Raw genomic sequence first — 57,671 nt, forward strand, 5'->3', positions numbered from 1 at the left:
TGCGCGCAAAGGACGAACCATTTGGGTGTGGCACACATGGCAGCCTTCACGGATATAGATATCACGCCCTTCCAACTGCACAGCATTTAATGGCTTCAACCCTTCGATAGGGGTGGTGGTTTGTTTGAGGAAGAATTGTGGAACAATTTCTACCAAACCACCAAAGCTAATAGCGATAACCATAAACACAGTCATCAAGCCGATATTCTTTTCTACTATTTCATGACCTTTCATGGCATTCCCCTTAAACAGCTGGCGCCTGAGCAGGCTGGCTAGCACTTTCTGCAGCTTTGTTGGCTGCACTCACAGTGCGATAAGTGTTGTAGGCCATTACCAGCATACCTGTCAGGAAGAAGGCACCACCAATAAAGCGCATGATGTAACCACCTTTACTAAATACAACCGTTTCGATAAAGCTGTAAGTCAAGGATCCATCAGGGTTGAATGCACGCCACATCAAACCTTGTCCAATGCCGTTGATCCACATGGCCACAACATATAGAACGGTACCTACTGTCGCCAACCAAAAGTGTAAGTTGATCAGTTTTACGCTGAACATTTCTTCACGGTCAAACAGCTTTGGCAACATGTGGTACAGGGCGCCAATAGAAATCATCGCTACCCAACCAAGAGCACCTGAGTGGACGTGACCAACTGTCCAGTCGGTGTTGTGTGAGAGTGCGTTGACGTTCTTAATTGCCATCATCGGTCCTTCAAAGGTAGACATACCATAGAAAGACAGGGCAACAACAAGGAAACGTAAAGTAGGATCAGTGCGCAATTTATGCCATGCACCTGACAAAGTCATAATACCGTTGATCATCCCACCCCAACTTGGAGCCAACAAAATCAGGGACATAACCATACCAAGAGATTGGGTCCAATCTGGCAAGGCTGAATAGTGCAAGTGATGCGAGCCAGCCCAAATATAGAGGGAGATCAGCGCCCAGAAATGGACAATAGATAATTGATAAGAATAAACAGGACGACCAGCCTGCTTGGGAACAAAGTAATACATCATCCCCAAGAAACCCGCTGTCAAAAAGAATCCTACCGCATTGTGGCCATACCACCATTGAACCATCGCATCTGCAGCACCCGCATAAGCAGAATAAGATTTGGTCAGTGTGACAGGAATGGCTGCGCTATTCACAATATGCAGCACGGCTACGGTGACAATAAAACCACCATAAAACCAGTTGGCAACATAGATATGTGAAGTGCGGCGCTTAACAATAGTGCCGAAGAAGACAATCGCGTAGGAAATCCATACCAACGCCAGAAGTATGTCGATTGGCCACTCCAACTCTGCATATTCTTTCGTGGAAGTAAAACCCAAGGGCAAAGTAATCGCAGCCAAAACAATAACTGCCTGCCAGCCCCAGAAGGTGAACGGAACCAACCAGCCACCAAATAATGGAGCCTGACACGTGCGTTGGACAACATAGTAAGAAGTTGCCATCAGTGCACAACCACCAAATGCGAAAATTACCGCATTGGTATGCAATGGACGTAAACGGCCGAAACTGGTGTAAGGTTGCAGCAGATCATTCAGACCTGGCCACACCAGCTGCGCAGCAATGAATACGCCCATTCCCATACCAAATATGCCCCATACAATGGTCATAATGGAGAATTTACGTACTATATCGAAGTCGTATACCGGTGGATCACCAGCAACAGTCGCATGACTACCCATAGGACTTTCCTGTTACTTAAAGAGAAATGAAAACTTGTTGTCTCTGGCAGAACCCTGATCATTCAGAGTTACACGGCAATCATCAAGCCTATAACCCTACTGAAGGTGCGGCATTTTGCCTCATGAACGGCAGTTTGTCTCACACTTGTCGGTATAGGCTTGATATTTATCAAATTATTTATGCGAATTTAACCTGTTGTGCATTGAATAAAACACACACACTGCTTCGCATCAGCAAAGCAGTGTGTTAGGGCCTTACTTGATAATACGACCTTTGTTGGCTGCAATACGCATACGCAATGCATTCAGTTTAATGAAACCTTCAGCATCTTTTTGGTTGTAGGCGCCTGCATCATCTTCAAAGGTTGCAACCTTTTCATCGAACAAGCTATCTACTGAACGACGGCCAACAACGTGCACAGCACCTTTATACAATTTCACACGCACATCACCATTCACGTGCACTTGTGATTGGTCAATCATTGCCTGCATCATCATACGTTCCGGGCTCCACCAATAACCGTTATAGATCATTTCGGCGTATTTAGGCATCAAACTGTCTTTTAAATGTGCGACTTCACGATCCAGAGTTATAGATTCGATTGCACGGTGCGCACGCAGCATGATGGTGCCACCGGGAGTTTCATAACATCCACGAGACTTCATACCTACATAGCGGTTTTCTACGATATCGAGACGACCAACGCCATTTTCTCCGCCCACTTTGTTCAGATAGGTCAGAATCTCTGCAGGAGTCATGCGCTTACCATCAATTGCAACAACATCGCCTTTTTCATAAGTGAGTTCGAGATAGGTCGCTTTATCTGGAGCTGCCTCGGGAGCTACGGTCCAACGCCACATATCTTCTTCAGCTTCCGTCCATGGGTTTTCGAGGATTTTTCCTTCATAAGAGATGTGTAGCAAGTTGGCATCCATTGAGTATGGAGACTTTTTCTTCTTGGTAAAATCCACTGGAATATTATGCTGTTCGCAGTATTGCATCAGTGTTTCACGAGAGGTCAAATCCCATTCACGCCAAGGAGCAATTACCTTGATACCAGGCTTAAGAGCATAAGCCCCCAACTCAAAGCGCACCTGATCATTACCCTTACCAGTAGCGCCATGCGATATAGCATCTGCACCTACTTCATTAGCAATTTCAATCAAGCGTTTGGCAATTAATGGACGGGCAATAGAAGTACCAAGCAAATACTCACCTTCATAGATGGTATTAGCGCGGAACATAGGGAATACGAAATCGCGGACAAATTCTTCGCGCAAGTCATCGATATAAATTTGCTTTACACCCAGCGCTTGGGCTTTAGCACGTGCCGGCTCCACTTCCTCACCCTGACCAATGTCAGCGGTAAAAGTGATTACTTCACAATTGTAGTTTTCTTGCAGCCACTTGACGATTACGGATGTGTCGAGGCCACCGGAATAGGCCAACACCACTTTTTTGATAGATGACATGGGAAACTCCCGCTATAACTCGTTGACGATCACCGGGCAGGATCCACAAGCCACAGACCCCATCCTACTTGGGCGCGGAATTGTACTCGCAAGCGGGCCAAATTCCCACAGTTGCCGTAGCGAAATACGGGGTTTTCACACCAGCCTGACAACGGCTCATCGACAGGCGAAACTGCCAAAAACAAAAAAGCAGCCCGACGGCTGCTTTTTTGAATTTAGTGGCTACAAATAAACCTTAAAGGCGGAAAGTTGAGACCTTATCACTTAGGCCGCGCGCCAAATCCTGCAAACTTTTTGCTCTTTCATCGCCCTGCAGGGCAGAAGCAGCAGAGTTATCAGCAACCTGTTTAATCGCGGTGATGTTATTAAGCACCTCTTGCACAACCTGACTTTGCTCCTCAGCGGCCGTAGCAATTTGTACAGCCATGCCGCTAATGGCACCAACGGATGAGTTAATTTTATCCAGCGAATGTGATGCGCTGTCAGCATTATCTACGCTGCCTGTGGCCAAACGGCGGCTATCCTCCATAATCGCTACCGCGTTCTGCGCAGTGGATTGAAGACTGCCTATCATCGCTTGGATTTCTTCTGTACTGGCATGGGTGCGCTGCGACAGCACCCTGACTTCGTCTGCCACTACAGCAAAGCCACGCCCCTGCTCACCCGCACGCGCAGCTTCAATTGCCGCGTTGAGCGCCAACAGGTTGGTCTGCTCGGCAATACCCTGGATAGTTGCCAGAATACCGCTGATATTTTGTGCATTATTGTTGAGCGTAGATATAACTGTGCCTGCCTGCTCGACTTTTTGAGCCAGAACCACGATAGAGTCGCGTGTTTTATCGACTTGCAATTTACCTTCACTCGCGCTGCTGACTGACTCTCGCACTGAGTCCGCAGTATGCTCTGCGTGATGGGCAATTTCGTGGGTAGCACTGGTCATTTCATTCATGGCCTGAGCAACCATGCCTATTTGTTGTTGTTGCACCCCGAGATCACGCACCGAAGATACCGCCGAATCCGCCATTGCGCGGGCATTGTCCTGCAAGTCATTGGCTTGGGCGCGGATATGTTTTACCAGATCATTCATGTGATCGACGAATGAGTTGAAGTTTGCAGCCAGCAAACCGACCTCATCGTTTGATGTCAATGGCAAACGGCGCGACAAATCCCCACCACCTGAAGCAATATCCGACAGCGATTGGGATACGGTATGCAATGGCTTCAACAGCACCCCAATAAACCAATTCAACACAATTAAAATCGCTACCAACAACACCAAAATAGCAGCCAATTGCCCCATCAAAGCGGAGTGAACCGGCGCTACCAATAACTTGCGATCAAGCACCATCACCAAAACCAGATTTGAGCCAGGGATGGCATCAGCAAACACTTGAGTACTTTTTCCATCCAGTTGAATCAAATGCAATTCATCTTTATCCCTGAGAACTTTTTCAAGCTGCGATTGAGTCAGATCAGTTGAAATATCCAGTAAAGGTTTATTCAGCAGCTTTTGATCTGCATGCGAAAACACTTTGTCACCGCGCGCAATAAACATGTAGCCATTGCCGGGCAGATCGATATCACGCAATTGCTGAACGATATCGTCAATAACAACGTCGATACCCAATATAGCTTTTATACTGCCATCGGAATTGATTACTGCACGCCCTAAGGACACCACATTTTTACCCGTTGCCGATGCAATGGTAGGGCTCTCGATAGTTGTTTCGCGCGGGCGTTCCAATGCATGGATATACCAATGCCACACACGAGGGTCATCATTGCCTGCTGCCATTACCAGATTGTTAGCGTTGTACAACTTACCATCTGCGAATGCCAAAAAGCTGTTGTCAACATCTGCAGATACTTTTACTTGCGTAAGATGAGCGTTGTAACTTTCTTCACTGGCGCTAGCCGGAAAGCCTTCCAACGCCTTGCCTTTCAATTCAAACCAGTCGCTTACGTATTTGCTGAACGTAGCGGAAATACCCGCAACCTGGCGATGGATATTATTTTCCATCGCCTTCATGGCGGATACGTAAGAGAGAAATGAAACAGCACACCCGACAAGCAACAGGGATACTGCAACAGAGGTACTGATCTTTTTGCGTAATGACCAACTAGCTGCCATTGTCTGGCCTCCGGAATAGTGGTCCATCCTGAGGGATGGGTAGTTGTTATTTGTAGTAATAAAATCTTGTTATTTTTCTAGCTTATCGGCATAAACACTTAATTGCTTTAGCAAATCTTTCTGTTCAGTAGTGATATCCGGCGCTACTAACAGCGACGCCACACGTTCCCGAAAATCAGCCAGAGTTAAACCGCCCTGTGCTTCTTTGGCGGTCAATCGCCAGCGACAAAACGCTTCCCATCGCTTTTGCTCGATACTATTGAGACTAGACGGAAAATGGCGCGCGCGGTAGCGAAACAACATTTCTTTAAGCCGCTCATCGCGAAAAGGAAAGGTTTCCACCGCCAATTGTTCTGGCGTCGCTTTGCGAACACGTGCCATCAGCTGCTTATCCGCATCATCAAAAAAACCGCTGTATAACATTTGCTCAGGGTCGGTTTTTTCGGCAAATCCGTTTTCACTGTAAAGCTGATGTAAGGTCTGCTGCAATTGCTGTTGCTCTGACAAAGTTAAATTGCGCAGGCGTTGCCAATGGTTTTCACATAATGACTTATCAATATGCAGCCGCTGCGCAGTTGCATCATCCAACATATTGGCAGGCAGGATCATAGGGGTTTTGTTGAGATGGATTTCTTTGAGTGCCAATCGCTCAACACCGTCAGGCAAATCCACGGAGCGGGTATACAAACGCACACGCAACTCTTCTACCGATAAACCCAATAACGCGGAAGGATCCGACGCTAAATTAAACGCGATTACCGAATTCTTGTTGGTGGGGTGCATGGCCAATGGCAACACCAGCGCGGTATTGCCATTTTCAGCTGGAAAACGCGATGAGATATGCAGCACCGGTTTGTGACTATCAATATCAATCAGGCTGGCGACAAATCGCTTATCACGCAATTTATAAGCATAGTCATACAACTTGGGCTGACGGGTTTTGATGAGCTTCGCCACGGCGATAGTTGCATAGACATCCGATAATGCATCATGCGCTGCTTCGTGCAGCAGATTATTGGCCTTGGTCAACATTTCCAGCTTGAAGCAGGGGCGACCATCCTCATAATCCGGCCATTCAATTCCCTCCGGGCGCAAAGCGCGGGTCATACGCACCATATCGATGATGTCCCAGCGTGAATTGCCATAGCGCCACTCACGCTCATAAGGGTCATAAAAGTTACGATAAAGCGTGTAACGGGTCACTTCGTCATCAAAACGAATCGAATTAAACCCGACCCCGCAGGTGCCAGGGCGCGACAATTCGGCATGGATACGGGCGATAAACTGGTATTCCGGCAGGCCTTTTTCTTCCGCAACCTGAGGCAATAAACCGGTGATTAGACAGGCTTCCGGTTTAGGCAATACATCTGGCGCGGGCTTGCAGTAAATCATCAGTGGCTCGCCGATAATATTGAGGTCTTCATCCGTGCGCACACCGGCAAATTGTGAAGGCCGATCTATGGATGGCACCTCTCCCCATGTCTCGTAATCGTGCCAGTACAGCGTATGTTGTTGCTCACCCTTGGTCATAGTTATATCCATCGATAGAAAAATAATCGTTATCCTGCCGAAACCCGAATTGCAATGTAACACCCGCAAGCGGCTTTCCCCTATACTGCCGCCACATTCGGGTCACACCTCGCCCTCACCAAAGCCAATATAAAAACCTTAACTAAAAACACTGGTGAACAACCAGAATCAAGCGACCCCAAGCCAGAGACAACAACAATTGGAGCCTGCCATGAGTGATTTAGATAGCCTGTTTGCCGCCAACATAAAATGGGCATCAGATATCAAACGGGAAGACCCCGAGTTCTTTTCCAACCTGGCCAAACAACAAGCCCCGGAATATTTATGGATAGGCTGTTCTGACAGCCGTGTACCTGCCAACCAGATTCTTAATCTGGCTCCGGGCGAGATTTTTGTACACCGTAATGTGGCAAACGTAGTGATTCACACTGATCTGAACTGCATGACAGTATTGAATTACGCCGTAGAATTTTTGAAAGTGAAGCATGTGATGGTCACCGGCCACTATGGTTGCGGTGGCGTCAGGGCCGCGCTGGAAAATCAAAAACTCGGGCTGATTGATTACTGGTTGCGCAATATTCGCGATGTGTATTACAACAACAAAAATGTCCTTGATCGACTGGATGATCAGAATGAGCGCGTAAACCGCCTATGTGAGCTTAACGTCATCCAACAAGTCGACAATATCTCCCGCAGCAACATCGTGCAAAACGCATGGGCTCGCGGCCAGGAGTTAACCATTCACGGTTGGATTTACGATATTCATGACGGCATTTTGCATAAGCTGACACCGCCTATTGATTGCATCGAAAAAATCCCGGAACAATACCGCCTATATTAATGCAATAAGGCAACACCACTGTCGGGGCCTGCAGCCCCGACAGACAATTGCCTGACATCCTGCCCCCTCGCTCATCCCGCTAGTCATTTCCGGCCCACGTAATCTCCAGTAATAGTTCTCACCCTTTTTAATCTTTAGCATTGCCAATACCAGCCTGAACTATACTCAGGCATACACGTTGATCCCCAACAACAAACAAAATGCTGTGGAATATTCAATGCAGGAACACCAACCCGTGCACCTGGATAACAGCGCGCAGAACCTTAATAGCAATGCGCTGAATCTGAATAACAACGCACTGAGCCTCGATTCATTGGAGCACGAGCAGATGCGGTCGCTGTATAACAGCCTGCCCGTCTCATTGTTATCGTCCATTGCTATTGCCATGATCCTGAGCTTCTCTCACTGGAAGGTCATCGGCCAGGCTGAAATTATTCTTTGGAATCTACTTCTGGGTAGCGCACTGCTTGCGCGTTTGATCGCGTGGATTTGCTGGCACAATCTGCATCAACTCTATTCCGCCACTTTCTGGTTAAGGCTGTTCCGGATAGGTGTATGGTTGACAGGCGCGGCTTGGGGTTCATCTGCCCTGTTGTTGTTTGCACATGAAGATACGATTTACCAAGCACTACTTTCCTTTTCATTGGCCGGAGTTGCCAGTGGGTCGATGACCTCGCTCACGGTCGATAAGTATTCGTCGCTGGGCTTTGTCATACTCACCATCTCGCCCTTGAGTGTTGCTATTTTTCTGGAAGATGGACCAACAGCTATTGCAATGAGCAGCATGACACTGCTCTTTATTTTTTTTGTTATCGCAAGCAGTACGCGTGCGCGGCACAACATGGAGGAGCTGCTCAATAAAAACCATCACCTCTTACAACTCTCCAGCACCCTTAATCACAAGCAAAAACTTGAGCAAATCATTAACAATGCGCAATCTATTTTTATTGGCGATGGCGATATTAAATCTGCACTAAACGAACTACTGAGCGAAACCTTAACCATCAGCAACAGTGAATTAGGTTTTATCGGGCAAGTAGAGCGCGACCAACAGCAACAACCTTTCATGCGAGCTCTGGTTTTTTCCAGCATCAAAAAAAATGATGCCCTGTTGGAGAATTTTCGGAAAACCCATCTTCCTGAAAATGGTGAATATCGCAATTTGGATACGCTGTTTGGAAAAATTATGCGTTCCGACAAACCCATTATCAGTCCGAATATTGCGCAAGACATGCGTGCAAGCACCCTGCCTAAAGGTCACCCGTCTATAGGAAGTTTTATTGGCATACCCATTTTTAACGGCAAGGAACAAATTGCTATTCTGGGGCTGGCAAATGCACCGCAAAGTTACACACACCAAACTGCAGAAATGTTGGAACCTATACTAAAAAGCATTGCACAGTTCGTGCAAACTATGCATCACGAACAGCAGCATGCACAGGATAAAGCAGCGCTTGAAGCAAGCACCCAACACACCCAAACCATTCTCAATGATATTGCCGATGGCATTATCACTATCAATAAAGCGGGCATCATCCAGACCTTCAATCACGCAGCGGAAACGATTTTTGGTTATCGGGCAAAACAAATTATTGGGAAAAATGTCAGTGAGCTCATGCCTGAACCACATAAATCATTGCATGATGACTACTTGAAAACCCACCTTAAAACGGGCAAAAAAAATATTCTGGGCATTGGTCGTGAAGTAAAAGGACTAAGACGCAACGGTAAAGAATTTCCGATGGATTTAATGGTATCGCGCGTATTCCAACAGGGCGATCCATTATTTATCGGGATCGTGCGCGACATAACCGAAAAACGGCGCATTGATGATCTACGCAACCAATTTATTAGTGCCGCCAGCAAGGAAATTCTGGGGCCGCTTAATATCATTAGCGAAGTCATCAAACTCTTACAGCAACATGATCAGGCTGCGCTACCGCACTCATTAAAAAATGCGATCCATATTGCACACACTAATAGTATCCATCTGCAAAAACTCATGGCCGATTTGTTAGAGATGCAAACCCTCTCCCAAATTGACTCTAACTATCAGCTGACCTCGCACGCCGTAATCCCTTTAATCGAACAAGCAGTACAACGCAATCGCGCGTATAACGAAATCTATCAGTGCAAACCCCAGATTACATCCACTGCTACCGACTTGGCAATTCTGGTAGATAAAACACGGCTCATTCAGGTATTAACGCAGTTACTGCAATACTCGCTAACCTATTCAGTACCCGATAGCCTTCTTAACATTCATGTTTACGAAGATCGCAGCCGGGTAAAAATTTCAATGACAATACTCAACCATAAAATGAGCACCGACATACGGAAAAATCTGCAATTATTTTTCACCGCAGAAACAGGGAATACTGTTGGAAAGCCACACGACGACGGCCCGCTAGGCCTTATTCTTGCCAAAGAAATGATTGGAAAAATGCATGGCAAAATAACACTCGAGAACAAAGGAGAGAGTGATTATTTTGTTGTTGAATTTCCACAGGCGATAAAAACCTACTAAATCACAACTACCAAATGATAACCCCCAGAGCGAGAAATGGTTTTTTTGATGCTGACAAAATCAGCGTCACCATAATCAAATTCACGCACTGGCGGATTATTCACAGCGGCCATCCCGTTGTGCTACGTTTTGTCGGACCGAGACTGAATCATCCACAATCAATACTTGTTTGCTCATACACCTAAGACCCTTGTCGTTACCATTAAAACGGACGGATTACTGCCCTGATTAAATTGCCTGGCGCTACCACTTCCACTTGCTGCGCAAGATTGCGAATTAGTTGTAATCCGCGGCCCGATAACCCATCGCTTTCTTGAGTGTTACGCTCTTGGTAACAATAACCTGCACCACTATCTTGCACGCTGACATGCAACTTCGATTGCGCGCCATTCGCTTCCCACACTAAACGCAATTCAATGGTGTCATCATTGGTAAGCTGTTCAAGACGACGTTCTCGTTCACGAAAGTAGTATGTAAAACCATCCGCCTTTTCTTTTAAGGATGATTCCAATTTCAAAATACCGTGATCGATGGCATTACTGATCATTTCACTGACAACCAGAAAAACGATTTGGCAAAGATGCTGACTTATTTGTAGATACTGCAAAAACTTATTACACAGGGGCGGTATTTCACAGCTGGCAATTTTTTTCCCGGATATTTTTACATTCCAGGAAAAATCGCCAACATCCTCCTGTACAAAACCCTGGCCCAAACTATCGCGAAGTTGCTGTAAGCAACTGGCCAACACCAAATGAGGATCCAGCGTACAAATAGATACATCATCCCGATATTTTTCTTTTCCTGTGTGCGTGGCAAGCGCATGAGCCAAGGCCTGCTGTAAATCGTCAGGATCAGATTCGATAACATCCACAATTCTAGCCAATGAAAAAGGTTCACCTTCTGTATTTGCTTCTTCGATCAAGCCATCGCTATAAGCAAGAATGCGCCCATTTTTTTTAATTTCACAACTGACCACATTCGCATCAAAAATATCTTCTTCCAAAATACCGAGCGCCATATGCTCTGATTTGAATGCATGGATAATTTTTCCATCATTCACCCAATACACCGTTGGCATGCCACCATTCCATACTTCGATTTCTTGTTGCTCTTGATGAAGCTGGATAACAACAGCTGCGACAAAGCGGTCTTGCGGTGTGTCGCGAATTAACTTTTTGTTAATTTCAGTCACTATGGGTTGGATGTGAAATCCTTTGGATACCATACTATTAAAGATCGATACCACCGGCATTACAGTAATCGCGGCAGACAACCCATGACCTGTTGCATCGGCCAATAAAAAATATAAATCTCCTCCGGGTGACATTTTTGCAAGAGCGATATCACCACTGAATGATGTCGATGGCTTTAACCAAATGGATACACCATCTATTGATTGACTATTTTGACGTAACAAATATTCATAAGTGAATTTGGCTATCGATTCTTCGCGCTCAGCCTCCTGTTTAAAACGCTCCAACTCCCTGTTTTGCAAACTGATAAGGCGCTGCAAACTGACCGACTTGATCAGGGAGCTGACCTTGAGCGCCAAAAGTGACAAATTCACCGGCTTAATAATGTAATCAGCTACACCGCTGGCGAAACATTGCTCCAAAAAAACAGGATCTTCATTGCCACTGATCATAATCACCGGCGTTTGTCGCTCTTGCAGGTAATCGCTTAATTGCGTCAATAATTCCAACCCTGTTCCGTCACCTAATTGATAGTCCAATAAAATCAAATCCACACAAAGGTCTGAACGCAGCAAATCAATAGCCTGACAAAAACTGTGGGCAGAATCGGTAATAAAACCTTTGCTGTGTAAAAACTGGCAAAACAACTCATTCAGGAATTGATCGTCATCGATGACCAGTATTGAATGTGCTTCTGTTGCCTGGAGCTCGTTCATAACCATTAAATATACTCAAAGATCCTTTTCATATTGGCCATTTCCAGGATTTGTGCCGTTGCACCTTTCGCGCCTTTGATCATCATTTTTTTCTGTGCCGCTACAGCGCGTCGCTGCCACATCATCATTCCCAATGCAGCACTATCCAAATACTCTACCCTGCTGAAATCAAACACGATCTCGGTGATATTTTGATTATCGAGATATTCCGTACATTGCCGTTGAAACTCTTTGTGATAGCCGTAATCAAAACGGCTGGGCAGTATAATTTTTTCTTGCTGGCTCATAGTTTTACCTTTAATACTTTTTCTCTGTAATGCTGTGCAGCGAGATTACGCACTCAATTGAAATCAATAATTTTCTGCAAATTTGCCAACTGTAAAATTTCTTTGGGCGATGACTTCAAATTAATCAAAACGATTTTTGACTGGCGCGACTGGGCTTTCTTTTGAGACATCACCAGTAAACCGATACCGGCGCTATCGATGTACTCCAACTCTGTGCAATCAAGGGTAATTGTGCCAGGCTGCTCCAGTGCAGCGGCCATCGCATTATTAAACTCTGTACTGGATGAATAATCGAAACGTTTTGGCATTCTAATGACTGCAAGATTAGACATAAGGCACTCCACTTTATTAGAAAAAATCAACCGATCCACTTTCCACTGAAGTGTCCGATACGGGATTATGTTTTTGACGATAGGATGATTCACGATAACGAGTAATTTCGCTGTTCAGCCGTGCAAAACTGTTACCGGCATCTTCAAGAGAAGTGCTGACAGGTAATAGCTCTTCAAAATACTGAATGGTGTAACGCATATTTTGGTTTGACATATCTTCAAGCTGCAGTGCGCGAATTGCATCATGCAATGTATCGACTAACTGTTCGACCAACGCGAAGACAATTAACAATAGGTTTTTCACCTGCATAAATGCGATCCACCTCATTGATTCCATGTGAATCTGTCCAGCCAGGGCATTAATAATGCGGCCTGCTTTGGAACAGTATGGTTTAACACTAGCAGGTTTATTTCAGCTTGCGCTGTTTGTAATTCGTTTAGGAAGTTTTTTATTAAGAAGGTTGCACTCTATTCGCGTCATTTTATTTACAAACCAAAAAGGTAGATCAAAAAAATCTGCACATTATTTTTTTATTTCTTTTTTTTATAAATTTTAATTTTTAGCCATAAAAAAACCGGCAGTTATTCGCTGCCGGTTTTTGATCCGCCTTGATGAGTTTTTAAGTGCCAAACCTTATTGCACTTTTACCACACCTTCTTCGATTTTGGCTTTCCAGATTTGCGGGCCAGTGGTATGGACTGATTCACCGCGTGAGTCCACAGCAACTGTTACCGGCATATCTTTTACATCGAATTCATAGATGGCTTCCATTCCCAATTCAGGGAAGCCCAATACCTTGGATGACTTGATCGCTTGGGCAACCAAATAGGCCGCACCACCAACTGCCATCAAGTAAACCGATTTGTTATCACGAATCGCCTCGATAGCGGTTGGACCACGCTCTGACTTACCGATCATTCCAAGCAAACCGGTTTGCTCCAGCATGGTACGGGTAAACTTGTCCATGCGGGTGGCAGTAGTAGGGCCTGCCGGACCAACGACTTCATCGCGCACAGGATCAACCGGGCCGACGTAATAAATGAAGCGGCCTTTCAGATCAACCGGTAAAGGTTCACCTTTGGCAAGCAGGTCAGTCATCTTTTTATGCGCAGCGTCGCGGCCGGTTAACATTTTGCCGGAGAGCAAAATCGTCTCACCGGTTTTCCACTCCAGTACATCTTCTGGCGTGACGGTATCCAGATTGACGCGGCGCACGCTGCTGCCAACATCCCAACTGATTTCCGGATAATCTTCCAGTGCAGGCGGGGTTTGGAATGATGGGCCCGAACCGTCCAGCACAAAATGTGCGTGACGCGTAGCAGCGCAGTTAGGGATGATCGCAATCGCCTTGTTAGCGGCGTGGGTTGGGTAATCTTTGATTTTCACATCAACTACAGTAGTCAAGCCGCCCAGCCCTTGGGCACCAATGCCCAAGCGATTAATTTTGTCGTACAGCTCAATGCGCAATTCTTCGTAGCGGTCTTTGGCTCCGCGCGCTTGCAACTCTTGAATGTCCACCGGATCAAGCAGTGCCTCTTTGGCAAGCAACATCGCTTTTTCTGCAGTACCACCAATGCCAATTCCCAGCATGCCCGGTGGGCACCAACCTGCTCCCATTTCAGGCACTACTTTTAACACCCAATCCACTACCGAATCCGATGGATTCAGCATCGCAAATTTGGTTTTTGCTTCTGAACCGCCACCTTTGGCCGCCACATGTACATCAACCGTATTGCCGGGAACTATGTTGTAGTGGATAACCGCAGGGGTGTTGTCGCCGGTATTCTTACGGGCACCGTCCGGATCAGCCAGAATCGATGCGCGTAATACGTTATCGGGATTGTTGTAAGCGCGGCGTACACCTTCGTTCACCATGTCGGTGAGGCTCATCTGCGCATCCCATTGAACATCCATCCCCACAGTCACAAACACAGTGACAATGCCGGTGTCCTGGCAAATCGGGCGATGCCCCATGGCACACATACGTGAGTTGATAAGAATTTGCGCCATCGCATCCTTGGCGGCTTTGTTTTGCTCGCGTTCGTAGGCTTTATGAATGGCCTGGATAAAATCCACGGGATGGTAATAAGAGATAAATTGCAGCGCATCGGCGACGCTGTCGATCAGGTCTTGCTGGCGAATCACGGTTGGCATAATGAACTTCTCGAATTGTGAGGTCGTAAATCGGAAGGGGTAAAACCGGGCGGCAATTCTACACCATCAAGCGCCGAGATTCAGGAGCCCCTGCCCCGACAAACCATCACAACCGATCCACGCCCTTCATTGAAATGATTCTTAACCGTGCACGGGAGAATAAAAAAGGCCGGGCAAAGCCGGCCTTTTGATGACGCCAAATGGGAGTTAATTGCGCCCCAAGCGATCCAATAATTTTTGGTTTTCGTTCTCAATGTGCTTGTAGAACTCTACATCTGACAAGTGTAAAGCAGCGGCTTCATCAATGACCAATACAACCTGCTCATGCAGCTGCAATGCCGATGCAGGGCAAGCAGCTGTCAATGGACCTTCAACTGTCGCTTTGATCGCTTCGGCTTTATTTTCACCGGTCGCCAGTAACACTACTTTTTTCGACTCAAGAATGGTGCCTATCCCCATGGTGATAGACAAATGCGGCTGGTACTCATCTGCCGCAAAAAAGCGTGCATTATCATCAATGGTTGCACGGGTTAACGTTTTCACACGGGTGCGTGACATCAGCGATGATGATGGCTCATTAAAACCAATATGGCCATTACGGCCAATGCCTAACAACTGCACATCAATGCCGCCTTTTTGTTTGATTGCAGTTTCATAAAGTGCGCACGCCGTAAACGGATCTTCTGCATCACCTGGTGGAACAAAGGTTGAATTTTTATCGATATCAATATGATCAAACAATTGTTGGTTCATAAAGTAGCGATAACTTTGCGGATGGGTTGCAGGCAACCCCAAATATTCATCCAGATTAAAACTGCTGACATTTTTGAAAGACACACGCCCGGATTGGTAGGCTGCAATCAATTCTTTATACAGCGCCACCGGTGTTGAGCCGGTTGCCAAGCCCAATACCGAATCAGGTTTACGGCTAATTTGTTTAATAAAAATATTCGCGCCGTAATTCGCAACAGCAGCAGCATCTTTCAAAATAACAACTTTCATTGAACACTCCAGTGAGTGGTATTGACCGAAAAAATAAACAACTTAACTTGAAGAAAAAATTACGAATGACGTAAAAAATCACCCGCAACCCAGGTATGGGTTACACGATAGTCATCAGTAAAATGCACCAAATCTGCACGATAATCCGGTTGGATGCGGCCAAGCGAATTATCGACCCGCATAAATTCAGCAGGATATAAAGATGCCATACGCAGGCTTTCGCTTAACTCCATTCCCACCCATTGCGTATTCAACCGCACAGCGTCAATCATGCCGATCGCGCTGCCTGCCAAGCGGCCTTCTGCATTAACGAGGCAACCCTCTTTTTCATAAATGGTTTCGCCGTAAATCTGGAATGATTTTTCAGGTGAGCCGACAGTAGACATTGCATCTGTCACTAAATAGATTTTGCCTCTGGGTTTTGCAGCGCAGGCAACGCGCGCTGATGCAGCGTGAACGTGGTAAGTATCAATAATAATGCCGCACCAGCTGTTGCCATCTTCCAATGCCGCACCTACCACACCAGGTTCGCGGCCAGTGGTCGGGCGCATCGCGTTGTATAAATGTGTAAAACCGGTGAGACCTTCTTTTAAAGCGCTGACAACCGATTCGTAATGCGCATCGGTATGACCGGCACAGACCACAACACCTGCAGATGCCAATTGTGCTATCTGGCCTGGTGCCGCATGTTCCGGTGCAAGTGTGAGCATCACTTTAAATTCATGCTGACTTTTAACAGAGGCAACCAACCAATCAATATCGGCCTGCTCCATAGTGCGTATGTAGCGTTCGTTGTGCGCACCGCGGCGTGCCATATCAAAAAATGGCCCCTCCACATGCACACCCAAAACACCTTTCATACCCGCAGCAACCGCGTCAGCAACCGCTTTAACACCCGCTTGGTGAACTTCGCGGGTATCGCTGATTAATGTAGGTAACATCGAGGTTGTACCAGTGGGGCGATGTCCGTCCAACATGGTTTTGATGGCGCCCACGCTGGTGTCATTAGTAAAAAATGCACCGCCACCACCATTCACTTGCAGGTCGATAAAACCTGGCGCGAGAGTGCCGCCATCCAATAAAATTTGCGGAATATCTGTATTCAACTCCGCAACGGGAACCAGTGCTTCTATTTTTTCACCAGCGACCACCACCGCATAATTTTCCAGAAAAATGTCTCCGGTAAAAATGCGCGCGCCCACCAAAGCCTGTTTCATAGCCACACCTGTTTCACAACGTCTGCTCTAGTGCAGGAAATTCTTTATAAACTGATAATGATATTGCGTTTATGCAGCACCCAAGCCACAAACCACAAAATAGCCACTTGTAAAAGCGCAAAAATAAATGAGGCAAAATAAGGGTCGCTTACACTTCGGAATGCCCCATAAAGAGCGGTGTACAGTGACTCATTGCCAACCGGAATCAAATACATGGTTGTGGCCAACAAGCCCGACAATACATAAATAAACAGCGGGTTTTTACCAATAATCTCAAAGCAGTGATACACAGGTTTGATCGCATTTGCTAACGGGGATCGCTCCAGCTTGACCAGCAAAATCAACATCAAAATAGCAACACCACAGGTCAACACAACGAACGGACTGGTCCACAAGGATTTGTTGATAGGAAATACGGTATTCCACAACAACGCCAAACCAATCAACGCTAATGCAGACACAAATAATTTGCTCAATGCTTTTTCTTTGTCTTCGCTCGCCAACAAAACACGCGTCGCTTCAAAACCGATGATTACATTTACAATCGATGGAAATGTGCTGAGGATACCTTCCGGATCAAACGGCATACCTTTACCCTGCCACAAATGACTGGCACCCAGCACACTCAGATCAAACTGACGCACAACATTGTGCTCAAGACTGTAGGGATCAGATGAAATATTCAACAGCGCCCAATAGCCCACCAACAAGATGGTGCTAATAACAACACGCCCTGAAAATCCAAAATACAAAATAATAAATGCCGCAAAACCATATGCGAGTGCGATACGTTGCAACACTCCCATAACGCGCCACTCACTCACACTCTCGGTAAATGGATACGCAGATAACAAGACACCGATCAAAAACAGCAAGGCCACGCGGCGCAGGATTTTTTTGGATTGTTGTGCAAACGAAAGCTGGGACAAACCACGCACAGAAAAGTACATGGCCGAGCCAACAATAAACATAAAGAAAGGGAATACAAAATCGGTAGGCGTTGCTCCATGCCAATCAGCATGGAGCAGTGGAGCGTACACAAACTCCCAGGACCCTGGAGTATTTACCAGAATCATCAACGCGAGGGTCAAACCACGCATTACATCCAAAGCCAAGAAACGTTGTTTAACCATCGGATACCTCGCAGACGATGTAGCGGTAAAACGTATAAGGAAAAATTATTTCCAGCTGCGCAGTTTGTATCCTTTGACTGCATAGAAAAGAATAAATAAGTAACAGGGAGTCATCACTATGTAAGCTGTTTGACGATCAACAATCGTTGATAATGCACCCATAATGACAGGCACTACCGCACCACCGGCAATCGCCATAATTAACAATGCAGCACCTGTGCTGGTGTATTTACCCAAACCACTCAATGCCAGAGGCCACACTGCCGGCCATACAATCGCATTTGCCAAGCCCAAAAGCGCAATACACAAGATGGTATCTGGAATGGCAGGTGCACCAAGGAAAGCAAACATTGAACTGATAACAGTGGATTCATTGCTACCAAATACCACTGACAAACTCAGGAACACGCCCAATACAGCAGAAACCGACAACATTTTTTGTTGGGAAATAACACGAGGAATTAACAATATTCCCAGAATGTAACCTATCACCATACAAGTCATGGTAATTGAGGTCAGGATAGAGAAATTGGTGAAGCCTATGCTGCGCCCGTAAGCACCGATGGTATCACCTGCAATCACTTCGACACCGACATACAAAAATAGCGCTACAACACCCAACACCAAACTGGGGAACTGGAGCACTTCACGCAATGGCAGATGGTTATTATTTTCTTCATCCAAATTTAATTCGGGCAAAGATGATACTTTTACCAAAAGTGCCACAGCACCTATTACCAATGCCATGTAAATATAAGGCAATACCAAATTACTCGCCATTTGCTCGATTTCTTCGGCAGATGGTGCTGTTGTTGGATGGCCGCTCATTCCGCCCAAAATCAATGCAGTAAACACCAAAGGCGCAACAATACCCGCTGACTTATTGAGAATACCCATCAAACTAATACGACGTGCCGCAGATTCTTCTGGCCCCATTTTTACAACATAGGGGTTCACCGCTGTTTGCACTAATGTCTGCCCTGCACCCATCATAAATTGCGCAACCAAAAATAACGCAAACCAATGGGTTTTTGCTGCAGGAATATAAAGTAACGCGGCCAAGGCCATAACGCCCAAACCGATCGCCATTCCATTTTTGTATCCTACTTTGCGGATAACCCAGGAAGAAGGCAGTGAGAAAACGGTAACGGCGATATAAAAAGAAAACAAAATAAAAGAAGCTTGAAATGGTGTCAGGTTCAACACAACTTCCAAATAAGGCATTAACGAGCCATTAAGCCAAGTGACAAACCCGAAAATAAAAAATAGTCCGGCAATCATCGCCAATGGCAACAATATGCTTTTTGAATTTCCAGGAGGGGAATGCACAGCAACAGCTTCGTTATTCATTTGTATGGTTCTCGCGTTAGTTAGCAGTGGTTAAAACACTCTGATTATTATTAATATATTTAAAACGCTGTTTGGCGAAATACACGGCACCAAATTCCGGTTGATATAGCGCAGGAGAGAGTTTCTCTGCCATCTCCTTATCCATCCAAGGAATCAGGCGTGGAGCAAGGCCACCGATAATTGACATGCGCCCAGGGTTGGTTGCCCAAAGCTTACGCGCAATGCCACTCATATAAGCAGCACCCTCTTTGGCAATTCCAATTGCAACCGCATCACCGGCATCCGCCGCATCGACCACAAAAATAGCGAACTTGGCATAATCGCCCTGTTTGGCTCCAAACATGCGATCAACAATCATAACGCCCGATGCTTGCAGGAACTCACCGATAGATTCACTCAGACTGGTTTGCGGCCCCAAATCATCATAAGCCAGCAGGATCGCCTGGATTGCCTCAAGCCCCATCCAGGCACCACTACCTTTATCACCAATGGGAAAACCATGCCCGCCGATAAACAGCGATTCATTATTTACAAAAGAGTAACCGCACGAACCAGTACCACAGATCATAACCGCCCCTTCATCCCGGTTATGGGCACCAAGGCAGGCGATGTGAAGGTCGGTAGTAAGATGCATTTCTTTGAAAGGATGTTCCCACGCCGACATAACATCATAAAGGCTTGGAACATTTACACCGGCAAGACCAGCACCGGCAATTAATTCACTCATCACGGAAGGGGGTAAACCTGCATCAATCAACGCAAGTTCAGCAGCAGTGCGGATAGAATCTTTGGCTTGTTGAACACCTTGGAAAGGGTTGGCAGGACCACCAACTCCTGTACCTAATACTTGCAAGTCAGCAGTCATGATACTGGCACGACACTTGGTACCTCCGCCATCAATACCGATAAACAAGGGTTGTTCGCCAAGTGGCATCTTTGCCATGATCTACCTCATTATTTTTTAGAGCAAATACCCGGCGCAATTCATCGGCTGCCAGATACTCAAAAAACTTGACTTTCTTGTACACGGGCCACACCCCTGCACCAAGCCGTCATCATAACAGACAGTTAAAAAAGGTTAGTGCCCCGCAGGACACTAACCACAAGACCACTACTACAGCTCTAGAGAACTCATGCCCCATGATACTGACCCTGATAAGGAGAGATATCAGACCCAGAAGTCATCATCGGACAGGATTAGATTACGCCTACAGGACAACGTTGTCAAAAGGAATTTGATCTTTTTTTAACTTTCTCGAAAAAAACTCCTCACGGCGACAATACAGATAAAAATCACAAAAAACACCCGCAAAAAGCGTGATCACTGCACCTCATTTGCCCAGAAAAAAAACGATCTATGAGTAAATGTTATGCCCGTATATATTCAAAAAATACTCTTTGAATTTCTAGTAACTACTCATAACTAAAGAATATATTGGCAGTTAAACGCCCCACCTCTGGATCGGAGTTGAGGCTAAGATCTGAAAATATATTTGCGGAGTGAAGAATATTGCCTCGATAAACCAGCAAACGATTAAAAGCAGCTGGTACAAAACCAATTTTGGTAAAAAACTCATTGGATTCAGAAAAGTAACGTCGCTCTGAACGCTTGCTATTTAGTTCATCGCAAGAAACATCAAGAAAATCTTCTACTCGCTCAGGGGTAATAGCCTCATAGCCCGTTGCATTGTGGCGATAGAACCCCGTTCCTCCATGCTGTTCACCACACAAGAATAACAGTGTCGCAAAAAAATAAGGGCTACTAGCATCAAAATGAGGGATGCGCTGCAAAGGGCCCAACTCTACTTCAGGTACTGTCATCATACATAGAGCATCTTGGAGGGGTTTTATCTGGGAAGCATTAGGAATTTCGTATTCATTTTTTACAATAGTAGTAATCTTTCTTCTAAGCGCAGCCCCCAATTCGGCTGGAGCCGCTGTGCGAATCCCGGGATAACCTTTTCTCTGTGCAGCTGCCGCATAGGGAGTAAAAGTTGATGCCTTGGCGAAATTTACTAACTGCAATGGATCAGAAAGAAAGTTATCAATACAAATTACTTTATTTTTTTCTTCGCCCATGTGCAGGATTTTCACGTCCAAAAAATCATTCACCATATGCGCCTCTATAATACATCCCAATTTACTAAAACTATTGCGTAATGAGACCACTCAACGAACCGCCAGTGCTCGCTGCAATTCTGTAAGCCAAAGACGATGCGACAGAAGATTGCCAGCCATTTGTGCTGACTTTTCCTGCTGCTTAATAATTAGCTGCTCAGATCGAGCAGCCTCTTTGACTCCCATTACCGGCGAACGGGTTGGAAAAAACATGCCGTATAGCACAAATAAATAGTTCTCTACACCAAACATATCAAAAGCACTAAAAAAGTCCGACTTTTTCGGGGCGATAATTTTCCACATTTCCAAACGCTCGCGTAACACATCGGAAATATGCATGTTTTCCGTGGAATCCTGCCAAAAAGCAGAGTCGCGTCGATCGGAAATAAAATAATGAAGTTGCACAAAATCAATCACTCGTTCCCAAGTGAATGCAACCGATTTGTTGCAATAACTAGCAACCACAGCAATATCTTCTTTTATCTTCGGAAAGTTTCTCGCCAATAACTGAGCCGAAAAATCAGTTACCAGAATAGAAGTAGCCTCTAATGGTTCAACAAACCCATTAGCCAAACCAAGCGCAACACAATTTTTATCCCAAAATAACTTTCGATAACCAATTTTCATTGGCACTTTACGCAGATTTGCATTTTGCAAATCACGCCCGACATATTTTGAAAAAGTTTGCATTGCGTCATTATCATCCATGTACTTTGAAGCGTATACAAAACCAATTCCGCGACGATTAGTTAGCGGAATATCCCAAATCCATCCAGCTTTGTGTGCAGTTGCCAAGGTATAGGGAGCTATCTCATCTGTTTCAACGGTTGGCTCCTGCAAGGCCAATGCGGTATCAGACAATATGCAATCAGACTTATCCAAAAAGGTGACACCTAAGGTTTTGCCTATCAACAATGAAGCAAAACCCGTGCAATCAATATAAAAATCAAACTCTTCGCGGCCGCCTGACTTATAAACCAACTCTTTAATACTGCCATCCTCATGACACATAACCTGCTCAATGGTTTCAAAGCGATGTCTTATTGAAAATTTTTCAAGCGCATTTCGAGCCAATAGCTCTGAAAATTTTGCAGCATTGAAATGATAGGCATAATCCACCGCTCCCACAAAAGGAGCTGAAGATACTTGTTTGGGGGAGCGATTTAACTCTGCAACTGAATAGAGTTCAGACAAACGGGAAAAAGGAAGGGATTCGCGATGATTTAACCAGTAATTAGTTACATCAAATCCCGACGGATAAGGTGAGCTAAATGGATGATAGTAAAAATGATCAGAACCATACTTTTCTGCATTCATCCAATTAGCAAACTTTATTCCCTGCTTGAAAGTTGCATCACAGGTTGACAACAAATCAACCTCACTGATGCCAAATTTTTGCAACGTTTCTTTTATTCTAGGTACAGTGCCCTCACCAACACCGATGACAGGAATATCTTTGGATTCTATTAATGTGATTTCAATATCAGGATCGCGACCAAGCTCTACCCCAAGATGATTTGCAGCCAACCAACCTGCAGTGCCGCCACCTACAATTGCCACACGATTTATTTTCATCGACTTACACCATTACCCGATTATTACAAACAAAAAAGCCCAGCATAAGCTGGGCTTTTTCTGTCACTCAGCGATTAGAACTTATAGTTTAAACCTAACATATAAGTCGCTTCACCTTGAGATGACCATGCAGGGAAGCCCTCTAACAGCGGTAACTTCACACCATTTGAAGCGGTTGATACATCAGCTGCACCGTACTGAACATCATCCTCTTCAAGAATGTTGATTGCCTCAAAGGTCAGATTGAGACTGTCGGTAAAGTTCCAACCAAAGCTCAGATCCAGTGTACCAAAGTCATCATGCATACGGTTACCGTAGTAGTATGAACCTTCACGGATCATGTACTCTGAACGCCAGTTATAAGCCGCACGAGCGGAGAAAACATCATTTTCCCAGTAACCAACAAGGTTGGCACTCTTATCAGATGACTCAGTGAACACGCCAATTTCATCACTATACGTATTTAAAGGAACATCGGTATCAACGAAAGTGACGTTGGCAGCAATACCAAAGCCGTTATCAAACGCATGGTTAATTTGCAATTCGATACCATCAATTTGCGCAGAACCTGAATCAGTCAGAGTTTCGATAGTCCAAGAGTTGTTGCCTGCTTTTGGATCGAAAATCAATGGCTGGTTAGATTCAAAAGTAGAGGTCATAGTGTTGGACAGAGTCTTCACAAAGTAAGTGGCAGAAATCATGTTGCCATCACCGTAGTAGTACTCAACACCCACATCAGCTTGAGATGATTTAACCGGCTTCATACCCACATTGCCTATACGACGAACTTGGTTATTACCTCTATCATCAGCGAAACCGCTGGTGATATTAATCATATCGTCATAGCTTGGGCGGTTGATAGCCTGACTAGCACTAACTCTCAAAACCACATCTTCAGCCACATCAAATGCAAAGTTCGCGCTTGGCAATACGTCATGGTAGTTAGCAGATCTTGCAGTCAATGATTTGCTGAAACCTTCATTCAAACCACCGTTTGCCGCATCAACAGTACCATCCAACTCGTATTGGTTAGAAGTAATGTCACTGCTGATATAACGAAGACCAAAATTACCTCTCACCCCATCAGCTTCAAGGGTGAACATACCGTAAATGGCATCGTTCTGCTCGTTTAGATCTACGTAACCTGAACGCACTTCATTCCAACCAGCAATGTGCTTCTTGGTTTCTGCAATCATTGCAGACAGATTTGGCTCAGGTGCAGTAAAACCATTCTCACCCACTTCGTAAGTACCGCTATAAACGGAGGAAGTTGCCACAGGATCTATGCCAGTTTTTAAGGTTGGCTTGAAAGATTGTCTATTAACATCGTGATCAGTAGTACGCACACCGGTCTTAAATGCAGTCAGAGGGCCAGCATCCAGCTCAAACTCTATGTCAAATTGCGCATACACTTCTTCATCAGAGTTAGGGCCACGGCCAATTGACCAACCTTCTGGTGAAACCGTCGCTCTATAGTCAGACAAAGTAACACTTGGATCTACAGATGCATCAATTTTGATTTTCTTGCCAGTTGCGTCAATTGACCCACCCCAAACTGACATATTGTCGCCAAGACTTGGGAAATGCTGGAAGTTGGTGGTCAAATCAGTACCGCCGTCCGCTTTGGTTTGACCAACGCGACCAGTCAGGGTGAAACCATCACCAGTGTATTCACCATCCAAATCAATGGTTTCAGACTTCATGCTAGCCACACGGCCCCATGTCTGAGTAAAGGTTTCAGTTCCCAAAGTGCCCGATGCCCACCCCACTCCCAAATCACCATCTTTTGGCTGGGTAGTGCTTTTAATACAAGCACCTGCCGCATTAGTTTCTTGACAAGCATAAGTATTCGGGAAGCCTGAAGCGGCACTGTTAAACAGATACATACTGGTGTTGGTGTTATCGCCTTTCAAATCTAGAGAAAGCGCATGCACACCAAAGCTTAAATTTTCAGTTGGTTTGAATTGAGCAGTTACATCAAGTGCAGTACGCTCACGCTCTTGAATGAAAGTAGTTGGAGAAACATCAGACCACCATTGGTAATCAGACTCGGTCCCACGGCGAACGTAGTCACCCTCTTCGAAGGCACCCGCAACTAAAATACCGAAGGATTCGCTATCGTTTTTCCAGCTATAAAGGCCAGAAACTTCTGGGGTAACATCATCAGCAACAGTGCCTGTTTTCGCTTTAACGCCGAGATACACAGAGTTTGCATCCATATCCAGCGGCTTACGGGTTTTGATGATAACAGTACCACCAGCACCGCCTTCAGCGATATCTGCTTGCGAAGATTTATAAACTTCCATACCGCCGATTAATTGAGACGGCAACAAAGAATAGTTGAAGCTACGGTCAGTAGATTTTTGATCGTACCAGCCAGTGGAAGCAACAGTTTGACCATTCAATGTGGTCAAAGTCATTTGTGGTGCAGCACCACGAATAGATACAGATGCGCCCTGACCATTTTCACGACCAACAGCTACACCTGGAATACGCCCCAAAGATTGACCAACGTCAGAGTCAGGGAATTTACCAACATCTTCTGCCGATACCGCATCAACTACGGAAGTAGAATTACGTTTGATATCTACAGCGTTTTTCAACGCACCACGAATCCCCGTCACGATTACTTCTTCTGGCTCTGCACCTGCGTCTTGAGCGTTGGCAGTTGTTGCAAAACCCATCATGGCGACAGCTGCTACTGAACCGAGCATCAGCGCGCTCTTATTGGCCAGCTTGATCGCATCACTTAACTTGTTACGCATGGTTAATCTCCCGTGACTTGTCATTTATGTGTATTAATAATGATCTAACTCTTCAACAACGAACCAAATAAAGACAACGTTGTCGATCAGCCAACACTATTCCTGCTGGACAACGTTGTCAACAGTTTTGCAAAGAAATGAAAAGTAACATTTACCGCCTTAACATTAGGGGGAAATCAAGAAAGCAATTTAAAATCAATAAGTTGCAATTTTGAGCCGCAATTTTGATGTGAAAAAAAATTTTCATGTCGCGCCAAGCAACATTACCAAAATACACACATTGCTTTATCGGAAACAAAAAAGCCGCTTTTTAGCGGCTTTGGGGGGGTTATTTTGACTGCAGGATTTTGCCTAAACCTGTATCACTGGTTAATAAGGCGTGCCCGCAATTGGCGCAAGCTGGCCTTAACACTGCGCGCATTTTCAGGCCCCATACGCAGCATTAATTTGTGTGTTTGAGGCAGTGCTTCCAAGGCTGGATCGGCGTATTGGTAGAACACTTTGGGGCGAACCAGTAACAAATCACCTTGGTTATCCGGTGCCGCCAATAGGTTATCGATGGCTGCAATCATAACGCTATGGAAGTTTGGTTTCTTTAATCCCAGCTCCCGGAAGGCCTCTTCCAACAGCGGATAAAAACGGCGATAGACCGCAACCGCAGCATCGCTATCGATTAACGCAAGTGTAGTAACGTAAGCCTCGTAGCGCTGGTAATTAGTCGGGGCTATACGCTCCTGATCAACTGCAGTGCCTTCTACCATGACCGAGAAGGTTTCAGCGATAAACGGCGGTGGCGGTGATACCACCGGGCGATACTCGTGTATGACCTTACCCTCGGAAATATTGTTTACCGCGAGTACGAACTTGCGGATTACCTCCTGCGGCACCAACAACTGTATTAATCCTTCACCACGCAATTGTTGCAGGGCAGCCAAGATGCCTGCGTCACTTTCGTTCAATGCAGGTAAAGGCTCTACCTCAACCACGGGCACAGGGGGGGTGTACTCAACGATGGGTGCCGCGGAGGAACTACTGCTACTGACGGCGGCTTGGGGGGCAACTGCAACCGGGGTTACCACTGATTGCGATGTGGCGGGTGCATCATCGCGCAAGAAAAAGAAAGCAGCCGCAACGGCAATCAAAACCAACACCACAATCACGATCATGGAGGTGGACGAGCTTTGTCGCGGTTGGTAGTCATCACTCATAGCAATACCTTTGTAATAGCGATTGGAAACTGGATGGGCAAGCTGTGACATCCTACGCGGAAGCAGTCGCCAGCGGGATTATGGCCTAATCCGCATTAGGGTGACAGCGTCGCCAGTATCAGGTTCCCTTTTTTTGTTAGTGCGGATTAGACTGCAATCCACAAATACCAGCATGTGATACCAGATGTCATAAGATTCCAGAGGAAAGGGGCTAGCAGAGGAATGTCGATCAACACGTCAGTGCAACAAACCGCACGTACCGGATTATGGATGATGATTTTGCTCACCTTGGGGTGCGCAAGTATCACCGGCTCGCAATGGGACCAACGCTATGGCAAAGCACAACCGCGGGAAATATCCTCCTCGCCAATCAGGGCAACACTGACTTATTACGAAGACACGCGAAAAACTCTGGAACAGCGCTGTGTTGTTTGCCATGGCTGTTACGACGCGCCCTGTCAGCTCAAACTGGAATCTTATGAGGGTCTGCTGCGCGGAGCCAATCCAGTCAAGGTATACGACGGAACACGCTTGCTGGGAGCATCGCTTACGCGTTTGTTTGAAGATGCACACACAACCGCTGATTGGCGCAGCAAGGGATTCCACCCCGTGTTGAATGAGCGCAGCAATTCGCGCAAGGCCAACATCAACGCCGGCGTGCTGGCGCAATCACTGGAATTGAAAAAAAACCATCCTCTGCCAACAACCGGGATTTTACCCGCCGATTTTGATTTCAATCTCAATAACCAACCGTACTGTCCCAGCATTGAAAACTTTGCTGCATTTGCAGACAAAAAGCCGCTGTGGGGAATGCCTTACGGCCTTCCTGCACTCAGTCCAAAAGAGCACACGTTAATCATGGAGTGGCTAGCGCAAGGCGCTGCGATGGGAATGCCCCCCAAGCTTCCCGCAAGCGTGCAACAACAAGTGAACCAGTGGGAAGCATTCTTCAACGGCGATAGCCTGAAACAACAGCTGGTCAATCGCTACATTTACGAACATTTGTTTTTGGCACAGCTTCATTTTAAGGAAGCGCCCAGAACCTATTTCCGCTTGGTGCGCTCCAGCACGCCACCCGGCCAACCCATCGAACGCATCAGCACCCAACGCCCTTACGATAACCCCAAGGTTGAACGCGTGTATTACCGTTTGTGGCAAGACCCATCGAGCATCGTTGCCAAAAACCACATGCCTTATGCATTAAATGTCGAGCGGATGAAGCAATGGCAGCAATTATTTTTTGCAACAGAAGGCGAATTTTTTTACGACGTAACTCACCTGCCCTCTTATGATCCGGCAACTGCATCAAATCCGTTTGTGAGCTTTGCCCAATTACCGGTCAATGCGCGCTACCGTTTTATGCTGGATGAAGCGCAGTTCACCATTATGAATTTTATTAAAGGTCCGGTCTGTCGTGGACAGGTTGCACTCAATGTAATTCAGGATCACTTCTGGGTTTTCTTTGTATCGCCCGACACACAAAATACTAATGAGGTTGCGCAATTTCTGGCGGAAAATAGCAAGCATCTGCAATTGCCTGCAGAAGCGGGTAATACTTTATTGCCGATGACAAATTGGCTGAAATACTCCGAGCTGCAAAAAGAATATCTCAACGCAAAAGCTGCGTTTGTAAGCAAGTTGATTGCTAACGAAGGCGGGCTTGAGATGGCCAACATCTGGAGCGGGGCAACCGGAAAAAATGGGAGTAGTAAAAATCCCAACGCAGCACTCACGATTTTCCGCCACAGTGACAGTGCCAGCGTACACAAAGGGCTTATCGGCCAATCCCCTAAAACCGCTTGGGTAATTGACTACCCTTTACTTGAGCGTATTCACTATTTATTGGTGGCTGGTTTTGATGTGTATGGCAATGTATCGCATCAGCTCTTGAGCCGTCTTTACATGGACTTTTTGCGCATCGAAGGCGAGATGAATTTTGTCGGCCTGCTGCCGGAAAAAGCGCAGGAAAAAGCGATGTCTTCCTGGTACCGCGATGCCGAATCCAATCTCAAAACCTACCTCGACCTTTACATCAAGCAGATCGATGCCTCCAACAAAATCCGCTATGTGAGCGATGATCCTCAACAAGAGCTTTATCAAAAATTAAAATTACACTTGGGAGAGGCAGCCAACTCGCCCTTTAATCTTCAGGCAAAAAAATTGCCTGCACATAAGTTGGCGCTCTACCAAAAACTGCAAAACACTACCGGAAAGCCCATCAGCTTTTTGCCGCAAACCACACTTATTTATATTCCCAATGCCGGTTTGTTCACGCTGGTACACAACAGCGCTTATTCCAACTTGTCGTCACTCTTTGGGGAGGATAAACGGCGTATTGCTGCCGAGGACAATGTCACCCTTGCGCAGGGCATTATTGGTAACTACCCCAACAGTTTTATGCGCGTCGAAGAGCAGCAATTGGAGGATTTTGTCAGCCGCATCCAAACATTGGATTCGGAAGATGACTACAAGGCACTGCGCGATATTTATGGCATTCGCCGCAGCCACAGTGAGTTCTGGGCATTTAGCGACCAAGTCCATGAACTGTACCAACGGACCGAACCTGCTGAAGCAGCACTGTTGGATTACAACCGGCTGGAAAACCGCTAGTGATTACCGTAATGGGTTAGCGCAACTAATTACTACACCCCATTACCACAACTACCCGCTCACAGGACAAACCGCATCAGCCGCAATCTCTCTTTGAAAATTGCGGCTTGAGAGTAAATACAGTATTCTTTCTAATAATCACTCTCATTTACATATGCGATGTATCTCTTATGAATATTGCCTCACGCGCTGACTCCTTCACCCCCGCTCTGCGCCTTGATCAATGCCGCAAAGGCACATCAGTCCGGGTGACCAGCTTGATTGGGCAACCCCTGTTTGGCGCTCAGGATGAAAGTGTCAGCCTGCGTTTAAAGGAATTGGGGTTTTTACCAGGAGCCCATTTAAAGGTGATTGGCTTTGGTTTGCTGGGTTCCGACCCCTTGGCAGTGCAGGTAAACGGCACCAAATTTGCCCTGCGCCGCGCCGAAGCAGCCAAAATCTGTGTTGAACCTATTACCCCTCATCCTTAACCGTTCAAGTCTTTGATCAGGTAGCAAGAGCATGTCCGCCTCTATACGTTTCGCACTGGTTGGCAACCCCAACTGTGGTAAGACTTCCCTGTTTAACCGATTGACTGGCGCGCGCGCCAAAGTGGCAAATTATCCGGGTGTAACCGTTGAACGCCGCTCCGGCACCGTCACCCACATCGCCACCCCCACTGAAATACTCGATCTCCCCGGCACTTACAGCCTGTTTGTGACCTCGCCCGACGAACAGGTCGCACGCGATGTGATTCTGGGTAAACTCGCCCACGAAAAGCGCCCCGACTTGCTCATTGCCGTGGTTGATGCCTGCAACCTGCGCCTGGGCTTGCGTCTAGTGATGGAGCTCAAGAGCCTTAATCGCCCGATGGTGCTTGCACTCAACCAAATGGATGAAGCCAAGCGCCGCGGCATTAGTATCAATACCACTGCGCTTTCCCAAGCGATCGGTATGCCGATTATCGAAACCGTAGCCGTTAACAGCCAAGGGGTAGCAGAATTACGCGCGTATCTGGAAAGCTATGCTCAAAGTGTCCAGCAAAATCCTGTCGATGCAGACACCCAAACGCTGGCACTCAGCGACCGCCAGGAATCTGTTGAAGCGCTTTACGCTGAAATCGAAAGCATCATGAGCCAGCATGTGATCCAGCCTGCACATCTACCGCAGTGGCAGGATCGTCTGGATGCATTGGTGATGCATCCACTGTTGGGGCTGATCGCCCTGTTCACGATTTTGCTGGTGATATTCCAGGCGGTATTTGCCTGGGCTTCGCCGGTAGTGGATTTAATCGATGCAGGCTTCAGCAGTCTGGGCGAACTGGTCGGTGCCACCCTGCCCGACGGTATTCTGAAAGACTTTATTGTGGATGGCCTGATCGCCGGTGTTGGCGGTGTACTGGTCTTCCTGCCGCAAATTATCATCCTGTTCTTCTTTATTCTGGTATTGGAAGATAGTGGCTATCTCACCCGTGCCGCGTTTTTGCTTGATCGCCCCATGCGTGGCTTGGGGTTATCCGGTCGCTCATTTATTCCCATGCTCTCCAGCTTTGCCTGCGCCGTTCCGGGAATTATGGCAACGCGCACTATCTCTGATCCGCGCGAACGTTTTATTACGATCATGGTTGCGCCTTTAATGACCTGCTCGGCACGCTTGCCGGTTTATGCACTGATTATCGCGGCCTTTATTCCCGAGCAGACGGTATGGGGTATTTTCAACCTGCAAGGGCTGACTTTGTTTGCCCTGTATTTTGCCGGTGTAGCCAGTGCGGCATTGGTGGCCTGGCTGATGCGCCGCCGCACCGCGCGCGAAGAGTTTCCATTGCTATTGGAGTTGCCGAGCTATCGCTGGCCGATGATGTACCACCTGTTGATGGGGCTGCGTGAGCGCGCCTGGATTTTCATCCGCCGCGTGGGCACGATCATTCTCGCCTTATCGATTATCTTATGGTTTTTGGCGACCTTTCCGGGCGCACCGGAAGATGCCACCCTACCCGCCATCGACTATAGCTTTGCCGGCCAGCTTGGCCACTTTATGCAGCCACTGTTTGCACCGCTGGGGTTCAATTGGCAGATGTGTATCGCGCTGATCCCCGCAATGGGTGCGCGTGAGGTTGCGGTCAGTGCACTGGCAACAGTTTACGCCGTAGGTGAAGAATCCATCGATGTCGCCTTGGGTGGCGCATTGGCGGCTAGCTGGTCACTACCGATTGCCTTCTCTTATCTGGCATGGTTTGTCTACGCACCGCAATGTATCTCCACTATTGCGGTCGTAAAACGTGAGACCAACTCAACCAAAGCAACGCTGTTTTTTACCGTTTATTTGTTTGCACTGGCCTATTTTGCCGCCTGGGTGACCTACCAAATCGCCAGCGCAATCGTGAATTGATGAGGTGAGCTATGAATGATCTCCCCTGGCAAGAAATGATCGTCGGCATATGCGTTCTAACCGCCGTGATTTTCCTGATCCGCCGCTGGATTTTCCCCTCCACCAAAAAATCCGCCGCCTGTGGCGGATGTGGCGGCTGCGATAAAACCAGCGACGCTAGCTGCAGCAATCACGCTGAAAAAACACCGCATTAATCCCCTTCTCGCCGTGTATTCGGCACATGCTGTTGCGCGATTTATCGCGCAACAGCATGCTCTGGTTTTACTTCAGATTTACTTATCCCGTTTAAATCAACCCAATAACGCGGGTTATCGACCGGTGTTTCGTCGGGTAGCGACGGATTTTCCAGGCGCAGGATTTTCCGCCGTTGGAGTTTTTCCAAACCGGTGTTGATTCTGGGGTGATTATAAAAAAACTGGTCAAACTTCCCGTTGTCGATCAGGGTTTCCAAACCCGATTCAATTCGTTTGGCAAGCGCTTCATTGTCTTTATTGACGAAGTAGTACATAGCCGTCGGGTAATACAGCAGCAGATTTTTCTCGACCACCAAATTCTTCTCATTGCGCTGCATTAACTCAAACCAAGCTTCTGAAATCCCTCGCGGAAAATAATCAAACCGGCGTGCGCTTAACATGCGAAACAATGACTCTGTTGTTTCGCTGGTGGTCACACGCAATCCATTGTGCAGCATGATGTCAGTGTCCGGCCAATGGGTGCCCTGGCCTGCAAGCAATCGGGCAAGATCCGTGAGCCCGGTGACATTATCAAAACGTGCCTGCTCACCTTTGCGGATCAATAACACGCGGTATCCAAACAAGCCTTTGAATAAGGGGATACGGATGGGGCGCATCTGCTGCTCGCGCGTTTTATCGGTCATGGTCCAAATGACGAAATTGCGCTTATCGTTTTGCAGGAGGTGGATCCAGCGAGCCTGGGAGTAATCGCGGTCAGAAAATACAATGTCGACCACTTCATTTTCAGCTTTACTGGCATTCAGCGCCATGTTCAGCAGCTCAGTAAAATAATCGACCGGCTCTTCAAGCTTGGTGCCCTGTACCCGCACAGGAATATGAATTTTTCCGTCGCCGCTGGTTTGGGCCAATACCGGGACACACGCAACGGAGCATAGCAATAGCCACACCCCCAAGTGCATCTTTACGCCCACGAAACAAACCGGTATTTGCATGAAGCCCGACAACCTGAAAAAGACAGTTATTGTTTTTCAGCATAGAAGATAGTGTCTGATTTGACGAATGACTATTTTCCAAGGCGCGACGGATGACACCCTCGGGACGCTACCGTATAGTCAGCAGCCATTTGTTTTGATCTTACGAAGGATAAGCGCCATGCAACAAAAATTGGAAACACGCACGTTTTTGCTGTTTTTATTAATTGTCTCCGTGGGCTTTTTGATGATTCTGAAGCCCTTTTTCGGAACGATTTTTTGGGCTTGCGCCATCACTATCATTTTCTTCCCGTTACAACAGCGGCTATTGAAACGCCTGAACGGGCGCACCAATACAGTTTCCCTGCTGACCCTGACGGCCTGCATTGTAATTGTAGTCTTACCCGTTACCGTCCTGGTTAGCTCTGTTGTAGCCGAAGGTGCCGATTTTTACAAAAAACTGGAATCCGGTGAGGTGAACCCCGCCCAATATATCGAGCAGGTGCGCACTGCCTTCCCTGCTATACAACAAGCGGCCGAGCGTTTTGGTATCGATGTCGCCAAAGTTAAAGAGGGCGTATTGAACGCCAGTATGAGCAGTGGCAAGTGGCTGGCACAAAATGCCCTGAGCATCGGCCAAAACACCTTCAAACTGCTGTTGAATATCTGCCTGATGTTGTACCTGACGTTTTTCTTATTGCGCGATGGTCAGCGCTTGCTGGAATTGCTGATCCGTGCACTTCCCTTGGGCGATGCACGCGAGCGTATGTTGTTCGCCAAGTTTGGCGAAGTCACCCGCGCGACCATCAAGGGCAATCTGGTGATCGCCATCATCCAGGGCACGCTGGGGGGGCTGATCCTATGGGCATTGGGAATCCCCGGTGCGCTGTTGTGGGGGGTGGTGATGGGTATGTTTTCACTGATTCCCGCGATCGGCCCAGCCATTGTCTGGATACCGGTTGCGATTTATCTGTTTGCGACCGGTGACAATATCAAAGGCATTATTCTGGTTGCCTTTGGTGCCGGTGTTATTGGTTTGGTAGATAACATCCTGCGCCCTATTTTGGTCGGGCGCGATACCAAAATGCCAGACTACATCGTACTGCTGTCTACCTTGGGGGGCTTGGCGCTTTTCGGTATTAACGGCTTTATCATTGGACCTTTGGTCGCGGCACTGTTTATGGCGTTTTGGGGTATTTTTATCCGTGAGATGCATGTTATCGCACCTGACGATGACACTATCGAGCAAGATTTACCGTCTGCATCGAATGAACCCGACAAGGATTCTGCGGCCTGATCTGCTAGACTGCGCGGCCTTATTTATCCTTTGGAATTTGAGTTATGTCTAATCAGTACAAGACGAATGAAGAACTGGTGAGCTACGGCATTGGCCGTCAAATGGGCGATCAATTGGCCAGCAATCCATTTGAAGGCGTATCGGCAGCAGCTGTGGCGCAAGGTGTTATGGATGCACTGAACAGTGTTGAGATGCCATACAGCAACGAGCAAATGCAAGCAGCGTTTGAGGCAATCAACGCCCAAATGCAGGCGAAAGAAGCTGAAAAGAGCAAAGTGTTGGCCGCTGCTGGCGAAGCGTTTCTGGCTGAGAATGCGAAGAAAGCAGGCATCACTGTGACCGCATCTGGCTTGCAATATGAAGTGATCACCCAGGGTACTGGCGCGATTCCAACGGCAACCTCTAAAGTGAAAACCCACTATCACGGTACCTTGATTGACGGGACTGTGTTCGATTCGTCTGTAAATCGCGGTCAACCAATCGATTTCCCGGTAAACGGTGTTATCGCTGGCTGGACTGAAGCACTTCAACTGATGCCAGTCGGTTCCAAGTACCGCTTGTACATCCCGCACAACCTCGCTTACGGTGAGCGCGGCGCAGGTGCCAGTATCAAGCCTTACTCAGCGCTGATTTTTGATGTTGAGTTGATTGATATTGTTGGTTAATTTCAGTTTGAAATAACCACCAGCATGGGTTTCGGTGTGACCTTTTTCGACACGCCGTAAACCCATCCATGGGGGCTCGAATGCGGCATCCATGCCGCATACGGTCTTAAAGATCACACCGAGTCCCATGCTTCATCGCCGCCAAGTAATTCGCCTCCTCTTATATAAAAACCTATTCTGTTGTTGGATTTTTCATGTGGTTTAAAAATTTACGTTTGTATCGCCTGACCGAAGAGTGGACTATTTCTGCTGAAGAATTAAATGAGAAGCTCGCTGAATTTTGCTTTAACCCCTGCGGCAGCCTCGACCCTTTGCGTTACGGTTTTGAATTTCCGCTTGGCCGTCACGGCAGTGAATTTGTGCACGTGACCAATGGTTACATTATGGTCTGCGCCAAAAAGCAGGAAAAAATCCTGCCCGGCGGAGTAATTAAAGAAGCACTGGAAGAAAAAGTGCTCGCCATTAGCGAAGCGGAATCTCGCCCCGTTAGCCGCAAAGAGCGCGATACCTTGAAAGACGAAATTATTTTCTCGCTATTACCCAAAGCCTTTACCCGCTCATCGCTGGATTACGCCTACATAGCACCGCAAGAAAAACTGATTGTGGTGAACTCATCATCAGCCAAACGCGCGGAAGATTTACTCAGTAAGTTACGTGAGGCTCTTGGTAGTTTGCGCTGCTTGCCTATCGCCCCCAAAAATATTCCCACCCAGGTGATGACCCATTGGCTGCGTGAAAGCCAGGCTCCGCACCAGTTTGAATTGGGCGAAGAAGTTGAGCTGCAAGCCGCTAAAGATGGTCGCGTCATCCGTTGTAAAAAACAGGATTTAACCGCAAGTGAGATCCGCAACCATTTGGAAAGCGGAATGCACGTGAGCAAGATTGCGTTGGTATGGAAAGAATCCATCAGCTGCGTGATTGACGACCAACTGGCGATCAAACGCGTGAAATTTGAAGATGTCATCAGCGATAAAGCTAACGAACGCAACCCGGAGAGCAAAGCCGAACAATTTGACGCGGACTTTGCGATTATGGCGCTTGAACTGAAGAACTTTATTCAGGCACTATTGGCTGCGTTTGGTGGTGAAGATGATTCACTGCACGAATAATAATTATCCAGAAAAACCGGGAGCTGTTCTCTGTAAGGCGAATTTAAGTTTGACTTAATCTACGCCTGATAACCTCACAAGGATTAGCGCTTCACTGAAGCCTGTTACACGTAATAAGCAACTATTGATCTTTGTGGATAATAATAATGAAATCCCTACCCTGTTTAAGCCAGCGGCAGATGTCGCTGGCACTAAGCCTCTACATAGGTCTCGCACTCAACAGTGCTAATCTGATACGCAATGCCATGGCAGGTGGCGGATTAGAGATCACCTCTGCGTTGCTCTCCGCCATTGCATTGGTGGGGTTTTGTTATCTGCTTATCAGCGCCTTCAGCCTGTTTGGCCAAACCCTTTACAAAACACTCGCCAGTTTTACCCTGCTTGTCTCTGCTGCCGCCAGTTATTACATGATTTTTTTCAACGTGGTGATTGGCTATGGTGTGATTGTTTCCACCCTCACGCTGGATACTGATTTAAACGGTGAAGCACTCGGCCACGAATTTTTTCTATGGTGGGCACTCACCGGGATTGTACCGGTAGTGCTGTTGAGGTGTACGCCGCTCTCAACCAGTGTGTATCAGCGGATGCGCGGTATTAAACACATGCCGCCCGAATATCTTTCTCCCAACTATTCTTCTTTCAAATACTATGCCCGCCGCAGTATTCCGATTCTGTGTTGTTTGCTGGCAGTGAATCTTTGTATAAAAACCATTGTTCATCTCACTGAAAATCAGGCGCGTAAAAATAATCAATATACTGCGAGCATTGGTGGTGTGATTGCGCACTCTTATTTACCCACAAATTGGATTGCCAGCCTCGCCATTTACGCACACCAATTGAGCAAAGAAGATAAGAGCAATAAAGAATTATTTGACCCCAGCAAGCATTTCACTTACCAACCACCAAGCACACTCAATGATTTATTTGTCGTGTTTGTGATTGGTGAAACAACGCGCTGGGATCATATGGGTTTATTTGGCTATGAGCGCAATACAACACCCTTGTTATCACAAGAGCCCAATCTGATTGCTTTGCGCGGAACCTCTTGCGATACCGCTACCAAACTGTCATTGCGCTGTATGTTTGTGCGTGAAAACGGCACCGCAGACGACGATCAACGCACGCTCAAAGAGCGTAATGTTTTCGCAGTGATGCGCAAATTAGGTTTCACTTCGGAATTATTTGGTATGCAAAGTGAGGCCTGGTTTTATTCCAGTCTGGATGCCAACAGTTATGAAATCCGTGAAGTCATTGCCTCGGAATATGCCCATAGCAAACGTCCAATCGACGATATGCTGCTGGTAGACCAGTTGGAAAAATCCATCAACAAATATTCACAGGGAAAACATCTGGTCGTGCTGCATACCAAAGGCTCACATCATTTGTATAGCCAGCGTTATACCCGCGAGTTTGCGCGTTTTACACCGGAATGCATGGATATAGACGACACCTGTAGCCGCGAGCAGTTGGTCAACTCATTTGATAACACAGTGCTTTATGTGGATCACATGCTGAAAACAGTGTTCGACAAATTGCGTGATAAAAATGCGCTGGTGTTTTATGTGCCCGACCACGGTGAATCTATTGATGAAAACAGTCACTTCCATGCAACCCCGAAAGAGCTGGCTCCGCCTGAACAATTCCGCGTGCCGTTTTTGGTATGGACATCGGACAAGTTCATCGCGCAACCGCAGAACCAACAACTCATCGCCAATTTGAAAAAGCGCGAAGACCACAACTTCCTGCCACACCATGAACAAATTTTCGATAGCCTGCTCGGATGCATTGGCTATTCATCGCCCGATGGCGGGATTAAAACGCAGAACAATTGGTGTAGTGACAACCCAACATCAATGGCCTTCGACAACCACCCGGCGAGCCTCAGCCAACGTTAAATAAAAACGCAGTACGCCTTTGATCGGTTTGATATTGGCGCGCGCAAGTGTTATCAGCGGCTGTTTGGGAATGTCTGTCAGGATTAATTCCGTATTATTTTTTTCGCATTTGGCGATTAATTTTTCCAGCGCCGACAAGCCGCCCGCATCCAATAGCGAAACTTCTTTTAATGAAAGGATAATATGCTGCTGCTCGGTACACAGCGTTGAAAGCTCACCAAAAACACGATCAGCTGCTGCAAAAAACAATGGCCCGCTAATGCTGAATGCGCGCCAGTGTTCGGGTAAAGGTTTATCATCCACTCGCCCTGTATCGGTCACATCATCCACATGGGTCATAGCGGCAATTTCTTTCATAAACAAGAGTGCTGCAAGCACAATGCCCGCGGTAATCGCGATCACCATGTCAAACAATACTGTTAAGGCAAAACAGGTAATAAATACCCAGATATCACCACGCGGCGCGGTTTTGATTAAATGTGCAGCCTTGTGTGCCTCGCTCATTCCCCAAGCGACCATTACCAACAGCGCCGCCATCGCCGGCATAGGCAAGTACGCCAGTAGCGGTGCGAGCGCTACCAAACCGAGCAACACCACCAGCGCATGGATCATTCCCGCCACTGGCGATTCTGCGCCAGCTTTAATACTCGCAGCCGAGCGCGCAAGTGCTGCTGTTGCAGTAATGCCACCAAAAAAAGGCGTGATTATATTGGCGATCCCCTGCCCCAATAACTCGCTATTAGCACTGTGACGTTTGCCGGACATGCCATCCAACACCACCGCACACAATAACGATTCAATCGCACCGAGCATGGCAATTGCAAAAGCAGCCGCAAGCAAATCTTGAAACACATGCAGATTCCATTGAATGGATTCGCCATTGGCACCGGTCTGTAACCAGGGCCATTCAAATTGCGGTAACTGCGGTGGAATACCAGCGCCGTTAGTGCCATCGGCCAAGGTGTAAGAAAAACGCGAGCCAATCGTATCCACTGCAAAACCGGATTGATTCAACAATAACGCGACCAGAGTGCCCACAATCAACGCAGGCAAATGCGGAGGGACTGGCAGTTTTAATAACGGCCATAACAACATGACGGCAAGTGTCGCGGCGGCGACAATAAAACTGGGCCAATAAAAATCCGGCAAACTTTCTACTAACAATACAAGTTTTTCCAGATAGTGTTCAGGCATATCCGCCAATTGCAAACCAAAAAAATCTTTGATCTGCAAAGTCGCAATCACCACTGCAATCCCTGCAGTAAACCCAAGCGTTACCGCCTCGGGAATATATTCAATCAATCGCCCCAGTCGCAGCAGCGCCATCACTACTAAAATACCACCGGCCATCACACTCGCGACCAGCAAACCTCCCAATCCGTATTGCTGTGCGATGGGATAGAGAATCACCACAAACGCTGCCGTAGGTCCGGAGATACTAAAGCGCGAACCGCCAAGCAGTGGAATTAAAAAACCGGCAATGATGGCTGTATACAAACCGTATTGCGGTGGCACTCCGCTGGCGATGGCAAGCGCCATAGCAAGCGGAATCGCAATAATGCCCACGGTAATACCCGCCAATAAATCACGCGTAAAACGCGATGCACTGTATTTTTCAACAACACAGGCCTCACGCAGGGCATGGGCAATCCGTAGGGAGAATAAATGGGCGCGATGGGGCATAAACCAATCCAAATAATATGGGCTCAATGAATGCGAGTAAAACACCAAGCAGTATCTGAGCCAGAAAATGGCCGTGGTGACAAAAACACAAAAGCGGCTTATCCAAACAGTCTATCTATAGTCTAGCAAGCTATAATGCCGCCCTGTTTGTTTTGGATCACTTACTTTGACTTGAGAGACGTATAACCATGAGCCTGATGTATCGCGGCCTGATAGGCGCACTCTGTGCACTGACCATTGCCTGTAGCAAAACGCCGGAGCTGAGTAAAATTTCCGGCTATGCGCAAGGCACTACCTACAACCTCACATTTGAGTTGCCTGCGGCTGCAACGGCCGATATGGCCACGATAGAAAAAGCTGTGAACGATGAACTGGAGCGCATGGACTTGGCACTATCCAATTATCGCGATGATTCCAAAATCGAAATGTTTAACGCACAACAAACCACCGATGTGTTGGAGGCCGATGCAGAATTGGTGTCATTGGTCGAGACTGCGCGCGTGATCCATCGCGCAAGCCATGGCTGTTACGACCTCACCATTAAACCCCTGTTTGATTTATGGGGCTTTAAAAAAGACGAATTCACACCGCCAAGCGATGCAGCACTTGCAGAGACCATGGCGATTATCGGGCTGGATAATCTTGAAACGGTAGATGCCACCCATTTGCGCAAAAAAATTCCCACCTTGCGAATTGATGTTTCATCCATCGGTCAAGGCTATGCCGTAGGGCAAATCGCTAAAGTGTTGGAGCAATACGGCATAGAAAATTATTTGGTAGAAATCGGCGGTGAATTAAAAATCAATGGCAAAAAACCCAACGGCGAGCCTTGGAAAATTGCGATGGAAAAACCGCTGCCAAATGAACGTAAGATGCACAAAATCGCGAGCTTCAATAGCGGCGCACCTATGGCATTGATGGCATCGGGCACTTACCGTCACTACTTTGATAGTAACGGCAAACGCTACAGCCATATTTTGGATGCGCGCACCGGAAAACCAGTTGAACACAACACTGTTTCGGTTGCCATTCTCCACCCCGACCCGACGACTGCCGATGCCTGGTCTACTGCACTTTTGTGCATGGGGAGCAGTGAAGGATTGCAAGTTGCCAATGATAATAATCTGGCCGTGTTGTTTATCGACCAACAAGGTGATGAGTTAATTGAGTCACAAAGTCAGGCGATGAATGACATGAAAGATGTGAGCCTGAAGCAGCCATAAACTATAGTGATGATCTCACCGATCGCCTGATTGTTTACATACGGGGACAACCAATGAAATACCTTGCAGCCAGTTTATTGTTATGCGTTTTTTCCATCAGCTTTCATGCACACAGCCAAACACTGGACGTGATGAGCTACAACGTTCGCTGCGGCGCGTGTGAAGCAGCAGAAAACCCGAACAATTGGAAAAAGCGTAAATATCTGGTTGCGCATTTGATTAAAACGCACAACCCGGATGTGATTGGCCTGCAAGAAGCAGAGTTATATCAAGTGGAAGATCTGGTAGAGATGCTCGATGAATATTCATGGATAGGTGTAGGGCGCGATGATGGCAGGGACAAAGGTGAAACCACTGCCATTTTATTCCGCACGGCGCGCCTCAGTTTACAGAGCCAGAAAACACTCTGGCTTTCGCAAACACCGCAACAACCTTCGCGCGGTTGGGATGCCACTTACAGACGCACACTCACCATTGCGCAATTATTCGATAAAACCAGTAAAAACGCGTTCGCTATTTTTAATGCCCATTTTGATAACGAAGGCGAAACCGCACGGCAGGAAAGCGCAAAACTGTTACAAGCAGAGATTGCAAAAATAGATGCGCAAACCGCAGTGATTGTCACCGGCGATTTCAACAGCAAAGCGGATTCAAAAACCTATGAAATTCTGAGCAGCTTTTTGGCAGATGCTGAAAAAATTTCCTCAACACCGGCCACTGGTGGCAATAAAACGTTCAATGGATTTGGTGAAAATACCGAAACCGATAATAAAATCGATTTCATTTTTGTTTCAAAACCGCTCAAGGTATTGAGCCATGTGGTAGATACCACACGCTATAACTCGCTCTATCCATCTGACCACTACCCTCTCATTATACGCGCCGAAAAATCAGTGGCTGCCGAGTAAAATGGAAAGCTCATTGCGGATATATTTTTCTTCCACCCACTGATCCAGGTGGGTGTTCATAAAATCAATAAAATTGGAGGCGGCAGCAGGGAGACGGCGGTCGCCATGACGCACCAAATACCAGTGACTAATGAGTGGAAAATCCTGCACCTTGATAATCGCCACTTTGGCATTCGCCTGCGCCAGAGTATGTTCTGATAACACCGCCAACCCCAAACCGGTTTCCACGCTCATCCGGATCACTTCATTACTTTCAATCTGCAAAGTCTTATGCAGTTGAATGTTGTGTTCCCGCAGCCAATTTTCAAACATCATGCGCGTTGCACTGCCCGGTTCGCGCATTAAAAAACGCTCGCCCGCCAGCTCTGAAAACTGCACACTTTTTTTCTGTGCAGCCCAATGGTTTAACGGCGCAATCAACACCAAAGGGTTACGCAAAAACCGGCCACTCACCACATGATCGCCCGTGGGTGGATGGCTGAATAAATACAAATCATCCAACTGGTTCTGAAAGCGCTGCAATACGCTGCCACGGTTGCCGATATTAAATGTCACATCCACCGCGGGATATTGCTGTGCATAGGGGCTGAGCAAACGCGGCAATACATATTGCGCTGTAGTCACTACACCAATCCTGAAATGCCCCTTGCGCCCAAGGGCGGCGTCACTCAAAAAACTGTCAAAATCTTCAAAGCGCGTAAGCGCATCCAGCGAGGCGTGATACAACTCCTGCCCGACAAATGTCGGTTGATAGTGCCCATCGCGCACCTCCAACAGCACATCGCCTACCGCCTCGGTCAAGCGCTTGATTTGCAGGGAGACAGTCGGCTGGGTGAGGTGCAACTGTGCCGCCGCTTGCGAAATAGACCCGGTGCGGACTACCGCGATATAGACCTGTAACAGCCTGAATGTCAGATGGCGAATATTCATATCAACCCCCTTTTGCCAACAATATAGATAATTATCAATAATAATTTTTACAAACATTAATTATCATCTATTTATTTGAATCGCCACAATAAGCACTAGATCCCCGACTGGAGTTTGTTATGCCCGATATCATTGTCATGTTTTTCCTGCTCGGCGTTATCGCCGGTGTCGCCAAATCTGACCTGAAAGTCCCCAAAGCCGCTTACGACACCCTGAGCATCCTGCTCATGCTAACCCTTGGTCTGAAAGGTGGCCTCGCGCTGCATGGCAATGTGCATTGGCAGTTATTGCCAGAAGTGATTACGGTCATCCTGCTTGGCATCGCCATTCCGCTCGCGCTCTACCCGCTGTTGCGTAAATGGATTCAACTCAGCAGCGCCAATAGCGCCAGTATCGCCGCGCACTACGGCTCAGCCAGCGCCGGTACCTTTGCCGTAGCGCTTGCGTTTGCCGAAGCCAATAACCTCAGCATCGCCCCGCAGACCACACTCTATCTGGTGCTGCTGGAGTTGCCGGCGATAGTGGTGGGAATCCTGCTTTACAAAAAAGCGACAGGCAGTGGCGCGAGCATGAAAGGCATTTGGCATGAGGCGCTCACCAGCCGCGGAGTCGTGTTGCTGACCGGTGGAGTCATCATCGGCTACCTTTACGGCCCCGACGCCAGCAAAGAGATAGCCCCGTTATTTCTCGGCGCGTTTAAAGCGTTACTTGCATTATTTTTGCTGGAAATGGGCGTGTGCGCCTCGCGTCATTTAGCACCTTTCCCCTTGCACCATTGGAAACTGGTCAGCTTCGCGCTCATCGCCCCATTTGGGCTGGCGATGGTTGGCATAAGCGCAGGTATCGCCCTTGGCTTACCGCAAGGCAGCGTGTTGATCCTCGCCGCACTTACCGCCAGTGCCTCTTATATTGCAGCACCCGCCGCAATCCAGGCCGCCATTAAAGAAGCCGATGTCGGCCTCGCAATTTTTGCAGCGCTGGGCGTGACTTTTCCGTTAAATGTGTTGCTGGGGATTCCGGTTTATCACTGGATGGTGGGAGTGATGAGCGGGGTGTAAAAATTGTTAGCCGCAGGTTGGGCAGCAATGCCCAACTTGTTTTTGTGAAGAACATATTTTTGGATGGAGTCAAAACCTAGAGCATGACTGCCCTGCGTATTCAAACCATTATTTTTGAAAGCCAACAAAGCCTTTCGAAGCTGAGGTGCCAGCCTTTTCCATGAGGAAGCGGTTATGCAGCCGCGAAAGTTATAACTGACATCCAAATATCCTAGGCGGGTTAAAAATACCGCACTACATCCACACTCGTATGCAACACCCGCACAATCGTGATTCCGTCTTTTTGCAACACATAAAAAAGCAAATGGCTTTGATAAGGAAAGCTGCGCAGTCCTTGCGACAACTCCTCGCGCTCAGCTCCCAGCAGAGGATTATCCGCAAGTATTTGGGCAAGTACCTCCAAGTCATCTATGTAATTGTGCGACTGTGCTGCACCCCAGCGCTGGACAGTGAAATCGATAATGGCCTCCAAATCCTTTTCGGCTTGCTCCGTGAAATAAAAGGTGGCCATCATTTCACTCGCTGACGTAGACGCTCAAGCACAGTATTTCCGCTTGTGATGCGACCAGCGTCTAAATCCGCAATACCCTGCTGAATCTGTGCTTTAAGCTGCGCGGTTTTGTGTGCGGCAAGCTGCTCGTATTCGGCATAGGAGAGCATCACCGCTACTGGCTTTCCATTTTTGTTAATGCCAACGGGCGCACTTTGTACTTTTAAGAGAAGGTCACCAAATTCGCGCTTGGCATCACTTGCAGTTAGGGTTTCCATAACAGATCCTCACATTGATCATTTTGATTAATTTAATCATTTTGCTCACTTTATCCAGTTGCTCACCTAGCAGTCAAGGCTAGTAAAAGAATGCATTCGGCATACCTCTGCCATCATGCTAAGATGCGCGCCTTTTTTCCGATTCCGGCTCACATTTTGAGCAAACATTCATTCAGATTCAGGCAAGCGTTATGGCTAGAAAAGTTGCGGTGATTATGGGCTCCAAGAGTGATTGGGCCACTATGCAGGCGGCGGTAGAAATACTGGAGCAGATGGGTGTTGAGTACCATACTGAGGTGGTGTCTGCGCACCGCACCCCGCAAAAACTCACTGAATTTGCCGAGTCAGCGGTTGAGAATGGTTATGCGGTCATTATCGCCGGTGCTGGTGGCGCGGCGCATTTGCCGGGTATGGTTGCTGCACATACACGTTTGCCTGTGCTGGGTGTTCCCGTACAAAGCAAGGCGCTGAGCGGAATCGATAGTCTTTATTCTATTGTGCAGATGCCAAAAGGCGTCGCGGTTGGCACCCTGGCAATTGGCGTGGCGGGTGCATTTAACGCCGGTTTGCTGGCTTGCCAGATTCTGGCGGTGACCGATCCGGCACTGGCGATCAAGATCGAGCAATTCCGCCACGACCAGACCCAAGCGGTTTTGGATAATCCAGACCCTAGAGATTAAGAGCGCGCGATCAATAATCCCACAATCAATTATTTGTCATTGGTTTTAGTGTTTGAGGTTTGGCATGAGTCAACGTATTTGGGTTTTAGGTGCAGGCCAATTAGGCGCGATGTTAAAACACGCCGGTATGCCGTTGGCGCTGGATGTATGCCCGGTCGACATCAATGAAGCAACCGCTCCCGCATTGGCCCCCACTGATTTGGTGACTGCCGAGCGCGAGCAATGGCCGGAAACATTAGTGACCCATGCGCTTGCCGAACACCCTCGTTTTATCAACCAAAACGTCTTTGGCCGCTTGGCTGACCGCAAAACCCAAAAAGAATTGATCGATTCACTCGGCATTGTCACTGCTCCCTGGCGCAACGTGTGTAACGACATCACCGCCAACGAATTGCGCGATCAACTGGGCGAGCGTGTGCTGCTGAAGCGCCGCACCGGTGGTTACGATGGCCGCGGCCAACACTGGCTGCGCACCGATGATGATCAAGTGCCCGATGACTGGCAGGGTGAAGCCATTGCCGAGCAGGCGATCAATTTTGATGAAGAAGTATCGCTGGTGGGCGTGCGCAACCAACAAGGTGAATGCGTGTTTTATCCACTCACATTGAACCTGCATTTGAATGGCATTCTCTACGCGTCGGTTGCGCCACTCGCGCGCTTGCAACCCCTGCAAGCACAAGCGGAAGACATGCTGGGTAAAATTTTAAATGCGCTTGAATACGTGGGCGTTATGGCGATGGAAACCTTCCGCGTGGGCGATCAATTATTGATTAACGAATTGGCACCGCGCGTACACAATTCCGGCCACTGGACACAGGCCGGGGCAAGCATCAGCCAATTTGAATATCACCTGCGCGCCGTCGCCAATATGGCAACACCCCAACCGCAAGTGATTGGCCATAACGTGATGATCAATTTGATCGGCACTGACTACAATCCACAATGGCGCGATCTGCCTTGCGCGCGCGTCTATTGGTATGGGAAAGAGGTGCGTGCTGGCCGCAAAGTGGGGCACATCAATATTGTGAGCAATAACATCACTGAAGTGCGCGAAACGCTGGTGTTACTGGGTGATTTATTGCCTGCCGATTATTATCGCGAGGCAATTGATTGGAGCCTGGACGCAATCGCTTCACTGTAATGATAAAAGCCAGCCTTGCGCTGGCTTTTTGTTAGCGCGTCTTTTTGTTAGCAATGGTTAATGTTTCGGGTTTGCGCACGCATTTGTGTTAATTTTTTACGCATCATCCACCAGCAACAAGACCGCATCACACAAGGAGTTTGCCCGATGTTCACCCTGCATATTGCCAACAAAAATTACTCATCCTGGTCACTGCGCCCATGGGTATTGATGCGCACACTGAATATTCCGTTTGAGGAGCAAATACATCCCTTGGATGCAGGCGGCAGTTGGAATTCGTATCGCCATTTTTCACCCAATGGCCGAGTCCCCTGTTTGCAGGATGGTGCTCAAACGGTGTGGGATTCGCTCGCGATTGTTGAATATCTTGCGGAAACCTATCCGCAAGTCTGGCCAGAAGATAAAGCTGCTCGCGCGTGGGCTCGCTCCGCCAGTGCCGAAATGCACTCGGGTTTTCAAACCCTGCGCAATACCTGTGGCATGAGCTGCGGCCACCGCATTCAATTACATGCGATCAGCGCTGGTCTTGAACGGGATATCCAGCGTATTAACGAATTGTGGAACCAAGGTTTGCAAACTTTCGGCGGGCCATTTTTAGCGGGCGCACATTTCACCGCAGTAGATGCTTTTTTTGCTCCGGTCGCCTTTCGTTTCCAGACCTATGGATTGCCATTAACCGGACCAGCACAGGATTATTTAACACGCTTGCTTAATATACCTGCGATGCAAGACTGGTATGCCAGCGGCTTAAAAGAAACCTGGCGCGAACCGGAACACGAGCAAGAGATTCTTGCGGCAGGAAAACTGCTTGCCGATTTACGTAATAAATAGCTATTGGAGTTGTAGTAACCAATGAATATCGATGTAAAAGTCACACCGCACGGCGATTATCTTCATGTAGAAGTGCGCGGTATTGGCAACTATGAAAATGCCGTCGCATTCTGGCAACAAGTAGCAGACGCCTGTGAAGCGCACCAATGTTTTAAAGTGTTAGGTGAGCAGTATTTACTTGACTCCGTTACCACTCTGGAAGCGTTTGATCACCCCAGTATTTTTAAAAAAGTAGGCATTACCACCAAGTACAAATTTGCATGGGTGGATAAAAACCCCCGCACCCGCGAAACCACGCAATTTGTGTATGACGTACTCGCCAGTCGCTCGATTAGCTTTGGCAAAATGTTTAACGACATCAACCTCGCCAAAGAGTGGCTGCTCAGCAAAGGCTGATCAGCACTCGCTAATCGGTCACTTGGCAGAGTAGTTCCACTCCTCGCTCCCCCCTCCCGTTTTTGACAAATATCCTCTTGCTGACTAAGGTTCATATCAACTCTTCTTTACCAAGCAGAGCGGCTGTCGAATAACAATAGATTTAAAACCCTGTGACAAATCAACAGGCATACGCCATTTGCTATGCACAACCACTGCACCCCCATGAGAGTGGAACAACAATAAGGAGTTAGATATGTTCAACAACACAAAAGTCGCAGCACGCCTTGCCATTTTGGCGGGCGCACTGGTTACACTCATGATTGTGATCGGTGGTTTTGGAATAAAGGGAATGAACGATGCAAACCAGGGCATGCGCACTGTTTATCTTGACCGGGTTGAACCCATGCGCGACTTGAAAGATGTCATCGACAATTTTGCACTCATTCTGGTCGATGTCCCGCAAAAAACCGTCAAAGGTTTAATCACTCCGCAAGAAGCTCTGAAAATCACCAACGAAACCCTGCCAGCGACCGACAAAATTTGGGAGTATTACCTCACCACTTATTTGTTGGATGAAGAAAAAAGACTAATCAAACAAGCCACACCATTAATTGATCGCACACACGCACAATTGGCTGATTTACAAGCCTGGTATGCAAACGGAAATATCGATGCAATCAACCAATTCACCCAAACAGGCATCTACCCTATTTTTGATCCACTGAATGAAGTATTCACTGCACTGAATAAATTCCAGGTACAAATTGCCAAACAAGAATACGACCGATCCACCCAACGTTATGAGAGCACCTTGATGCTGAACAGCATCATTATTATCAGCAGTATTATTATTGCGATTATTTTGAGCTTTCTCATCGCACGCAGTTTACTTACCCAATTAGGTGGCGAACCCAATTACACCGCTGATGTTATTTACCGGATCGCACAAGGTGATTTATCGGTGAATGTAGAGACCAAAGCAAAAGACCAAAGCAGTATTTTGTTTGCCATTCGCCAAATGGTCTCACGCCTGTCAGAAATTATTGGCGATGTACGTTCAACTGCCGATTCACTTTCATCGGCATCAGAAGAAGTCAGCTCAACTGCACAATCACTTAGCCAGGCAGCAACCCAACAAGCAGCGAGCATTGAAGAAACCAGTGCGGCCATGGAAGAAATTACAGCGTCTATCGGCCAGAATAATGACAACGCAAAAGTCACCGATAACATTGCCAGTAAAAGCGCAATGGAAGCCAAGCAAGGAGGAGATGCCGTTAAAAATACCGTTGATGCAATGCGTAAAATTGCACAGAAAATTAGTATGATTGATGACATTGCCTACCAAACCAATTTGCTTGCGCTAAACGCTGCGATTGAGGCGGGGCGAGCAGGTGAACACGGGCGCGGTTTTGCAGTAGTAGCCAGTGAAGTACGCAAATTAGCAGGGCGCAGCCAAACCGCTGCAAAAGAAATTGGTGAGTTGGCGGGCAGCTCGGTAAAGTTGGCTGAAAGCGCGGGCGAATTACTGGACACCATAGTCCCCGAGATCCGTAAAACCGCTGATTTAGTACAAGAAATTTCTGCTGCCAGCGATGAGCAAACATCAGGGGCAAACCAAATTACTATCGCAATTTCCCAAATCAGTATTGCCACCCAACAAAATTCTTCATCGGCGGAAGAGCTTTATTCCACAGCAGAAGAACTCACCAGTCAGGCATTACAACTGCAACAAATGATGGAATTTTTCAAAACGAAATAGCCCTACTTTCACCCCAGCCTTTTGCCCTCACCCCCAGCCCCTCTCCCAGAGGGAGAGGGGAGCGAAATGCATAGCTCCCTCTCCTTCTGGGAGTAGGACGCGAAATTCATAACTCCCTCTCCTTCTGGGAGTAGGAAGCGAAATGCATAACTCCCTCTCCCTCTGGGAGAGGGCCGGGGTGAGGGACTGGGGTGATGGATTACAAAATCCACACTTCAACACGTCGGTTCATCCTGCGCCCTTCTTCTGATTTACTGCTCGCCAATGGCGCTGCCTCTCCCATACCGCGCGCAACCAGCGGGTAAATTCCGCGCGCAATTAAATGCTGCTCTACCACTTGGGCGCGGCGCAATGACAATTCAAGATTTTGTGCTTTATCGCCTTCGCTGTCGGAAAACCCAAACAACTGAACGCGTCTGGGCGAATTCACTTCAACATATTTCACCAAACGGTCAAGGTCAGATATGCCCTTGGTATCCAGTTCATCACTGCCATCCTTAAAGCGGAAATTAATCGATAAACGCTGGGAGCGTGCCGTCAAACTGCGCATTTCTTCGGGATAAAAATTATTGTTAAACGGCTGACCCGTTTTAATATTTTGCGATACCAACCCTATGTCTTCCACAATACTTTGCCCGCGTTCAGTTGCACTGAATTTCACAAACTCTTCCGCCTCATTACTGATATTTTTTTGCGGCAAATAAAAATATAACCGGCGCGACAGCGGATAGTCTTCGGTACTGACAGTAAAGTGAGTTGGTAAAATAGGCTTGGAGTTTTTCGTCGTCGATATTGCCAATAATTTTGCACGGCGCACATAAGGCAAGCCAATAAATCCGATCGCACCTTCATCTTTGGCTACCGAATCTGATAACTCGGTACTCGATTCAAAGCGCTTTGCAGTGAGCGCCAAACTCGCTGAGGAAGAATCCAGCACCATACTTTTAAACGAATCCCATGTGCCGGAATTTTCATCGCGTGCATAAAGTGTAATGGGCAAATCATTTCCACCCACTTCAGACCAATTGGTAATGTCACCGGAAAATATTTTTACCAACTGCGGAATTGACAACTGACCGAGCGGGTTTTTGCTATTCACAACTATCGCCAAACCATCGAGCCCAATAATATGCTCACTGCCGGGTTCGGTTAAATCGCCATTCTTGGCAAGTAGTAGCTCGCGCTCCTGCTCTTTGATACGGCGCGATGACATACCCAATTCCGCGTTGCCCTGTAACAAATCGGTAAACGCCGTGCTTGAACCATGCGCATGTATTTCAATAAATTCAATGCGCCCATTGAGCTGTGCCGTTACCGCTTTTTCGGTGGGAGTCCTGCCTTGTTCGGTTTTAATATCCGTTGCACCGCGAGCCATTAAATAGGATTCAACCAAGCGCGGCGTTAATTTTTCGCCCACGGTATTTGAACCATGCACACGAAATAACGGCTTGCCTGCACGCACTAAGGGTGTACCTGGAACATAGACGGGTGCAGTGGGTGTCACTGCGGATTTCACCCGCGTTTCAGTGATTGCTTGCAGCACAAATACTTCACCGGCATCCAAAGGCAAAAAAGACCGCAACAAATAGCCGCCAAGAATGAGCAACAGCGAGCACGCAACCGCAGAGAGTGTATTTAATTTAATGCCGCCGCGCGTTTTTTTGCGCGGTTTGAATTCATCACCGGTGTGGGTGGCGGTGACTATGGCATCTTCCATTTGCCGCACTTCCCACACCAATTGGGTCAGCTCATCGTTATTTGCAGATAAGGCCTTTTCCAACAACTCGGTGCGATATTCTTCATCCTTCAACACCATATTTAACGGGATGTGCATTTTTAAATGGGCTTCGCACAACCGTTTTAAATTCCATAATTTATCAACCAAGGCGACGTTGTAATGCATGTGTTTATGGGATTTAGGGGACATAGACATTCTCTGCAGGCCATCAAACAATGATTGGCGATTGCATTGCGCAACACGCGAACCGATAAAGGCCTGCACTATATGACGAGAATATGACAACGCAGTTACATGCGCGGAGCGCAGCCGACAACCACGTTTTCAGCTTCAGGCGCAGAAAATTTGTCTGTATCATGCCGCTTTATGACAAAACGATTGCAAGACGTTTTATGCAAAACATTTACATATACATCTTACGAAGGCTCTTACACAAGGCTTCTAAATGCATACAACACCTGAAATAAATACAACGCCTGAAATGAATAGATCGCCTGCCGCTGGCAGCCCCCCTAATGTCAATCTATGGCAAGCGATCAAATTTTGGTTGAAATTGGGTTTTATCAGTTTTGGCGGACCCGCTGGGCAAATCGCTATCATGCATCAGGAATTAGTAGAGCAGCGCCGTTGGATTTCAGAAAAACGTTTTCTGCATGCACTCAACTACTGCATGTTGTTGCCCGGGCCAGAGGCACAACAACTGGCTACCTATATTGGCTGGTTAATGCACCGAACCAGGGGCGGTGTTATTGCCGGATTATTATTTATATTGCCTTCACTGTTGATTCTGATACTGCTGTCCTGGTTGTATATCGCCTATGGGCATCTGACATTAATTGCAGGTATTTTTTACGGCATAAAACCAGCGGTTGCAGCGATTGTGGTGCAAGCCGCGCACCGGATTGGCTCGCGCAGTTTAAAAAATAATTGGCTGTGGGGAATTGCCGCCGCTGCGTTTATCGCAATCTTTGCATTGCATGTTCCCTTTCCCGTTATTGTTTTAGCAGCGGGCATTATTGGCTGGTTAGGGGGGAAATTTGCACCGCATTTATTTAACGCCAGCGCAAAGCACCAAGCCAATCAAAAAAATTATGGCCCAGCTATTATCGATGACGAAACCCCCACGCCTGAACATGCAAAATTCCGCACCAATCATTTAATTGCCATTATCGGTTGCGGATTATTGTTATGGATAATTCCCATGTTGTTATTAGGCACCCTGTTTGGCTGGCAACATGGCTTCACCCAAATGGCCTGGTTTTTTACCACGGCTGCACTGCTGACATTTGGTGGCGCTTATGCAGTGTTGCCCTATGTTTATCAAGGTGCAGTTACCCACTACCAATGGCTCACCCCTGCGCAAATGATGGACGGCCTGGCGCTGGGTGAAACAACACCCGGCCCGCTGATTATGGTGGTTGCTTTTGTTGGATTTGTAGGTGCCTATAGCCAGCAATTTATGGGCGGTGAATCATTATTTGTGGCGGGAGCAGTCGCGGCAACACTGGTCACCTGGTTTACGTTTTTACCTTCGTTTATTTTTATTCTTGCCGGTGGTCCTTTGGTGGAATCCACCCAAAGCAATATGCATTTCACCGCACCGCTCACCGCCATTACCGCAGCGGTTGTTGGTGTAATTCTTAACCTCGCTTTATTCTTTGCGTATCACACACTTTGGCCGCAGGGCGTTGAATCCGGTTGGTTGGTGCAATTGGATTGGCTTGCTCTGGCAATCGGTGTGATTGCCAGTGCGCTGTTATTTTATTGGAAAATGGGCATCATCCGGGTATTGGGAATTTGCGCATTGCTTGGTGTTGTCGCAAAAATGTTCCTGTAAAAATATCGCGGTAACGATATTTCAGCAACAAGATTGCAGTAACAACAATAGTTTAATTTCCCCACACATAATCGCGCCCGGCTTGTGTAGCAATATCCACCAAGTAGGAATTATCCAGGCTGAGTGCAGGTATTGTTTTGCCAGTGTGTTTGAGCGGTTGCTTAATCTGCGCTTGTTTATAAAACGGATTCGGATTTTTCTTTGCGCCCGTCACTTTTTTTACCTTGAACGCAGTGACGAGTGGCAAAGGAGAATGGGTACGCAAACGCAAATTACCACCCAGGCGCGAATGGATTTTCAGCTGGCTGATCTGGCCGTTTGCCCAACGCATATCCACCACAAAACCGCCGCGCATGACCAACCCTTTTACTTCACCCTGCGGCCAACCCTGTGGCAATGCAGGCAATAAATGCACTGCACCGTCGTGGCTTTGCGCCAGCATTTCTGCCATACCCGAGGTGAAACCAAAATTGCCATCAATTTGAAACGGCGGATGCGCATCAAACATATTCGGATAAGTGCCACCACTTTCGTTCACACTGCCATCCAGCGTGAGTGCCGGTTTGATTTGGTCGCGCATTAGTTTAAACGCGCGGTCACCATCCAATAAGCGCGCCCACAAATTGATTTTCCAATTCATAGACCATCCAGTCGAAGGATCACCGCGCTGTTCCATACTCACACGCGCAGCGCTGAATAACTCTGGCGAGCGAATGGGCGATATTTGGTTGCTCGGATAAAGGCCATACAAGTGTGAGACATGGCGATGCTGGTCTTGCGGATTATCCCAATCTTCCAGCCATTCTTGCAGCTGGTGATATTGTCCAATTTGCATTGGCGGTAAACGCGAGAGGATTTTTTCCCAAATGGCGATTTGTTTTTTATCTTCAACCAGTTTTTTATCTTCACTTAAAATACGCGCAGCAGCGATGGTATTGCTGAATAAATCAAACAGCAGCTGGTTATCCATGGTGACACCGGCGGCAATTTTGGTGCCCGACGCTTTGGCTTCATTTTCCGGCGACATAGAAGGCGAAACGATCAGCCACTTTTTGTCGGGCGATTCAATTAAAAAATCTTCAAAAAATGTGGCGGCAGATTTCATTACCGGATACACATCCGCCAGATAATCTTTATCGCCCGTGTACAAATATTTTTCCCACAGGTGTTGGCTCAACCAGGCATTACTCGTTGGCCATGAACCCCAGGTGTAATCTACGCCGCCGGTAATACGCCAAATATCGGTATTGTGGTGTGCCATCCAACCGCGCGCGCCATACATTTTTTTAGCGCTCTCTTGCCCGGTAATCGCCAACTCTTTGGTCATTGTAATCAGCGGTTCATGCAGTTCACTTAAATTGGTAACTTCTGCAGGCCAGTAATTCATTTCAGCATTAATGTTGAGTGTGTATTTACTGTCCCACGGCGGATCTTGCCGATGATTCCATAAGCCTTGCAAATTCGCAGGTTGGCCACCGGGTTGTGATGATGAAATTAATAAGTAACGACCAAACTGAAAATACAGCGCCGCCAATTCCGGATCATAACGCGTTGCAAATAAATGGATGCGTTGGTCAGTGCTTTCATTGGCGAATGCACTCTTACCCAAATCAAGACTGACGCGATTAAAATACTGTTGATAAAAATGGCTGTGCACCTGTTTGCGGGCAGCATATTGATTATTATCAAACTGTGATGCTGCCTGCGCTAAAAAGCCACGTGCACGCGCCATCGCATTTGCACTGATATCGTTATACTTTACAAAATTGGTCGCCATCGAAATCAGGATAATCGCAGAGTCTGCATTACTGACCTCGATACGCTGATCGCGCTGAACAATGGTTCCACCATGTGCACTAACATTCATGAGCGATGCCAGTTTGACTTGCCCTTTAATGCCTTCGTGATCAGATGACTGCACCTGCATCGCAAGAGTATTGGCATTTTCTTGCGTAAAAACAGGATGGGAAGGATGTGTTAAGTGTGCACTGAAATTTAGCTGCGCAGGTTTACTCGCGCTTAATTTTACCACTACCACCTGATCCACAAACGAACTGAATACTTCGCGGGTAAACACAACATCGTTCACTTGATAGCGCGTAGTCACAACCGCGCTGCTAATATCCAGCTCGCGGTAATAATGGCTGTAGTGTTGATGCGCAGGAAATTCCAAGTGCAAATTCCCGGCGGTTTGGTAAGGCATGCCATGAGCACCCTGGCTGGTAATTGTTTTTGCCGCAAGCGCCTCCGCTGCTTTGTGTTCGCCTGCCGCAATCAAACGGCGAATTTCCGGTAATGCCTGCAACGCAGCAGGATTGAGATTGTTATGAGGGCCACCCGCCCAAAACGTATTTTCATTTAATTGGATGCTGTCATTGGCGGGATTGCCATACACCATTGCACCCAAGCGCCCGTTGCCCAACGGCAGTGCTTCCTCCCACACGCTGGCGGGCTGGTTATACCAAAGGCGGTGAGGTTGATCGGCAACTGCATGGATATTGATGCAGAGTAACAGCAGGGTAAATGTCAGGATTCTAATCACATGCATGCTCCGTAAAAAAAATCGGCGCACAAAGCGCCGATCTGTATGTTTAAATCAATATCAATGTTTTAAGCAATCTCACTTGAGCAGTTTTTGCAAATGTGGCTCAAGTGCTTCTGCCCAGAGTGCATAACCTTTTTCGTTGGGATGCAACAAATCCGGCATGATCTCTTTTGGCAGAACCCCGTCTTTAGTTAAGAACACAGAGTTGATGTCGGCAAAGAAGATCTTTTTGTTGTCCGCATAATTTTTGATAATCGCATTCACACCGTTATTGATTTGGCGTAAATGACCGTCAGGTTTTTCGTCGCGCGGGAACACGGCCAACAATAAAATTTTTGACTCAGGCAAACGCTGCTGTAGTTCGCCCAACAAATTTTTAATACCGGCGGCAGTCGTAGCCGGGTTTTCCTGGCGATGGCCGGTGTTGTTGGTGCCGATCATCATGACCACTAGCTTGGGCGACATATTCTCTACTGCGCCGTGCTGCAAACGCCAGAGCACATTTTCAGTGCGGTCGCCGCCAAAGCCAATCGCAAAAGCGTTGCGTTTGGCGTAGTGCTGTTGCCACACAGTTGCGCCTTCTTTTTCCCAGCCTTGGGTAATAGAGTCACCGATAAACAGCAAATCAATTTTTCCGCCATTAGCTTTAATCGCTTTGGCGTCAGCCAATTTTTGTTCGTGACGCGGCAACCACCAATCAATTGACCACCACTCATTTAACATGCCGGGCGTAACCGATACGGTTTTGTAATCCGGGCAGCTCGCCAAGGTGACATCTTTCGGTGTTTGGATAAGCAATTGCACATTGGCAACCGCCACTTCACCTGCACCACCCACTTCCAAGGCAAATGGCATAGTGGTCGCACTGAAGTTATCGCTCTCTTGTTTAAAGCAGCTCAGCGGTACATAAATTTTTTGCCAGCCTTTGCCAATTAATTCGCGCGCGGCCATAGTGAACGGCACCACGCGGTCACAGCCTTCTTTTTGGCATTCCATTTTGAAAGACACGCCGCCTTTGGCCAGCTCATTAATTTTTAAATCCAATGCCAACACGCCGGTGTTCATGTGAACCGATACATTTAACGGCTCACCGGATTCCAACGTCATACCTGCGCGCCAGGTGTCTTTCCAGGTAAAGACCAAGGCGTCTTCCTGCACGTCTTTATCGGCGGTTTGTACTTTTACATCGCCTTTTGGCAGTGCTGCAAAGGCACCACTTAAAATTTGTTGGCGCTCGTAATTTTCAATAAAGATATGCCACGGCTCCAGTGGGCGACGCACATATAAATTAATATTTTGCGGCTCGCCACTGGCAACGCCTGCTACGTTTTCCGGCAGGGTTTTCAAGTTGGATTTGCCAGACTGATAACTCAGACCGTAGCCTAATTTAAACAGCGGATCATATTTTTTATGATGTTTATTGAGCACATCTTGCAGTGGCAATTTTGGCCAGGAGAATGACAGCTTGCCGGTAAAATCCGCATTGGGTTTGCCATCGGCTTTTGCAATTAATACATCCGCCACACCTGCACCTTCCGAACCGGGAAGCCATGCCGCCACAAATGCATCAGATGCGTTTAATTCCGGATTCACCCACATTGGGCGGCCTGATAAAAATACCGATACCACCGGAATATTTTGCGTCTGCAATTTTTTCAGCAGTGCGAGACTCTTTTTGTTAGCGGGTTCGAATTCCAATGTATCGCGATCGCCGCTGCCTTCGGCGTAAGGATTTTCACCAAATACTACTATGGCCACATCCGGTTTTTGGGTAAATGTTCCATCGACTGATAAAGTGGTTTTTCCGCCTGCTGCATCGACTGCGGATT

The 57,671-nt window shown here is 47.3% G+C and carries 46 protein-coding genes (2 of these 46 cut by a window edge); 19 read left to right on the plus strand and 27 right to left on the minus strand.

The genetic code is table 11. The features are described from left to right. The 5 genes from ccoO to sbcB all read right to left on the minus strand — a co-directional run. Window positions 1–234, minus strand: partial view of a cytochrome-c oxidase, cbb3-type subunit II gene (ccoO, locus tag B2739_RS08070; RefSeq protein ID WP_049628998.1) — the 5' portion only. 378 nt of this gene lie to the left of the window's left edge; only the first 234 of its 612 coding nucleotides appear in the window; the start codon lies at window positions 232–234; its stop codon lies beyond the left edge, outside the window. Between the two features lie 10 nt (window positions 235–244). Then, window positions 245–1,699 (minus strand): cytochrome-c oxidase, cbb3-type subunit I, encoded by a 1,455-nt coding sequence (ccoN, locus tag B2739_RS08075; RefSeq protein ID WP_331345350.1) that lies wholly within the window; start codon window positions 1,697–1,699, stop codon window positions 245–247. A gap of 255 nt (window positions 1,700–1,954) precedes the next feature. Next, entirely contained in the window at window positions 1,955–3,172 is a 1,218-nt protein-coding gene (locus B2739_RS08080; RefSeq protein ID WP_331345351.1) for an argininosuccinate synthase, read from the minus strand. Window positions 3,173–3,407: 235 nt separating this feature from the next. Further along, the gene (locus B2739_RS08085) at window positions 3,408–5,303 is read right to left on the minus strand and encodes a methyl-accepting chemotaxis protein (protein WP_331345352.1); all 1,896 of its coding nucleotides are present in this window, start codon (window positions 5,301–5,303) and stop codon (window positions 3,408–3,410) included. A gap of 69 nt (window positions 5,304–5,372) precedes the next feature. Continuing rightward, window positions 5,373–6,833, minus strand: a complete 1,461-nt coding sequence (sbcB, locus tag B2739_RS08090; protein WP_331345353.1) for an exodeoxyribonuclease I — start codon at window positions 6,831–6,833, stop codon at window positions 5,373–5,375. Between the two features lie 211 nt (window positions 6,834–7,044). Between sbcB and can the strand changes: the two genes are divergently transcribed. Both can and B2739_RS08100 read left to right on the plus strand, forming a co-directional pair. Further along, window positions 7,045–7,674, plus strand: coding sequence for a carbonate dehydratase (gene can, locus B2739_RS08095; RefSeq protein WP_331345354.1), 630 nt, complete (start codon window positions 7,045–7,047; stop codon window positions 7,672–7,674). A 217-nt stretch (window positions 7,675–7,891) separates the two neighbouring features. Beyond that, window positions 7,892–10,201 (plus strand): PAS domain S-box protein, encoded by a 2,310-nt coding sequence (locus B2739_RS08100; protein WP_331345355.1) that lies wholly within the window; start codon window positions 7,892–7,894, stop codon window positions 10,199–10,201. A 202-nt stretch (window positions 10,202–10,403) separates the two neighbouring features. On the opposite strand, the gene B2739_RS08105 is transcribed toward B2739_RS08100, so the two are convergent. The 14 genes from B2739_RS08105 to B2739_RS08170 form a co-directional block, all read right to left on the minus strand. Then, a complete protein-coding gene (locus tag B2739_RS08105; protein ID WP_331345356.1) occupies window positions 10,404–12,113 on the minus strand; it encodes a fused response regulator/phosphatase in 1,710 nt (569 codons plus the stop codon). A 5-nt stretch (window positions 12,114–12,118) separates the two neighbouring features. Beyond that, window positions 12,119–12,400 carry an STAS domain-containing protein gene (locus B2739_RS08110; RefSeq protein ID WP_331345357.1) on the minus strand — a complete coding sequence of 94 codons (282 nt, stop codon included), beginning with the start codon at window positions 12,398–12,400 and terminating at the stop codon, window positions 12,119–12,121. A gap of 53 nt (window positions 12,401–12,453) precedes the next feature. After that, on the minus strand, window positions 12,454–12,732 hold the full coding sequence (locus B2739_RS08115; protein WP_331345358.1) for an STAS domain-containing protein: 279 nt from the start codon (window positions 12,730–12,732) through the stop codon (window positions 12,454–12,456). 16 nt (window positions 12,733–12,748) lie between these two features. Further along, complete coding sequence (locus B2739_RS08120; RefSeq protein WP_331345359.1) at window positions 12,749–13,042, minus strand: hypothetical protein; 294 nt, start codon at window positions 13,040–13,042, stop codon at window positions 12,749–12,751. 324 nt (window positions 13,043–13,366) lie between these two features. Beyond that, complete coding sequence (locus B2739_RS08125) at window positions 13,367–14,887, minus strand: fumarate hydratase (RefSeq protein ID WP_331345360.1); 1,521 nt, start codon at window positions 14,885–14,887, stop codon at window positions 13,367–13,369. Between the two features lie 207 nt (window positions 14,888–15,094). Continuing rightward, the gene (nagB, locus tag B2739_RS08130; protein WP_331345361.1) at window positions 15,095–15,889 is read right to left on the minus strand and encodes a glucosamine-6-phosphate deaminase; all 795 of its coding nucleotides are present in this window, start codon (window positions 15,887–15,889) and stop codon (window positions 15,095–15,097) included. A gap of 59 nt (window positions 15,890–15,948) precedes the next feature. Beyond that, window positions 15,949–17,106 carry an N-acetylglucosamine-6-phosphate deacetylase gene (gene nagA, locus B2739_RS08135; protein WP_331345362.1) on the minus strand — a complete coding sequence of 386 codons (1,158 nt, stop codon included), beginning with the start codon at window positions 17,104–17,106 and terminating at the stop codon, window positions 15,949–15,951. A gap of 44 nt (window positions 17,107–17,150) precedes the next feature. Beyond that, window positions 17,151–18,239, minus strand: coding sequence for an acyltransferase family protein (locus tag B2739_RS08140; protein WP_331345363.1), 1,089 nt, complete (start codon window positions 18,237–18,239; stop codon window positions 17,151–17,153). 45 nt (window positions 18,240–18,284) lie between these two features. After that, window positions 18,285–19,589 carry an N-acetylglucosamine MFS transporter NagP gene (nagP, locus tag B2739_RS08145; RefSeq protein WP_331345364.1) on the minus strand — a complete coding sequence of 435 codons (1,305 nt, stop codon included), beginning with the start codon at window positions 19,587–19,589 and terminating at the stop codon, window positions 18,285–18,287. Window positions 19,590–19,605: 16 nt separating this feature from the next. Next, entirely contained in the window at window positions 19,606–20,532 is a 927-nt protein-coding gene (gene nagK, locus B2739_RS08150; RefSeq protein ID WP_331345365.1) for an N-acetylglucosamine kinase, read from the minus strand. Between the two features lie 470 nt (window positions 20,533–21,002). Next, a complete protein-coding gene (locus tag B2739_RS08155) occupies window positions 21,003–21,704 on the minus strand; it encodes a DUF6445 family protein (RefSeq protein ID WP_331345366.1) in 702 nt (233 codons plus the stop codon). 54 nt (window positions 21,705–21,758) lie between these two features. Continuing rightward, on the minus strand, window positions 21,759–23,282 hold the full coding sequence (locus tag B2739_RS08160) for a tryptophan halogenase family protein (RefSeq protein WP_331345367.1): 1,524 nt from the start codon (window positions 23,280–23,282) through the stop codon (window positions 21,759–21,761). Window positions 23,283–23,356: 74 nt separating this feature from the next. Next, complete coding sequence (locus B2739_RS08165; RefSeq protein ID WP_331345368.1) at window positions 23,357–26,047, minus strand: TonB-dependent receptor; 2,691 nt, start codon at window positions 26,045–26,047, stop codon at window positions 23,357–23,359. A gap of 362 nt (window positions 26,048–26,409) precedes the next feature. Then, entirely contained in the window at window positions 26,410–27,255 is an 846-nt protein-coding gene (locus B2739_RS08170; RefSeq protein ID WP_331345369.1) for a DUF3014 domain-containing protein, read from the minus strand. A 222-nt stretch (window positions 27,256–27,477) separates the two neighbouring features. Between B2739_RS08170 and B2739_RS08175 the strand changes: the two genes are divergently transcribed. From B2739_RS08175 to B2739_RS08190, 4 genes are all read left to right on the plus strand, one after another. Then, window positions 27,478–29,865 (plus strand): fatty acid cis/trans isomerase, encoded by a 2,388-nt coding sequence (locus B2739_RS08175; RefSeq protein WP_331345370.1) that lies wholly within the window; start codon window positions 27,478–27,480, stop codon window positions 29,863–29,865. 170 nt (window positions 29,866–30,035) lie between these two features. Next, the gene (locus tag B2739_RS08180; protein WP_331345371.1) at window positions 30,036–30,335 is read left to right on the plus strand and encodes a FeoA family protein; all 300 of its coding nucleotides are present in this window, start codon (window positions 30,036–30,038) and stop codon (window positions 30,333–30,335) included. Between the two features lie 31 nt (window positions 30,336–30,366). Next, window positions 30,367–32,232: a ferrous iron transporter B gene (gene feoB, locus B2739_RS08185; protein ID WP_331345372.1), complete on the plus strand. Its 1,866-nt coding sequence runs from the start codon at window positions 30,367–30,369 to the stop codon at window positions 32,230–32,232. Window positions 32,233–32,243: 11 nt separating this feature from the next. Then, window positions 32,244–32,426: a FeoB-associated Cys-rich membrane protein gene (locus B2739_RS08190; RefSeq protein ID WP_331345373.1), complete on the plus strand. Its 183-nt coding sequence runs from the start codon at window positions 32,244–32,246 to the stop codon at window positions 32,424–32,426. Window positions 32,427–32,467: 41 nt separating this feature from the next. Here the strand turns inward: B2739_RS08190 and B2739_RS08195 are convergent, their stop codons facing one another. Further along, window positions 32,468–33,397: a hypothetical protein gene (locus B2739_RS08195; RefSeq protein WP_331345374.1), complete on the minus strand. Its 930-nt coding sequence runs from the start codon at window positions 33,395–33,397 to the stop codon at window positions 32,468–32,470. A gap of 181 nt (window positions 33,398–33,578) precedes the next feature. Between B2739_RS08195 and B2739_RS08200 the strand changes: the two genes are divergently transcribed. From B2739_RS08200 to eptB, 4 genes are all read left to right on the plus strand, one after another. Beyond that, window positions 33,579–34,694, plus strand: coding sequence for an AI-2E family transporter (locus B2739_RS08200; RefSeq protein ID WP_331345375.1), 1,116 nt, complete (start codon window positions 33,579–33,581; stop codon window positions 34,692–34,694). A 44-nt stretch (window positions 34,695–34,738) separates the two neighbouring features. Next, window positions 34,739–35,359, plus strand: a complete 621-nt coding sequence (locus tag B2739_RS08205) for an FKBP-type peptidyl-prolyl cis-trans isomerase (RefSeq protein ID WP_331345376.1) — start codon at window positions 34,739–34,741, stop codon at window positions 35,357–35,359. A gap of 194 nt (window positions 35,360–35,553) precedes the next feature. After that, on the plus strand, window positions 35,554–36,468 hold the full coding sequence (rdgC, locus tag B2739_RS08210; RefSeq protein WP_331345377.1) for a recombination-associated protein RdgC: 915 nt from the start codon (window positions 35,554–35,556) through the stop codon (window positions 36,466–36,468). Window positions 36,469–36,614: 146 nt separating this feature from the next. Then, window positions 36,615–38,363 (plus strand): kdo(2)-lipid A phosphoethanolamine 7''-transferase, encoded by a 1,749-nt coding sequence (gene eptB / locus B2739_RS08215; RefSeq protein WP_331345378.1) that lies wholly within the window; start codon window positions 36,615–36,617, stop codon window positions 38,361–38,363. On the opposite strand, the gene dauA is transcribed toward eptB, so the two are convergent. Further along, a complete protein-coding gene (gene dauA / locus B2739_RS08220; protein WP_331345379.1) occupies window positions 38,319–40,046 on the minus strand; it encodes a C4-dicarboxylic acid transporter DauA in 1,728 nt (575 codons plus the stop codon). The two genes, eptB and dauA, sit on opposite strands and share 45 nt — an antisense overlap. Window positions 40,047–40,234: 188 nt before the next feature. Between dauA and B2739_RS08225 the strand changes: the two genes are divergently transcribed. Then, on the plus strand, window positions 40,235–41,269 hold the full coding sequence (locus B2739_RS08225; protein WP_331345380.1) for an FAD:protein FMN transferase: 1,035 nt from the start codon (window positions 40,235–40,237) through the stop codon (window positions 41,267–41,269). Window positions 41,270–41,322: 53 nt separating this feature from the next. Further along, window positions 41,323–42,177, plus strand: a complete 855-nt coding sequence (locus tag B2739_RS08230; RefSeq protein WP_331345381.1) for an endonuclease/exonuclease/phosphatase family protein — start codon at window positions 41,323–41,325, stop codon at window positions 42,175–42,177. Here B2739_RS08230 and B2739_RS08235 read toward each other — a convergent pair. Continuing rightward, on the minus strand, window positions 42,160–43,107 hold the full coding sequence (locus tag B2739_RS08235) for a LysR family transcriptional regulator (RefSeq protein WP_331345382.1): 948 nt from the start codon (window positions 43,105–43,107) through the stop codon (window positions 42,160–42,162). The two genes, B2739_RS08230 and B2739_RS08235, sit on opposite strands and share 18 nt — an antisense overlap. Window positions 43,108–43,226: 119 nt before the next feature. Here B2739_RS08235 and B2739_RS08240 point away from each other — a divergent pair, with 119 nt between their 5' ends. Then, complete coding sequence (locus tag B2739_RS08240; protein WP_331345383.1) at window positions 43,227–44,165, plus strand: sodium-dependent bicarbonate transport family permease; 939 nt, start codon at window positions 43,227–43,229, stop codon at window positions 44,163–44,165. Between the two features lie 220 nt (window positions 44,166–44,385). On the opposite strand, the gene B2739_RS08245 is transcribed toward B2739_RS08240, so the two are convergent. Then, complete coding sequence (locus B2739_RS08245) at window positions 44,386–44,679, minus strand: type II toxin-antitoxin system RelE/ParE family toxin (RefSeq protein WP_331345384.1); 294 nt, start codon at window positions 44,677–44,679, stop codon at window positions 44,386–44,388. Beyond that, on the minus strand, window positions 44,676–44,933 hold the full coding sequence (locus B2739_RS08250) for a type II toxin-antitoxin system Phd/YefM family antitoxin (protein ID WP_331345385.1): 258 nt from the start codon (window positions 44,931–44,933) through the stop codon (window positions 44,676–44,678). Before B2739_RS08250 ends, B2739_RS08245 begins: the two co-directional genes overlap by 4 nt. A gap of 191 nt (window positions 44,934–45,124) precedes the next feature. Between B2739_RS08250 and purE the strand changes: the two genes are divergently transcribed. From purE to B2739_RS08275, 5 genes are all read left to right on the plus strand, one after another. Beyond that, window positions 45,125–45,613 (plus strand): 5-(carboxyamino)imidazole ribonucleotide mutase, encoded by a 489-nt coding sequence (purE, locus tag B2739_RS08255; RefSeq protein ID WP_331345386.1) that lies wholly within the window; start codon window positions 45,125–45,127, stop codon window positions 45,611–45,613. Window positions 45,614–45,677: 64 nt separating this feature from the next. Next, window positions 45,678–46,754, plus strand: a complete 1,077-nt coding sequence (purK, locus tag B2739_RS08260; protein WP_331345387.1) for a 5-(carboxyamino)imidazole ribonucleotide synthase — start codon at window positions 45,678–45,680, stop codon at window positions 46,752–46,754. Window positions 46,755–46,901: 147 nt separating this feature from the next. Then, the gene (locus B2739_RS08265; protein ID WP_331345388.1) at window positions 46,902–47,585 is read left to right on the plus strand and encodes a glutathione S-transferase family protein; all 684 of its coding nucleotides are present in this window, start codon (window positions 46,902–46,904) and stop codon (window positions 47,583–47,585) included. 21 nt (window positions 47,586–47,606) lie between these two features. Further along, window positions 47,607–47,981 carry a hypothetical protein gene (locus tag B2739_RS08270; RefSeq protein WP_331345389.1) on the plus strand — a complete coding sequence of 125 codons (375 nt, stop codon included), beginning with the start codon at window positions 47,607–47,609 and terminating at the stop codon, window positions 47,979–47,981. 235 nt (window positions 47,982–48,216) lie between these two features. Then, window positions 48,217–49,722 (plus strand): methyl-accepting chemotaxis protein, encoded by a 1,506-nt coding sequence (locus B2739_RS08275; RefSeq protein ID WP_331345390.1) that lies wholly within the window; start codon window positions 48,217–48,219, stop codon window positions 49,720–49,722. Window positions 49,723–49,921: 199 nt separating this feature from the next. Here B2739_RS08275 and B2739_RS08280 read toward each other — a convergent pair whose 3' ends face one another. Next, window positions 49,922–51,649 (minus strand): phosphate ABC transporter substrate-binding/OmpA family protein, encoded by a 1,728-nt coding sequence (locus tag B2739_RS08280; protein ID WP_331345391.1) that lies wholly within the window; start codon window positions 51,647–51,649, stop codon window positions 49,922–49,924. A gap of 292 nt (window positions 51,650–51,941) precedes the next feature. Between B2739_RS08280 and chrA the strand changes: the two genes are divergently transcribed. Then, window positions 51,942–53,297 (plus strand): chromate efflux transporter, encoded by a 1,356-nt coding sequence (chrA, locus tag B2739_RS08285; protein WP_331345416.1) that lies wholly within the window; start codon window positions 51,942–51,944, stop codon window positions 53,295–53,297. 52 nt (window positions 53,298–53,349) lie between these two features. Here chrA and B2739_RS08290 read toward each other — a convergent pair whose 3' ends face one another. Beyond that, window positions 53,350–55,845, minus strand: coding sequence for a glycoside hydrolase family 95 protein (locus B2739_RS08290; RefSeq protein ID WP_331345392.1), 2,496 nt, complete (start codon window positions 55,843–55,845; stop codon window positions 53,350–53,352). A gap of 72 nt (window positions 55,846–55,917) precedes the next feature. Further along, on the minus strand, window positions 55,918–57,671 hold the 3' portion of the coding sequence (locus tag B2739_RS08295; protein ID WP_331345393.1) for a glycoside hydrolase family 3 N-terminal domain-containing protein. The gene runs 1,456 nt beyond the window's last position; the window shows 1,754 of its 3,210 coding nt (coding positions 1,457–3,210); the start codon falls outside the window, past its right edge — the gene reads right to left on this strand; the stop codon is at window positions 55,918–55,920.

Origin of the sequence: Cellvibrio sp. UBA7661, assembly GCA_002483365.1 — a bacterium.
GTDB lineage: Bacteria > Pseudomonadota > Gammaproteobacteria > Pseudomonadales > Cellvibrionaceae > Cellvibrio.

Bases quoted from the DNA above. Each gene is read 5' to 3' on its own strand.
- ccoN (WP_331345350.1), bottom strand. From the start codon at position 1,699: ATGGGTAGTCATGCGACTGTTGCTGGTGATCCACCGGTATACGACTTC.
- B2739_RS08080 (WP_331345351.1), bottom strand. From the start codon at position 3,172: ATGTCATCTATCAAAAAAGTGGTGTTGGCCTATTCCGGTGGCCTCGAC.
- B2739_RS08085 (WP_331345352.1), bottom strand. From the start codon at position 5,303: ATGGCAGCTAGTTGGTCATTACGCAAAAAGATCAGTACCTCTGTTGCA.
- sbcB (WP_331345353.1), bottom strand. From the start codon at position 6,833: ATGACCAAGGGTGAGCAACAACATACGCTGTACTGGCACGATTACGAG.
- can (WP_331345354.1), top strand. From the start codon at position 7,045: ATGAGTGATTTAGATAGCCTGTTTGCCGCCAACATAAAATGGGCATCA.
- B2739_RS08100 (WP_331345355.1), top strand. From the start codon at position 7,892: ATGCAGGAACACCAACCCGTGCACCTGGATAACAGCGCGCAGAACCTT.
- B2739_RS08105 (WP_331345356.1), bottom strand. From the start codon at position 12,113: ATGAACGAGCTCCAGGCAACAGAAGCACATTCAATACTGGTCATCGAT.
- B2739_RS08110 (WP_331345357.1), bottom strand. From the start codon at position 12,400: ATGAGCCAGCAAGAAAAAATTATACTGCCCAGCCGTTTTGATTACGGC.
- B2739_RS08115 (WP_331345358.1), bottom strand. From the start codon at position 12,732: ATGTCTAATCTTGCAGTCATTAGAATGCCAAAACGTTTCGATTATTCA.
- B2739_RS08120 (WP_331345359.1), bottom strand. From the start codon at position 13,042: ATGCAGGTGAAAAACCTATTGTTAATTGTCTTCGCGTTGGTCGAACAG.
- B2739_RS08125 (WP_331345360.1), bottom strand. From the start codon at position 14,887: ATGCCAACCGTGATTCGCCAGCAAGACCTGATCGACAGCGTCGCCGAT.
- nagB (WP_331345361.1), bottom strand. From the start codon at position 15,889: ATGAAAGTTGTTATTTTGAAAGATGCTGCTGCTGTTGCGAATTACGGC.
- nagA (WP_331345362.1), bottom strand. From the start codon at position 17,106: ATGAAACAGGCTTTGGTGGGCGCGCGCATTTTTACCGGAGACATTTTT.
- B2739_RS08140 (WP_331345363.1), bottom strand. From the start codon at position 18,239: ATGGTTAAACAACGTTTCTTGGCTTTGGATGTAATGCGTGGTTTGACC.
- nagP (WP_331345364.1), bottom strand. From the start codon at position 19,589: ATGAATAACGAAGCTGTTGCTGTGCATTCCCCTCCTGGAAATTCAAAA.
- nagK (WP_331345365.1), bottom strand. From the start codon at position 20,532: ATGGCAAAGATGCCACTTGGCGAACAACCCTTGTTTATCGGTATTGAT.
- B2739_RS08155 (WP_331345366.1), bottom strand. From the start codon at position 21,704: ATGGTGAATGATTTTTTGGACGTGAAAATCCTGCACATGGGCGAAGAA.
- B2739_RS08160 (WP_331345367.1), bottom strand. From the start codon at position 23,282: ATGAAAATAAATCGTGTGGCAATTGTAGGTGGCGGCACTGCAGGTTGG.
- B2739_RS08165 (WP_331345368.1), bottom strand. From the start codon at position 26,047: ATGCGTAACAAGTTAAGTGATGCGATCAAGCTGGCCAATAAGAGCGCG.
- B2739_RS08170 (WP_331345369.1), bottom strand. From the start codon at position 27,255: ATGAGTGATGACTACCAACCGCGACAAAGCTCGTCCACCTCCATGATC.
- B2739_RS08175 (WP_331345370.1), top strand. From the start codon at position 27,478: ATGTCGATCAACACGTCAGTGCAACAAACCGCACGTACCGGATTATGG.
- B2739_RS08180 (WP_331345371.1), top strand. From the start codon at position 30,036: ATGAATATTGCCTCACGCGCTGACTCCTTCACCCCCGCTCTGCGCCTT.
- feoB (WP_331345372.1), top strand. From the start codon at position 30,367: ATGTCCGCCTCTATACGTTTCGCACTGGTTGGCAACCCCAACTGTGGT.
- B2739_RS08190 (WP_331345373.1), top strand. From the start codon at position 32,244: ATGAATGATCTCCCCTGGCAAGAAATGATCGTCGGCATATGCGTTCTA.
- B2739_RS08200 (WP_331345375.1), top strand. From the start codon at position 33,579: ATGCAACAAAAATTGGAAACACGCACGTTTTTGCTGTTTTTATTAATT.
- B2739_RS08205 (WP_331345376.1), top strand. From the start codon at position 34,739: ATGTCTAATCAGTACAAGACGAATGAAGAACTGGTGAGCTACGGCATT.
- rdgC (WP_331345377.1), top strand. From the start codon at position 35,554: ATGTGGTTTAAAAATTTACGTTTGTATCGCCTGACCGAAGAGTGGACT.
- eptB (WP_331345378.1), top strand. From the start codon at position 36,615: ATGAAATCCCTACCCTGTTTAAGCCAGCGGCAGATGTCGCTGGCACTA.
- dauA (WP_331345379.1), bottom strand. From the start codon at position 40,046: ATGCCCCATCGCGCCCATTTATTCTCCCTACGGATTGCCCATGCCCTG.
- B2739_RS08225 (WP_331345380.1), top strand. From the start codon at position 40,235: ATGAGCCTGATGTATCGCGGCCTGATAGGCGCACTCTGTGCACTGACC.
- B2739_RS08230 (WP_331345381.1), top strand. From the start codon at position 41,323: ATGAAATACCTTGCAGCCAGTTTATTGTTATGCGTTTTTTCCATCAGC.
- B2739_RS08235 (WP_331345382.1), bottom strand. From the start codon at position 43,107: ATGAATATTCGCCATCTGACATTCAGGCTGTTACAGGTCTATATCGCG.
- B2739_RS08240 (WP_331345383.1), top strand. From the start codon at position 43,227: ATGCCCGATATCATTGTCATGTTTTTCCTGCTCGGCGTTATCGCCGGT.
- B2739_RS08245 (WP_331345384.1), bottom strand. From the start codon at position 44,679: ATGATGGCCACCTTTTATTTCACGGAGCAAGCCGAAAAGGATTTGGAG.
- B2739_RS08250 (WP_331345385.1), bottom strand. From the start codon at position 44,933: ATGGAAACCCTAACTGCAAGTGATGCCAAGCGCGAATTTGGTGACCTT.
- purE (WP_331345386.1), top strand. From the start codon at position 45,125: ATGGCTAGAAAAGTTGCGGTGATTATGGGCTCCAAGAGTGATTGGGCC.
- purK (WP_331345387.1), top strand. From the start codon at position 45,678: ATGAGTCAACGTATTTGGGTTTTAGGTGCAGGCCAATTAGGCGCGATG.
- B2739_RS08265 (WP_331345388.1), top strand. From the start codon at position 46,902: ATGTTCACCCTGCATATTGCCAACAAAAATTACTCATCCTGGTCACTG.
- B2739_RS08270 (WP_331345389.1), top strand. From the start codon at position 47,607: ATGAATATCGATGTAAAAGTCACACCGCACGGCGATTATCTTCATGTA.
- B2739_RS08275 (WP_331345390.1), top strand. From the start codon at position 48,217: ATGTTCAACAACACAAAAGTCGCAGCACGCCTTGCCATTTTGGCGGGC.
- B2739_RS08280 (WP_331345391.1), bottom strand. From the start codon at position 51,649: ATGTCCCCTAAATCCCATAAACACATGCATTACAACGTCGCCTTGGTT.
- chrA (WP_331345416.1), top strand. From the start codon at position 51,942: ATGAATAGATCGCCTGCCGCTGGCAGCCCCCCTAATGTCAATCTATGG.
- B2739_RS08290 (WP_331345392.1), bottom strand. From the start codon at position 55,845: ATGCATGTGATTAGAATCCTGACATTTACCCTGCTGTTACTCTGCATC.